This is a genomic window from Ruegeria sp. BG10, from assembly GCF_056538575.1.
The window spans coordinates 1-54,217 of sequence record NZ_JBQFTI010000007.1; the positions used below are offsets into that span (position 1 = coordinate 1).

At 60.6% G+C, this 54,217-nt stretch carries 59 protein-coding genes and 1 tRNA gene (1 of these 60 cut by a window edge); 25 read left to right on the top strand and 35 right to left on the bottom strand.

Features of this window, described 5'->3' with window-relative positions; translation table 11 throughout:
* Window positions 1-242: 242 nt before the first annotated feature.
* Both msrQ and msrP read right to left on the bottom strand, forming a co-directional pair.
* Entirely contained in the window at window positions 243-857 is a 615-nt protein-coding gene (msrQ, locus tag ACR0D8_RS19565; RefSeq protein ID WP_480649051.1) for a protein-methionine-sulfoxide reductase heme-binding subunit MsrQ, read from the bottom strand.
* 4 nt (window positions 858-861) lie between these two features.
* Window positions 862-1,764 (bottom strand): protein-methionine-sulfoxide reductase catalytic subunit MsrP, encoded by a 903-nt coding sequence (gene msrP, locus ACR0D8_RS19570; RefSeq protein WP_480649052.1) that lies wholly within the window; start codon window positions 1,762-1,764, stop codon window positions 862-864.
* A 251-nt stretch (window positions 1,765-2,015) separates the two neighbouring features.
* On the opposite strand from msrP, the gene ACR0D8_RS19575 reads away from it, so the two are divergent.
* Complete coding sequence (locus ACR0D8_RS19575) at window positions 2,016-2,831, top strand: cyclase family protein (protein ID WP_480649054.1); 816 nt, start codon at window positions 2,016-2,018, stop codon at window positions 2,829-2,831.
* A gap of 60 nt (window positions 2,832-2,891) precedes the next feature.
* Window positions 2,892-3,512, top strand: a complete 621-nt coding sequence (locus ACR0D8_RS19580) for a class I SAM-dependent methyltransferase (RefSeq protein WP_480649056.1) — start codon at window positions 2,892-2,894, stop codon at window positions 3,510-3,512.
* A gap of 67 nt (window positions 3,513-3,579) precedes the next feature.
* Here the strand turns inward: ACR0D8_RS19580 and clpB are convergent, their stop codons facing one another.
* Window positions 3,580-6,198, bottom strand: a complete 2,619-nt coding sequence (gene clpB / locus ACR0D8_RS19585) for an ATP-dependent chaperone ClpB (RefSeq protein WP_480649058.1) — start codon at window positions 6,196-6,198, stop codon at window positions 3,580-3,582.
* A 127-nt stretch (window positions 6,199-6,325) separates the two neighbouring features.
* Window positions 6,326-6,646: a hypothetical protein gene (locus ACR0D8_RS19590; RefSeq protein WP_480649060.1), complete on the bottom strand. Its 321-nt coding sequence runs from the start codon at window positions 6,644-6,646 to the stop codon at window positions 6,326-6,328.
* A gap of 149 nt (window positions 6,647-6,795) precedes the next feature.
* Here ACR0D8_RS19590 and pyrF point away from each other — a divergent pair, with 149 nt between their 5' ends.
* On the top strand, window positions 6,796-7,500 hold the full coding sequence (pyrF, locus tag ACR0D8_RS19595; protein ID WP_480649062.1) for an orotidine-5'-phosphate decarboxylase: 705 nt from the start codon (window positions 6,796-6,798) through the stop codon (window positions 7,498-7,500).
* A 358-nt stretch (window positions 7,501-7,858) separates the two neighbouring features.
* A complete protein-coding gene (locus ACR0D8_RS19600) occupies window positions 7,859-9,112 on the top strand; it encodes a DNA polymerase IV (RefSeq protein WP_480649064.1) in 1,254 nt (417 codons plus the stop codon).
* A 2-nt stretch (window positions 9,113-9,114) separates the two neighbouring features.
* Here the strand turns inward: ACR0D8_RS19600 and ACR0D8_RS19605 are convergent, their stop codons facing one another.
* On the bottom strand, window positions 9,115-9,975 hold the full coding sequence (locus ACR0D8_RS19605; protein ID WP_480649066.1) for an N-formylglutamate amidohydrolase: 861 nt from the start codon (window positions 9,973-9,975) through the stop codon (window positions 9,115-9,117).
* A gap of 147 nt (window positions 9,976-10,122) precedes the next feature.
* Between ACR0D8_RS19605 and ACR0D8_RS19610 the strand changes: the two genes are divergently transcribed.
* The 6 genes from ACR0D8_RS19610 to ACR0D8_RS19635 all read left to right on the top strand — a co-directional run bounded on the left by ACR0D8_RS19610 (window position 10,123) and on the right by ACR0D8_RS19635 (window position 14,065).
* Window positions 10,123-10,197: transfer RNA gene (locus ACR0D8_RS19610), tRNA-Val, on the top strand.
* Between the two features lie 92 nt (window positions 10,198-10,289).
* The gene (ykgO, locus tag ACR0D8_RS19615) at window positions 10,290-10,415 is read left to right on the top strand and encodes a type B 50S ribosomal protein L36 (protein WP_005648635.1); all 126 of its coding nucleotides are present in this window, start codon (window positions 10,290-10,292) and stop codon (window positions 10,413-10,415) included.
* A 113-nt stretch (window positions 10,416-10,528) separates the two neighbouring features.
* Window positions 10,529-11,689: a WD40/YVTN/BNR-like repeat-containing protein gene (locus ACR0D8_RS19620; protein WP_480649068.1), complete on the top strand. Its 1,161-nt coding sequence runs from the start codon at window positions 10,529-10,531 to the stop codon at window positions 11,687-11,689.
* A gap of 172 nt (window positions 11,690-11,861) precedes the next feature.
* Window positions 11,862-12,878, top strand: coding sequence for a Fe(3+) ABC transporter substrate-binding protein (locus ACR0D8_RS19625; protein WP_480649070.1), 1,017 nt, complete (start codon window positions 11,862-11,864; stop codon window positions 12,876-12,878).
* 117 nt (window positions 12,879-12,995) lie between these two features.
* Entirely contained in the window at window positions 12,996-13,550 is a 555-nt protein-coding gene (locus ACR0D8_RS19630; protein WP_480649071.1) for a helix-turn-helix domain-containing protein, read from the top strand.
* Entirely contained in the window at window positions 13,547-14,065 is a 519-nt protein-coding gene (locus ACR0D8_RS19635; protein WP_480649073.1) for an N-acetyltransferase family protein, read from the top strand. The genes ACR0D8_RS19630 and ACR0D8_RS19635 overlap by 4 nt, the downstream gene beginning before the upstream one ends.
* Before the next feature lie 117 nt (window positions 14,066-14,182).
* Here the strand turns inward: ACR0D8_RS19635 and ACR0D8_RS19640 are convergent, their stop codons facing one another.
* Window positions 14,183-14,608, bottom strand: coding sequence for a VOC family protein (locus ACR0D8_RS19640; RefSeq protein ID WP_480649075.1), 426 nt, complete (start codon window positions 14,606-14,608; stop codon window positions 14,183-14,185).
* A 67-nt stretch (window positions 14,609-14,675) separates the two neighbouring features.
* Here ACR0D8_RS19640 and ACR0D8_RS19645 point away from each other — a divergent pair, with 67 nt between their 5' ends.
* A complete protein-coding gene (locus tag ACR0D8_RS19645) occupies window positions 14,676-15,269 on the top strand; it encodes a TetR/AcrR family transcriptional regulator (protein ID WP_480649077.1) in 594 nt (197 codons plus the stop codon).
* Between the two features lie 197 nt (window positions 15,270-15,466).
* On the opposite strand, the gene ACR0D8_RS19650 is transcribed toward ACR0D8_RS19645, so the two are convergent.
* Window positions 15,467-15,814: an antibiotic biosynthesis monooxygenase family protein gene (locus ACR0D8_RS19650; protein ID WP_480649079.1), complete on the bottom strand. Its 348-nt coding sequence runs from the start codon at window positions 15,812-15,814 to the stop codon at window positions 15,467-15,469.
* Window positions 15,815-15,890: 76 nt separating this feature from the next.
* On the opposite strand from ACR0D8_RS19650, the gene ACR0D8_RS19655 reads away from it, so the two are divergent.
* Both ACR0D8_RS19655 and ACR0D8_RS19660 read left to right on the top strand, forming a co-directional pair.
* A complete protein-coding gene (locus tag ACR0D8_RS19655; protein ID WP_480649343.1) occupies window positions 15,891-16,124 on the top strand; it encodes an ester cyclase in 234 nt (77 codons plus the stop codon).
* Window positions 16,125-16,268: 144 nt separating this feature from the next.
* Window positions 16,269-16,811, top strand: a complete 543-nt coding sequence (locus ACR0D8_RS19660; protein WP_480649081.1) for a luciferase domain-containing protein — start codon at window positions 16,269-16,271, stop codon at window positions 16,809-16,811.
* Window positions 16,812-16,938: 127 nt separating this feature from the next.
* Here ACR0D8_RS19660 and gyrB read toward each other — a convergent pair whose 3' ends face one another.
* The gene (gene gyrB, locus ACR0D8_RS19665; RefSeq protein ID WP_480649083.1) at window positions 16,939-19,356 is read right to left on the bottom strand and encodes a DNA topoisomerase (ATP-hydrolyzing) subunit B; all 2,418 of its coding nucleotides are present in this window, start codon (window positions 19,354-19,356) and stop codon (window positions 16,939-16,941) included.
* Between the two features lie 102 nt (window positions 19,357-19,458).
* Complete coding sequence (locus ACR0D8_RS19670) at window positions 19,459-20,031, bottom strand: TetR/AcrR family transcriptional regulator (protein ID WP_480649084.1); 573 nt, start codon at window positions 20,029-20,031, stop codon at window positions 19,459-19,461.
* Between the two features lie 98 nt (window positions 20,032-20,129).
* On the opposite strand from ACR0D8_RS19670, the gene ACR0D8_RS19675 reads away from it, so the two are divergent.
* The gene (locus tag ACR0D8_RS19675) at window positions 20,130-20,696 is read left to right on the top strand and encodes a carboxymuconolactone decarboxylase family protein (RefSeq protein ID WP_480649086.1); all 567 of its coding nucleotides are present in this window, start codon (window positions 20,130-20,132) and stop codon (window positions 20,694-20,696) included.
* On the opposite strand, the gene recF is transcribed toward ACR0D8_RS19675, so the two are convergent.
* From recF to ACR0D8_RS19710, 7 genes are all read right to left on the bottom strand, one after another.
* Window positions 20,693-21,790: a DNA replication/repair protein RecF gene (recF, locus tag ACR0D8_RS19680; protein ID WP_480649088.1), complete on the bottom strand. Its 1,098-nt coding sequence runs from the start codon at window positions 21,788-21,790 to the stop codon at window positions 20,693-20,695. The two genes, ACR0D8_RS19675 and recF, sit on opposite strands and share 4 nt — an antisense overlap.
* Window positions 21,791-21,828: 38 nt before the next feature.
* On the bottom strand, window positions 21,829-22,950 hold the full coding sequence (gene dnaN, locus ACR0D8_RS19685) for a DNA polymerase III subunit beta (protein ID WP_475155113.1): 1,122 nt from the start codon (window positions 22,948-22,950) through the stop codon (window positions 21,829-21,831).
* A gap of 228 nt (window positions 22,951-23,178) precedes the next feature.
* Complete coding sequence (gene dnaA / locus ACR0D8_RS19690) at window positions 23,179-24,582, bottom strand: chromosomal replication initiator protein DnaA (protein ID WP_480649090.1); 1,404 nt, start codon at window positions 24,580-24,582, stop codon at window positions 23,179-23,181.
* A 552-nt stretch (window positions 24,583-25,134) separates the two neighbouring features.
* Window positions 25,135-25,398 (bottom strand): 30S ribosomal protein S20, encoded by a 264-nt coding sequence (gene rpsT / locus ACR0D8_RS19695; protein ID WP_475155119.1) that lies wholly within the window; start codon window positions 25,396-25,398, stop codon window positions 25,135-25,137.
* 233 nt (window positions 25,399-25,631) lie between these two features.
* Window positions 25,632-26,408 (bottom strand): enoyl-CoA hydratase, encoded by a 777-nt coding sequence (locus ACR0D8_RS19700; RefSeq protein ID WP_480649092.1) that lies wholly within the window; start codon window positions 26,406-26,408, stop codon window positions 25,632-25,634.
* Window positions 26,409-26,474: 66 nt separating this feature from the next.
* Window positions 26,475-27,326 (bottom strand): bifunctional DNA-formamidopyrimidine glycosylase/DNA-(apurinic or apyrimidinic site) lyase, encoded by an 852-nt coding sequence (gene mutM, locus ACR0D8_RS19705; protein WP_480649094.1) that lies wholly within the window; start codon window positions 27,324-27,326, stop codon window positions 26,475-26,477.
* A 1-nt stretch (window position 27,327) separates the two neighbouring features.
* Window positions 27,328-27,996 (bottom strand): hypothetical protein, encoded by a 669-nt coding sequence (locus tag ACR0D8_RS19710; RefSeq protein ID WP_480649096.1) that lies wholly within the window; start codon window positions 27,994-27,996, stop codon window positions 27,328-27,330.
* Window positions 27,997-28,074: 78 nt separating this feature from the next.
* Between ACR0D8_RS19710 and ubiE the strand changes: the two genes are divergently transcribed.
* Entirely contained in the window at window positions 28,075-28,821 is a 747-nt protein-coding gene (gene ubiE / locus ACR0D8_RS19715) for a bifunctional demethylmenaquinone methyltransferase/2-methoxy-6-polyprenyl-1,4-benzoquinol methylase UbiE (RefSeq protein ID WP_480649097.1), read from the top strand.
* Window positions 28,822-28,824: 3 nt separating this feature from the next.
* Window positions 28,825-30,354 carry a 2-polyprenylphenol 6-hydroxylase gene (gene ubiB, locus ACR0D8_RS19720; protein WP_480649099.1) on the top strand — a complete coding sequence of 510 codons (1,530 nt, stop codon included), beginning with the start codon at window positions 28,825-28,827 and terminating at the stop codon, window positions 30,352-30,354.
* A 97-nt stretch (window positions 30,355-30,451) separates the two neighbouring features.
* Here ubiB and ACR0D8_RS19725 read toward each other — a convergent pair whose 3' ends face one another.
* The gene (locus ACR0D8_RS19725; RefSeq protein WP_480649101.1) at window positions 30,452-31,627 is read right to left on the bottom strand and encodes an acetyl-CoA C-acyltransferase family protein; all 1,176 of its coding nucleotides are present in this window, start codon (window positions 31,625-31,627) and stop codon (window positions 30,452-30,454) included.
* A gap of 118 nt (window positions 31,628-31,745) precedes the next feature.
* On the opposite strand from ACR0D8_RS19725, the gene ACR0D8_RS19730 reads away from it, so the two are divergent.
* The 5 genes from ACR0D8_RS19730 (at window position 31,746) to ACR0D8_RS19750 (ending at window position 36,425) form a co-directional block, all read left to right on the top strand.
* Entirely contained in the window at window positions 31,746-32,309 is a 564-nt protein-coding gene (locus tag ACR0D8_RS19730) for a helix-turn-helix domain-containing protein (RefSeq protein WP_480649102.1), read from the top strand.
* Window positions 32,310-32,419: 110 nt separating this feature from the next.
* Window positions 32,420-33,604 (top strand): glycine C-acetyltransferase, encoded by a 1,185-nt coding sequence (locus tag ACR0D8_RS19735; protein WP_480649104.1) that lies wholly within the window; start codon window positions 32,420-32,422, stop codon window positions 33,602-33,604.
* Between the two features lie 14 nt (window positions 33,605-33,618).
* Window positions 33,619-34,647 (top strand): L-threonine 3-dehydrogenase, encoded by a 1,029-nt coding sequence (gene tdh / locus ACR0D8_RS19740; RefSeq protein WP_475163321.1) that lies wholly within the window; start codon window positions 33,619-33,621, stop codon window positions 34,645-34,647.
* A gap of 62 nt (window positions 34,648-34,709) precedes the next feature.
* Window positions 34,710-35,594 carry a tryptophan 2,3-dioxygenase gene (locus ACR0D8_RS19745; protein WP_480649106.1) on the top strand — a complete coding sequence of 295 codons (885 nt, stop codon included), beginning with the start codon at window positions 34,710-34,712 and terminating at the stop codon, window positions 35,592-35,594.
* Between the two features lie 3 nt (window positions 35,595-35,597).
* Complete coding sequence (locus tag ACR0D8_RS19750; protein WP_480649108.1) at window positions 35,598-36,425, top strand: alpha/beta hydrolase; 828 nt, start codon at window positions 35,598-35,600, stop codon at window positions 36,423-36,425.
* Between the two features lie 60 nt (window positions 36,426-36,485).
* On the opposite strand, the gene infB is transcribed toward ACR0D8_RS19750, so the two are convergent.
* From infB to pip, 6 genes are all read right to left on the bottom strand, one after another.
* Window positions 36,486-38,960: a translation initiation factor IF-2 gene (infB, locus tag ACR0D8_RS19755; RefSeq protein ID WP_480649110.1), complete on the bottom strand. Its 2,475-nt coding sequence runs from the start codon at window positions 38,958-38,960 to the stop codon at window positions 36,486-36,488.
* An 8-nt stretch (window positions 38,961-38,968) separates the two neighbouring features.
* Entirely contained in the window at window positions 38,969-39,592 is a 624-nt protein-coding gene (locus ACR0D8_RS19760; protein ID WP_480649112.1) for an RNA-binding protein, read from the bottom strand.
* Between the two features lie 22 nt (window positions 39,593-39,614).
* On the bottom strand, window positions 39,615-41,228 hold the full coding sequence (gene nusA / locus ACR0D8_RS19765) for a transcription termination factor NusA (RefSeq protein ID WP_480649114.1): 1,614 nt from the start codon (window positions 41,226-41,228) through the stop codon (window positions 39,615-39,617).
* Window positions 41,228-41,818, bottom strand: a complete 591-nt coding sequence (gene rimP, locus ACR0D8_RS19770; RefSeq protein WP_480649116.1) for a ribosome maturation factor RimP — start codon at window positions 41,816-41,818, stop codon at window positions 41,228-41,230. The genes nusA and rimP overlap by 1 nt, the downstream gene beginning before the upstream one ends.
* A 160-nt stretch (window positions 41,819-41,978) precedes the next feature.
* On the bottom strand, window positions 41,979-42,800 hold the full coding sequence (locus ACR0D8_RS19775) for an ABC transporter substrate-binding protein (RefSeq protein ID WP_480649118.1): 822 nt from the start codon (window positions 42,798-42,800) through the stop codon (window positions 41,979-41,981).
* On the bottom strand, window positions 42,797-43,774 hold the full coding sequence (gene pip, locus ACR0D8_RS19780) for a prolyl aminopeptidase (RefSeq protein ID WP_480649120.1): 978 nt from the start codon (window positions 43,772-43,774) through the stop codon (window positions 42,797-42,799). The genes ACR0D8_RS19775 and pip overlap by 4 nt, the downstream gene beginning before the upstream one ends.
* A gap of 48 nt (window positions 43,775-43,822) precedes the next feature.
* On the opposite strand from pip, the gene ubiG reads away from it, so the two are divergent.
* Complete coding sequence (gene ubiG / locus ACR0D8_RS19785) at window positions 43,823-44,569, top strand: bifunctional 2-polyprenyl-6-hydroxyphenol methylase/3-demethylubiquinol 3-O-methyltransferase UbiG (RefSeq protein WP_480649122.1); 747 nt, start codon at window positions 43,823-43,825, stop codon at window positions 44,567-44,569.
* 43 nt (window positions 44,570-44,612) lie between these two features.
* On the opposite strand, the gene ACR0D8_RS19790 is transcribed toward ubiG, so the two are convergent.
* The 5 genes from ACR0D8_RS19790 to ACR0D8_RS19810 form a co-directional block, all read right to left on the bottom strand.
* On the bottom strand, window positions 44,613-45,296 hold the full coding sequence (locus ACR0D8_RS19790; protein WP_480649124.1) for a hypothetical protein: 684 nt from the start codon (window positions 45,294-45,296) through the stop codon (window positions 44,613-44,615).
* A gap of 61 nt (window positions 45,297-45,357) precedes the next feature.
* Entirely contained in the window at window positions 45,358-45,798 is a 441-nt protein-coding gene (locus ACR0D8_RS19795; protein ID WP_480649125.1) for a MarR family winged helix-turn-helix transcriptional regulator, read from the bottom strand.
* Between the two features lie 14 nt (window positions 45,799-45,812).
* A complete protein-coding gene (locus tag ACR0D8_RS19800; RefSeq protein ID WP_480649126.1) occupies window positions 45,813-46,643 on the bottom strand; it encodes a carbon-nitrogen hydrolase family protein in 831 nt (276 codons plus the stop codon).
* Window positions 46,643-46,900 (bottom strand): glutaredoxin 3, encoded by a 258-nt coding sequence (gene grxC / locus ACR0D8_RS19805; RefSeq protein ID WP_475155227.1) that lies wholly within the window; start codon window positions 46,898-46,900, stop codon window positions 46,643-46,645. The genes ACR0D8_RS19800 and grxC overlap by 1 nt, the downstream gene beginning before the upstream one ends.
* Window positions 46,901-46,937: 37 nt before the next feature.
* Window positions 46,938-47,666 carry a double zinc ribbon domain-containing protein gene (locus ACR0D8_RS19810; protein WP_480649129.1) on the bottom strand — a complete coding sequence of 243 codons (729 nt, stop codon included), beginning with the start codon at window positions 47,664-47,666 and terminating at the stop codon, window positions 46,938-46,940.
* Window positions 47,667-47,682: 16 nt separating this feature from the next.
* On the opposite strand from ACR0D8_RS19810, the gene ACR0D8_RS19815 reads away from it, so the two are divergent.
* Window positions 47,683-48,513, top strand: coding sequence for a methyltransferase domain-containing protein (locus ACR0D8_RS19815; RefSeq protein WP_480649131.1), 831 nt, complete (start codon window positions 47,683-47,685; stop codon window positions 48,511-48,513).
* A gap of 57 nt (window positions 48,514-48,570) precedes the next feature.
* Complete coding sequence (gene hemH / locus ACR0D8_RS19820) at window positions 48,571-49,620, top strand: ferrochelatase (RefSeq protein WP_480649133.1); 1,050 nt, start codon at window positions 48,571-48,573, stop codon at window positions 49,618-49,620.
* Between the two features lie 75 nt (window positions 49,621-49,695).
* Here the strand turns inward: hemH and ACR0D8_RS19825 are convergent, their stop codons facing one another.
* Window positions 49,696-49,878, bottom strand: coding sequence for a hypothetical protein (locus ACR0D8_RS19825; protein WP_010442520.1), 183 nt, complete (start codon window positions 49,876-49,878; stop codon window positions 49,696-49,698).
* 139 nt (window positions 49,879-50,017) lie between these two features.
* Window positions 50,018-50,617, bottom strand: coding sequence for a L,D-transpeptidase (locus ACR0D8_RS19830; protein WP_475155244.1), 600 nt, complete (start codon window positions 50,615-50,617; stop codon window positions 50,018-50,020).
* A 168-nt stretch (window positions 50,618-50,785) separates the two neighbouring features.
* Between ACR0D8_RS19830 and dalA the strand changes: the two genes are divergently transcribed.
* Window positions 50,786-51,301, top strand: coding sequence for a divisome-associated lipoprotein DalA (gene dalA, locus ACR0D8_RS19835; protein WP_480649136.1), 516 nt, complete (start codon window positions 50,786-50,788; stop codon window positions 51,299-51,301).
* A gap of 67 nt (window positions 51,302-51,368) precedes the next feature.
* On the opposite strand, the gene ACR0D8_RS19840 is transcribed toward dalA, so the two are convergent.
* The 5 genes from ACR0D8_RS19840 to lptC all read right to left on the bottom strand — a co-directional run.
* On the bottom strand, window positions 51,369-51,833 hold the full coding sequence (locus tag ACR0D8_RS19840; protein WP_475155252.1) for a PTS sugar transporter subunit IIA: 465 nt from the start codon (window positions 51,831-51,833) through the stop codon (window positions 51,369-51,371).
* Between the two features lie 60 nt (window positions 51,834-51,893).
* Window positions 51,894-52,457, bottom strand: a complete 564-nt coding sequence (hpf, locus tag ACR0D8_RS19845; protein ID WP_475155257.1) for a ribosome hibernation-promoting factor, HPF/YfiA family — start codon at window positions 52,455-52,457, stop codon at window positions 51,894-51,896.
* Between the two features lie 252 nt (window positions 52,458-52,709).
* Entirely contained in the window at window positions 52,710-53,468 is a 759-nt protein-coding gene (gene lptB, locus ACR0D8_RS19850; protein ID WP_475155262.1) for an LPS export ABC transporter ATP-binding protein, read from the bottom strand.
* Window positions 53,468-53,959, bottom strand: coding sequence for an LptA/OstA family protein (locus ACR0D8_RS19855; protein WP_475155268.1), 492 nt, complete (start codon window positions 53,957-53,959; stop codon window positions 53,468-53,470). The genes lptB and ACR0D8_RS19855 overlap by 1 nt, the downstream gene beginning before the upstream one ends.
* Window positions 53,960-53,962: 3 nt before the next feature.
* Window positions 53,963-54,217 carry the end of an LPS export ABC transporter periplasmic protein LptC gene (gene lptC, locus ACR0D8_RS19860; protein WP_475155270.1) on the bottom strand. Its footprint extends 345 nt past the window's final position, so only the last 255 of its 600 coding nucleotides appear in the window; its start codon lies off the right edge, out of view; the stop codon is at window positions 53,963-53,965.

The following is a 54,217-nucleotide window of genomic DNA, read 5'->3' on the forward strand; positions in this document are numbered from 1 at the left end:
AGCACCGTCCATCCGATGCAAACCCAGCGCCTCACCAGCGCCGGTGAAGGGGGTTCTAAGTATAACCAACACTAGCCGCAAGTGGAAAATTCAGGAAACTTGCAAAAAACCAAGGAGCTTCAAAAAGACATATATTTTCAACGCCTTAAATGATCGAAAGGAGTGAAGAAGCCGAACGCGCCGGCTTGCATGCATGCGAATCCCGGGTTTTGCACAGGCTTACCCACAGACTCAGTCGCGAGTCAGGCGGAATCGGCCTGACGCAGCCGAGTCAGCAGGGTCGGGAACGGAACCCGCAGCAGAAGCAGGCCGATGATCAGCGACAGGTAGATCAGAGGTTCGAGCTGAAACCCCTTGGCCAGCATGACATAGTGCAGCCCGCCGAGAACTGCCGCCGGATAAGCCAGACGCTGCAGCCTGCGCCAGAATGGGCCCAACCGCCGGACCGACAGGTTGTTCGATGTCACAGCCAACGGCAGCAACAGGACAAACGCCGCCATGCCTACAGTAATATAGGGGCGTTTGACGATATCGGCCCAGATCTGCCCCGGTACCTGCACGTCCAGAACCAGCCAGACCAGCAGATGCAGGCTGACATAGGTAAAGGTCAGCACCCCAAGGGCGCGGCGGAACTTCATCAGGTTCAGACCCAGAAACCACCGCAGGGGCGAGATTGCCAGCACGAAGATCAAAAGCTGCAACGCCAGCTCTCCGTACCGATGCTCCAATGCTTCGATCGGATCGACGCCCAGACCGCCGGTCAGGCCCTGATAGAACAACCACGGGGCCGGCAGCGCGCCCAGCACATACACGGCCCAAACCGGAATGCGGCGCAATATCTGATTCAGCGACTGCATGGGGTCAGTAGTCTTTCGACAGGTCCATGCCTTCGTAAAGGCCCGCGACCTCGGCTTCATAGCCGTTATACATCAGGGTCGGGATACGCTTGGCAAACAGACCACCGCCGATCTGACGTTCTGATGCCTGAGACCAGCGGGGATGATCCACATTCGGGTTCACATTACTATAGAACCCGTATTCACGCGGGTTCGCCATGTTCCAGCTGGTCGGAGGTTCGACATCCGTCAGGGTGATACGGACGATCGACTTGATGGATTTGAATCCGTATTTCCATGGCACCACCAATCGCAGCGGCGCACCGTTCTGATTTGGGATCGGGCGACCGTATATTCCCGTCGCCATGATCGTCAGCGGATGCATCGCCTCATCCAGCCGCAGCCCTTCGCGATAGGGCCAGTCAAGCACCGGAAACTGAACCCCGGGCATTTCATCCGGGCGATAGGCCGTCTCAAAGGCCACATATTTGGCCCCATCCTGCACTCCGGCCATGTTCAGAAGATCGGCCAGTTCGAACCCGTTCCACGGGATCACCATCGACCAGGCCTCGACACAGCGGAAACGATAAATGCGCTCCTCCACCGTCATCTCGGACATGATGTCCCTGAAGTCATACGCGCCGGGCCTGTCGACCATGCCGTCGATGCTGACACTCCACGGTTCGGTTACCAGCTGATGGGCGTATTTCGCCGGATCGTCCTTTCGCGTGCCGAACTCGTAATAGTTGTTGTATGAGGTGATCGCCTCCCAACTGTTCGGCTCCAGAACCTGCTGGGCCGAAGCCCCCGGCGCCATTCCCGCCAGCCCGACACCTGCCAGCCCGGCCATGACCTGCCGCCGGTTCAAAAACGCCGCCCTAGGGGTGACGTCGGCATGTGTAAGTGTGTTGGTCCAGCGATGCGCCATTTAGAACTCCGTATTCCGCACTTCAGTCTCAGTTAGTCCGCTCTTAGCACAGGTCCAAGGCAACATGCGTCACGATTGGGCGACCGGATTGTAATGTATGCAGCCCGTTGCCCGACCCGGCCGGGCATGCCGGGGCATCCGATCTTTACAACTGCGTGTTCCAAAATGCAGTCTTTCCTGGGCGGTCCGGGGTACAGACCCCGGTCTTTCCGCCCGCCCGATTGCCGGGACAGCCAGAAGGGAGAAGACGAATGTGTGACATCTGTGTGATGAACGCGGTCAAGGACCGTATGCTGTCGAGACGAGGGTTTTTCAAAGCTGCGGCCGCCTCGGGCGTGGCAGTGGCCGCATCCGGTGCCAGTGCCCCGGCAGCCCTTGCGGCGGGCCACGGTCAGGTCGAAGATATGACCCACACGCTGAGCGCTGATTTCCCGACCTGGGGCGGCGAACCCGGCTTTGCCGCGGAACAGGCGTTCCGCTTTGCCGATCACGGCTTCAACCTGTTCAACCTGTCGATCAATGAACATACCGGCACACATATCGACGCGCCGCTGCACTTTTCCGCGGATGGTGCATCGGTCGACGAAATCCCGGTCGGGGACCTTGTCGCCCCCCTGTGCGTCGTGGATATCGCCGCACGCGCTGCCGAAGACGCCGACACCCGGGTCACACCAGACGATCTAAAGGCATGGATCGCCGCCAACGGCGACATCCCGGACGGTGCCTGCGTGGCGATGCATTCCGGCTGGGCGGGTAAAACCGCCACGGAAGAGTTCCGCAATTTTGATGGCGAGGCCCAGCACTATCCCGGTTTCCATGTCGAGGCCGCGCAGATGCTGATTGAAGAAACCGGCGCGCGGTCGATCGCGGTGGATACCCTGTCGCTGGATCACGGCATGTCGGCCGATTTCGCCACCCATTACGCCTGGCTGCCGACCGGCCGGTTCGGGATCGAATGCCTGGCCGGGCTTGACCGGGTGCCCGCCGCAGGCGCGACGCTGGTCATCGGGGCCCCGAAACATGCGGGCGGCACCGGCGGCCCGGCGCGGATTTTCGCTCTGGTATAGGGGGCATCAGGTGGCAGGCGCGTTCCGGCCTGCCGGGACACTGCCGCAACTGCGCAGAACATGGCCAAATCGACCGCTGATATCACGTTTCGCTATGACACGGTCGCCCCCCGGTGGCGGGACAAGATGCGCGTGCTTGGTTATTACGATGGCTATCTGGGTTTTCTCTCGGCCGACAGGCGGGACGCCGATGCCGAACGGGTGCTGGATGTCGGGGCCGGTACGGCCTCATTCGCCGAAGCCTGGGTGGCCATCCACGGACCACCGCAAGAGCTGACCTTGCTGGAGCCCAGCGGCGATATGCTCAAACAAGGTCAGGCGGCGTTGCGCGCCAGGCAGGTCGAACCGAACCTCTCGCAAGGTCTGCTGGGGGAGGTTCAGCTTGCGCCGGTGGACGTGGCACTTGCGGCCCATGTGATCGAGCATTGCCCGGACCCCGTACAGGCGCTTCGGGACATTCACGACCTGATGCGCCCCGGTGGACGTCTGTACCTTGTGGTGTCCAAGCCGCATTGGTGCAACGCCATAATCTGGTTCCAATGGCGTCACCGCACGTTTCGGCGGAACGAGATACTGGAACTGCTGGACGCCGCAGGGTTCGTCAGCGAAAGCGTCTATGCGTTTCCCTCCGGTCCACCATCCCGCACAAGCCGGGGCATCGTGGCGGCTCGAAAGCCCTGAGCGTTCTGCGAAAGGTCCGGTGTGAACAAAAAAGACCCGCCGGTGGGGCGGGTCTTGCCATCTGCGATCAATGCACCACCGCATCATCGGGGCGCGGCCGGTCTGACGTGCCCAGCCGGTCACCAATGATCAGCCCGTCAGACCCGGCGGTCACCGGAACGGTTTCGCCATCCTTGATCTCACCGGCCAGCAAAGCCTCGGCCAGCGGATTCTGCAAGGCGCGCTGGATCACGCGTTTCAGCGGGCGGGCCCCGAAGACCGGGTCATAGCCTTCGTTCGCCAGCCATTCCTTGGCACCATCATCCAGCGCCAGCTCGATCTTGCGGGCGGCCAGACGTTTCTGCAGGCGTGCCATCTGGATATCGACAATGCCATCCATATCGGCCCGCTTGAGTCGGTCGAAGATGATCGTCTCGTCCAGACGGTTCAGGAACTCGGGCCGGAAATGCGCCCGGACCGCGTCCATCACATCACGCCGCGCCTGCGCACTGTCGGCGCCTTCGGGCAACTGGCTGAGCGCCTGCGACCCAAGGTTCGACGTCAGGATGATCAGCGTTTGCTTGAAGTCCACGGTGCGGCCCTGACCATCGGTCAGCACGCCGTCATCGAGAACCTGTAACAGCACGTTGAACACATCCGGGTGCGCCTTTTCGACCTCGTCAAACAGCACGACCTGATAGGGCCTGCGCCGCACGGCTTCGGTCAGCACACCGCCTTCGTCATAGCCGACATAGCCCGGAGGGGCACCAATCAGACGGGCGACGGCGTGTTTCTCCATGAACTCGGACATGTCGATGCGCACCATCGCGTTGTCGTCATCGAACAGGAAGTTCGCCACGGCCTTGGTCAGCTCGGTCTTACCCACACCGGTTGGCCCGAGGAACAGGAACGAGCCCAGCGGGCGGCCTTCGTCGTTCAGGCCCGCACGCGCACGGCGCACCGCGTTGGCGACGGCGGTCACCGCCGCGTCCTGCCCGATCACGCGGGAATGCAGATCGTCCTCCATCCGCAGCAGCTTCTCGCGCTCGCCCTCCAGCATCTTGGCGGTCGGGATACCGGTCCAGCGTTCGACCACCGACGCGATCTGTTCCGGGCGCACCGTTTCCTCGGCCATCATGGCGTTGCTTTCGGCGTTCTCTGCCTCGGTCAGCTTTTTCTCAAGCTCCGGGATGATGCCGTAGGACAGCTCACCCGCCTTGGCCAGATTGCCTTCGCGCTTGGCGATCTCCAGATCAGCGCGCGCCTTGTCGAGCTGTTCTTTCAGATCCCGCGCACCCGCGAGTTTGTCGCGTTCAGCCTGCCACTGTGCGGTCATCTCGGCCGATTTCTCCTGCAGATCGGCCAGGTCCTTTTGCAAGGTTTCCAGACGATCCTTGGAGGCCGCGTCGTCCTCAAGCTTCAGTGCCTCTTCCTCGATCTGCATTTGCAGAATCTGGCGATCCAACTGATCGAGTTCTTCGGGTTTGGAATCCACTTCCATCCGCAGGCGCGACGCCGCCTCATCGACAAGGTCGATAGCTTTGTCAGGCAGGAACCGGTCGGTGATGTAGCGATGCGACAGCGTCGCCGCCGACACCAGCGCCGAATCCGAGATGCGCACACCGTGGTGCAGTTCGTATTTTTCCTTGATGCCGCGCAGAATGCTGATCGTGTCCTCGACGGTTGGCTCCGTGACCATCACCGGCTGGAACCGGCGCGCAAGGGCCGCGTCTTTTTCCACGTATTTGCGGTACTCATCCAGCGTGGTCGCACCGATACAGTGCAGCTCACCTCGGGCAAGCGCAGGCTTGATCAGGTTGGCGGCATCCATCGCGCCGTCAGATTTGCCCGCGCCGACCAGCGTGTGCATCTCGTCGATAAACAGAATGATCTCACCAGCGGCCTCGGTCACTTCGGTCAAAACGGCCTTGAGGCGTTCTTCGAACTCGCCTCGGTATTTCGCCCCGGCGATCAGCGCACCCATGTCGAGCGCCAGCAGCTTCTTGTCCTTCAGCGATTCCGGCACGTCACCGTTGATGATGCGCAGGGCCATGCCCTCGGCAATCGCGGTTTTACCAACGCCGGGTTCGCCGATCAGAACCGGGTTGTTCTTGGTGCGGCGCGACAGAACCTGCATCGAGCGGCGGATTTCCTCATCCCGCCCGATGATCGGGTCAATCTTGCCCTCAGCCGCAGCCTCGGTCAGATCGCGCGCGTATTTCTTAAGCGCGTCATAACCCTCTTCCGCTGACGCAGTGTCAGCGGTGCGGCCTTTACGGATATCGTTGATCGCTTCGTTTAACTTTTGCGCGGAAACGGCTCCGGCCTCCAACGCGTCTTTGGCTTTGGATTTCACCATACACAGCGCCATCAGGACGCGTTCGACCGGCACAAAGCTGTCGCCCGCCTTGGTGGCGATCTTTTCGGCCTCGTCCAGAACTTTGGCGGTCTGGCCATCCAGATACACCTGGCTCGCGTCGCCACTGACCTTCGGGATTTTCCCCATCGCAGCGTCCAGCGCCTCGACCACGCGGCTGGGTGCGCCGCCCGCGCGGGTGATCAGGTTGCTGGCCAGCCCCTGATCGTCATCCATCAATGCTTTGAGTATGTGTGTGGGCTCCAGCCTCTGGTGCCCTTCGCGCAGCGCAATGGTCTGCGCCGCCTGCACGAAACCCCGTGCCCGTTCGGTGAACTTGTTCAAGTCCATATTATTCTCCTTTCATAAGCGCCCTAATTTCGCTGCGCCCGCTTGGCGGCACGCTTCGGTCTGGGCCTCACATTCAATCTGGGAAATATCTTTACCTGTTCAAGAGGCTACACCGCAGATTCCCGACCTATCGGCGGGGCACGGAATAGACTGTGTAACCTCCGGTTTCCGCCATCTGCCGCGCGTCATACATGTCGACCAGAGATTGCGCCGCGTCACTGCCTTTCGGACAGGAGACTAGATCAGCCGCGTCATCCAGAAACTCGATCGTAAAAGCCGTCTCACCGGTCAGCTGGCAATCGTCATCGGTCGACCGATACCCGCCCACCAGCCTCAGATCGTCATTTGTCGGCGATGTTATGACGGTATCGGCCGCTTCTGTCTCAAGCGGCATGTCCTGACATCCGGCAAGCGTCAGCGCCAGCCCCGCGATAACCCATTTGTTCATGGTTTCCCCTTTCAAATTCCGAAGGCAATGGCCGGCACCTTAGCACAGACCTGCTTTGGCTGCGTGAATTCGACAACCCGAAGCTGCCGCATGGACACACGCGTCCGAAACCGCTAGGACGCAGACGTTTGCCAAGCAGGAGCACCCCCATGTCCGATGACCGCCTGATCGTTGCCCTCGATGTCCCGAACGCCCTGCAAGGTCTGGCCATGGCCGAGCGGCTGGGTGATGCCGTGTCGTTCTACAAGATCGGTCTGGGCATGCTGACCGGCGGCGGGCTGGCGCTGGCCAATGAGCTGAAACAGGATCATGGCAAGCGCATCTTTCTGGACATGAAGCTGTTCGATATCGGCAACACGGTGGAAAACGCGGTGCGCGGGCTGGCGCAGTTCGATCTGGATTTCCTGACCGTTCATGGCGACCCGCATGTGGTGCGCGCCGCCAAGGAAGGGGCGTCCGGCAAGGACCTCAGAATTCTGGCCGTGACCATCCTGACCTCGCTGAACCGCGACGATCTGGATGCCAGCCTGCTAAAGGACGGCGACGTGCAGGAACTGGTCGTCGAACGCGCGGCCAGGGCGCTGGAGGCCGGGGCCGACGGTGTTATCGCCAGCCCGCAGGAGGCAGCCCTGATCCGCGCCCTGCCCCAGGCCGAGGGTCGCCTGATCGTGACCCCCGGCGTGCGTCCCGCAGGTGCGGCACTGGGCGATCAGAAACGGGTTGCGACGCCGGCAAGTGCCATTGGCGACGGCGCCGACCACATCGTGGTGGGCCGCCCGATCTATCAGGCCGACAACCCGAAGGCGGCTGCCGAGGCGGTTCTGGCCGAGTTAAATTCCTTGACACATCACTAGACGAACCCGCGAAACCCGCTGAAACCGGTCCGGAAAACCCGCCAACCAGTTGACCTAGCGTCACTTTTCACCGGGTCCGCGCCAAATCGTCTCTGTGCCCCAAAACACACATGAAAAACACGAGTTTTGGCTATGTGGCCAAGGTCCTATCGAATTATCGGAATTTGAGCGATTCTAAACCCGTGATACTCCCCGCGGACCATATCTTCCTGAGGTCCGTCACCTCCCCCCGCCCAATTGCGGGGGGTCTTCTTCCGGAACAGACCAGTCGTTCACCCCTTCTCGGGGCTTTGCCCGGCAGCAGGGACTGATATAAGTAGGCCGCTGAACGGATCGCATTTAGGACGGAAAGATTTGGATGCCCGGTCTTTGCCGAGACTGCCTGACCACATTGAAGGACGAACCCCGGTGCCCGTCCTGCGGCAGCCCGCGGGTCACGGCGCATCCGGAATTGTTCGAGCTGTCCATCGCACATATGGATTGCGATGCGTTCTATGCGTCGGTCGAAAAGCGCGACAATCCGGAACTGGCCGATAAGGCGGTTATCATCGGCGGCGGTAAGCGCGGCGTTGTGTCGACCGCTTGTTATGTGGCGCGCATTCGCGGCGTGCGGTCGGCCATGCCGATGTTCAAGGCATTGCAGCTTTGCCCCGATGCGGTGGTGATCAAGCCGCGCATGTCTGTCTATGCCGAGGTGTCGCGTGAGATCCGCAAGATGATGGACGAGCTGACGCCGGTGGTCGAACCGCTGTCGCTGGACGAGGCCTTCATGGACTTGTCCGGAACGCAGCGCCTGCACGGGGCGCCCCCTGCTGTCATGCTGGCGCGGCTGGTGAAGCGGATGAAGGACGAGCTGGGCGTGACCGGCTCGATCGGCCTGTCGCATAACAAGTTTCTGGCCAAGGTTGCATCGGATCTGGACAAGCCGCGCGGGTTTTCGGTGATTGGCAAAGCCGAAACCGCCGAATTCCTGCATGACAAGCCGGTTCGCCTGATCTGGGGCATTGGTCCGGCGGCGCAGGAATCACTGGACCGAGCGGGCATCCGCAGTTTTTCAGACCTGCTGCGCTGGGATCAGGAGGCGCTGACGGCGCGCTTTGGCTCGATGGGTTACCGGCTCTGGCATCTGGCGCGGGGGCAGGACAAGCGGCGCGTATCAGCGCATGAACCGATGAAATCCATCAGCAACGAGACGACCTTTTTCGAGGACACGGCCAATCCGGACATTCTGGACGGGCATTTATGGCGCATGGCCGAAAAGGTCGCCGACCGCGCCAAGGCCAAAGGGCTGGCCGGGCGGGTCGTCACGCTGAAGCTGAAAAAGGCCAACCACAAGACCATCACGCGCCGCGTGTCCCTGCGGGATGCCACCCAGATTGCGGACCGGATTTATCGCACCGCGCGGGGTCTGTTCGATCAAGTCGGGGATCAGGGACCCTACCGGCTGCTGGGATGCGGCCTGTCTGATCTGTGTCCCGAGGCGCAGGCCGATATCTCTGGCGATCTGCTGGACCCCGGTGCCACCCGGCGTTCACAGGCGGAACGGGCCACCGACGAGATTCGGCGCCGGTTCGGGACCGATGCGATCGTGAAGGGTCGCGCTTTGCGGTGACGCTATTCCGCTGCCAGACGCAGCGGCTCATCCCCGATGCCGGCAATATCGCGGATGACCTCGCGCAGAATCTCCTGAAACGCGGCGAAATTGTCATTCGGCAGAATGGTCGCCTCGTCCATATAGAGCGACCGGTCGATCTCGATCTGAACGGCGTGCTGATGGCGGCCCGGGCGGCCATAGGTCTGGGTCACATAAGCACCGGCAAAGGGTGCGTTTCGGGCCACGTTCAGGCCGGCCGACGCGAAGGCCGATTCGATCCGGTCCACGATCTCGGCCGAGGCTGATGCGCCGAACCGATCACCCAGAACCACCTCGGGCCGTCGGGAATTTGTACCGCTGGCCATTGCAACGGCCTCATGCGGCATCGAATGGCAGTCGATCAGGATCGCCTGTCCGAACGCGTCGTGCGATTCGGTCAGCAGCGACTTGATACGCGCGTGATAGGGGCGCCAACAGGTGTCGATACGCAGGCGCGCCTCGTCCATCGTCAGTTTGCCGCGATAGATCGCCCGCCCGTTGGCCACGACCCGGGGAATCACCCCAAGGCCCGAGGCGACCCGCGGGTTGTGCCCGTGGCGGCGCGCGCCCTGAATCAGCGCCGGGTCCAGCTCATCGGCACTGCGGTTGAGGTCCAGATAGGCCCGGGGCTTTGTCGCGGAAATCATCGGCGCGCCATAGTCTGCCGCCGCTGAAAACAGCTGATCGACAAAGGCATCTTCCGAAGATCGAATCACATTCTGGCTGAGAACCGTCCGCTTCAGCATCGCGTCGGGATAGTCCCGACCGCTATGCGGAGAAGAAAATACCACGCAAGACGTGCGCTTGGCGGGCATATCCAATACATAAGCAGCGTTCTGCATGGTGACTCCTTGTTCGGTTCGAACATAGACCGGAAAATAGTTCTGCCAAACCCCTTGAACCCCTTTGCGACTCCTTTTATAGACCCCGCTACCGGCGCGGGGATCCGCGCCCCATTTCGTTATGGGGCAGGGCACGCAAAGGTTCGTGGGCGGTTAGCTCAGCGGTAGAGCACTTCGTTGACATCGAAGGGGTCACAAGTTCGATCCTTGTACCGCCCACCATCGTTTCACTGTTTCGGGTCTGACCCGGGGCACCCGCTAACCCAGGCGCTGGCCACGTCCTTGATGAAGGCGCCGCAGATTGGAGACAGACCATGAAGGTCAAGAACTCGCTCCGCTCGCTCAAGAACCGGCACCGTGATTGCCGTGTTGTGCGTCGCAAAGGCCGCGTCTACGTGATCAACAAGACGCAGCGCAAGTTCAAAGCTCGCCAGGGCTGAGAACGGCAAATAGCAATTCGAAAGAACCGCGCCCCTGAGCGCGGTTTTTTTGTTTTCTGCGCCTCGGGACGTAACGTGTTACTCTGGCCTCCAAATTACGGAGCGCGGATTCCATGCAAGAACACGGCGTCGACGTACTGGTCGGAACAACCAAGGGCACCTTCATCATCTCTGGCGGCCGAGACAGGTCGGGCTGGCACGTGTCGGGCCCGCATTGCGACGGCTGGCCGATCAACCACGTCATCGGCGACGCGGAAACCGGTACGCTTTGGGCCGGTGGCGGCAGCGACTGGCATGGCGCCGGTGTCTGGCGGTCCGATGACGGCGGCAAAAGCTGGGACGTGACAAAGCTCACCGCTGGTCAGGTGGACGAATGGGCCGCCAATGACGCGGATTTCGCGCAGATGATCGGTTGGACGGATGAGCCTGCGCCTTTTTCCGATGCGTTTTCGCAAATCTGGTCGCTGAACTACCGGCACGGAATGCTCTATGCCGGCACCAAGCCGGCGCGCTTGCTGGCCAGCACGGACAGCGGGCGCACATGGGAGACGGTCGAGGGCCTGACCAACCACCCATCCGCGCCGGACTGGAATCCGGGCGGCGCGGGTCTGGTCCTGCACACCATTCTGAGCGATCCGGATGACGCGCAAAAGCTGTGGGTCGGCATCTCGGCCGCGGGTGTTTTTGCGTCCGAAGACGGTGGCGCAAGCTGGCAACGGCGGAACGGATTGTCCAATGCAGAAAGCTGTGGACATCATGATCACCCCGCAGCGCCAAAAGACGGCGAGACCGGCCATTGTGTTCACAACATGGTTCAGGCCCCCGGAACCACCGACCTGCTGTACCAGCAAAACCATCACGGGGTCTGGCGTTCGCCCGATGGTGGGCGCAGCTGGGAGGATATCACCCAAGGGCTGCCGTCGACCTTCGGGTTTCCGATCCACGTTCACCCGCGCGACCCGGCCACGATCTGGACCCTGCCCCTGAACGGCGACAGCATCGGGCGTTATCCCCCGGACGCGGCGGCCGCGGTGTGGAAATCCACCAACAGCGGCGCATCCTGGAAGGATCAGCGCCGCGGGTTGCCGCAGGAATGCTGTTTTTTCACCGTGTTGCGACAGGCGATGGCCGGCGACCGCCGCGACCCCGCCGGGATCTACTTCGGAACCAACAGCGGGTCTGTTTTTGCCAGCGTCGACGAAGGGGATAGCTGGACCGAAGTCGCCCGCCACCTGCCGACGATTCTTGCCGTTGAGGTTCTGGATCGCGGATAGCTCCGCTCCCGCCGGCGCCACGATAATCCTTGTTCCACGCCGCTAAAGGCGCTGGCCGCGTCCATTTGACCAAGTAATTTTGTCGGATTTCCTTGCATCCCTCCCAGAATCGTATAATTGACCAAATCAGTCGGATAACGACCCGCTACAATTTTCATCGTTGGGAAACATGATGCTGAAATCCTCTACCTGCGTTGCCGCCGCCCTGACGGCCCTGATTGCAACCTCCGCCGCTGCCGAAGGCGAGCTGAACCTCTATTCCTCGCGCCATTATGACACCGACGAGCGCCTCTATTCCGATTTCGAAGAGGCCACCGGCATCACCATCAACCGCATCGAAGGCAAGGCTGATGAACTGATCGCCCGGATGGAAGCCGAAGGCGCGAACTCGCCCGCCGATATCCTGCTGACCGTCGACACGTCGCGTCTGGCCCGCGCCAAGAATGCCGGCATCCTGCAGCCCATCGAAAGCGCCGTTCTGGAAGAGCGCATCCCGGCCAACCTGCAGGACGAAGACAACCAGTGGTACGGGTTCTCGCAACGCGCCCGGATCATCTTTTTCGACAAGGCTGACGTGGCCAACCCGCCGGCGACCTATCTGGATCTGGCCAAGCCGGAATACAAAGGTCTAGTCTGCATCCGCTCCTCCAGCAACACCTACAACCAGACCCTGCTGGCCTCGATCATCACCAATCACGGCACAGAGGCCGCAAAGACCTGGGCCGAGGGCGTGGTTGCCAATATGGCGCGCGAACCGCAGGGCGGCGATACCGACCAGTTGCGCGGGATCGTCTCGGGTGAATGTGAGATTGCCGTATCGAACTCTTATTACTTTGCCCGCGCGCTGCGCAAAGACGTCAAGGGCTTGAGCGCCGATATCGACATGATCGGCGTGCAGTTTCCGGCGCAGGACGCCGAAGGCGCGCATATGAACCTGTCGGGTGCCGGTGTTGCCGCGAACGCGCCCAACAAGGAAAACGCCATCAAGTTCCTGGAGTATCTGGCGGGCGATCAGGCGCAGGTCTATTTCTCGAACGGCAATGATGAATTCCCGGCCGTAACCGGTGTGGCGCTGGCCGAGAATGTCGCCTCTCTGGGTGAATTCAAGGCGGATGAGGTCAACCTGTCCGAGGTTGCCAAGAACATCCCCGAGGCGCAGAAGATCTTTAACGAGGTTGGTTGGAAGTAACCCGCGAAAGAGCCAGAGATTCCAAAGGGCGCAGCGTTTTCTGCGCCCTTTCCTGTTGCAATATATTATTTTCTGTTTAATATTCTCATATACGGAAATGATTCTCATATCAGGACGATGCTGGATAACCTCTCAGACCGCCTTGCCACCCGCCTGAACGAATTGCGTCTGGGGCGTGGATGGTCGCTGGACCAGTTGGCGGAGTTCAGCGGTGTCAGCCGGGCAACCCTGTCCCGGATGGAAAAGGGGGATGTCAGCCCGACCGCCGAAACGCTGGGCCGTTTATGCGCCGCTTACGGGCTGCCCATGTCGCGCCTTCTGATGATGGTCGAAGACAGCTTTGACCCGCGGGTGCCATTTGAGCGGCAGCCGGAATGGCGCGATCCGGAAACCGGATTTACCCGCCGGTCGGTCTCGCCACCGGCGACAGGGCTGAACGGCGAAGTAATGGAAGGGCATCTGCCGCCCGGAACGGTCATCGCCTATGACACACCGCCGAAACCCGGGCAGGAACATCACCTGATTGTGCTGGACGGGGCATTGACCCTGACCGTGGATGGGGTTGCGCATCAACTGAACGGCGGGGATTGCCTGCGCTATCACCTGTCGGGGCCCACCCGTTTTGAAACAGCTGCCACGCGCGGCGCGCGCTACCTGTTGGTACTGATATGATCTCACGCCTGACCGATACCGATTTTGACAGGGTGGCAGAGGATCTGGCCGGTATTTTGCACGCCTGCGTCCACGCCGGGGCCAGCGTCGGGTTCATTCTGCCTTTTTCCATGGATCAGGCCCGCGCCTATTGGCGCGACCACGTATTCGCCAACCTGCGGTCCAGCGCGCTGGACCTGTTTGTTGCCGGTGACGGCGCGCGCGTATTGGGAACGGTGCAACTGATCCCCGCCGCCATGCCGAACCAGCCCCACCGCGCAGATGTGGCAAAACTGTTGGTCCATCCAGACGCCCGACGTCAGGGGCTGGGCCGGGCCTTGATGAAGGCGCTGGAGCAACGCGCCGCTGGGCTGAACCGGACGATGCTGGTGCTGGATACGCGGAGCTCTGATCCGTCCCGCATTCTGTATCAGAGCCTTGGGTATCAGGTTGCCGGAGAGATCCCCGACTATTGCCGCAACCCGTTCGAGGACCGGCTGGAACCCACGACCTATATGTTCAAGAGACTGGGCTGACACTGCCGACATCCGACCAGACCAAGACGGCACGCCTCGGGCGACGGATTGACCCCGTCCGGCGATAGGCGCGAGACCCGGCAGAAACCGGCGGGTCTCGCAGCAGCCGGGGCCTATTCAGACCGGCAGAGCATCGGGTGCGTATTGGTCGGCAAAGTCGCCGACAGGCGGAATGGGTTTGATCACGTCAATCAACACTCCATTCGGGTCGCGGGTGATGAAGTGCCGCTGGCCAAAGGCTTCGTCTGTCAATGTCTTGAGGATGGGCAGACCGGCCCCCTGAATGCGCTGAAACTCGGCATCCACATCCTCGACCTCGAAATTCAGGATCAGGCCGCCGACGGTTCCCTGCCCTTCTGCCGGGATGGTTTCATGGTCACCCTTCAGGATCGCCAGGTTGACCTTCGGGTCTTCGCTCGATTGCAGATGACAGTACCAATCCGCGTCAAAGCTCACGTTGAAACGGAAGTGATCGACGTAGAAGGCTTTTGTCGCCGCGACGTCGCTGGTCTGGATCACCGGGTAATATTGCGTGCATTTCATATTGTGTCTCCCTTCAAAAATACATACAGTCTGTATGTGAATATCTATAAACATACAGGCTGTATGTATGCAACAGAAAAACGAACCCCGATCGAATAAATCCCGCACCGAAGCCACCCGAGCTGCGCTTGTGACCGCGGCCCGGCGTCTGTTTGCCGAGAAGGGTTATGCCGAAACCTCGACCCCCGAAATTGCGAAAGCGGCAGAGGTGACGCGCGGCGCGCTGTATCATCATTTCGAAGACAAAGAGGCCCTTTTCCGCGCGGTCATCCTGGCGGAATACAATGCCGTCGCCGAAGACATAACCACCGCGGCAAAAACCGCACCCGGATCGGCCATCGATGCCCTGAAACAGGGCAGTCGCGGCTATCTGAGTGCGATGCAGGACAAGGGGCGCGTGCGGATCATGCTTCTGGACGGGCCTGCGGTTTTGGGGCAAGGCGAGCTCGACCGGATTGATCGCGAGACCTCGGCGGATGCCCTGCGCCTGGGTCTGACCGAAGCCATGCGAACCAGTCAGATCAGGGACCTTCCGGTGGATGCCCTGACCATACAGCTATCGGCCCTGTTTGATCGCGCCGCACTGGCTGTATCAGAAGGGGATGACCCCGAAGATCACCTGAAGGTACTGGACACGCTGTTTACAACGCTGGCGCGCTGAGGCACAGGTCTGCGTGCCTTGCGCGCATCTCATTGGTGTGGTTTGCGCTGACTAGACACTGGCGATCATCGCGCTGGGCCTTGCGCGGTCCGCCCACAGGTTGCGCGGTAATAGCAAGACCCCTCTCGTGGCTCGCTATCGGAAAACCCCGGAACTTTCGAATGACCGTGCCCCGTCGGCCTGACCGACAACCAAACCTAGCTCATATCCGGCATTTGAAGCGATTGCACATGCCATCCCGAATTCACATCGACATGGCGAATGGAGCAACTGACGATCAATTCCTCGTAACCTTCTGGCAGGTATGACGCCTGCCAGCTTTCTCCGAACCGCGACTTCACGGCATTCAGATCGTCCCAGACAGATACAAACATCACCACGTTTTCACCGCCCTGAACACACCGACCAAAGAAATACCCCCGGTTGCCATGATGCCCCTTCACTACCTGAGCGGAAGTGGTCGCGAAATTTTGCAGAAGCTCCTCGAAACGGCCTTCTTTGACCGTAACTTCGAAAATCCTAAGAACCGGTCCTTCGGAAGTCATTGCTGTCTCCTGTATCGAGTGAACGCCCATCTAAGTGCCACTGGTGATCATTGGCCAGTTTGTCTGATTTGAAAAGCTGGTTCCGTATCTCGATTGGTCGGTGCAGGCCATGCACCAGGCCGGGGAATTCGTCACCGTGCGCAGCCGGGCAACCGGCAAACCGGCCGGACCCATGTTCGGTGTCGATGGGCAGGGCTGCGGCTTCGACATCATGACAATCGACATCCACGAATTGGAGGGCGCTAAAATCGTCCGCTCCCACCATGTCGAAGACTGGGTAGGCGCGCTGCAACAGCTTGCGGGTCGGTAAACTTTCAAGAAAATCGGCGGGTATTCATTCGCGTTTCGTGTAAGGGTACAGGATGATCAGGTTGTCCTGTGGCATTGGCTCCGAAACAATTATGCGGCTTGCCGGGCCCATATTTAATAACGTCCGCCAAAGGGAGATCAGGATATGAAGGTAACCCAACGTCTGCGTACGGCATCGCTGGTTTGCGTCTTCGTGGCGCCCGGCGCTTTGGCTGACATCGCCAATCTGCCGATGCGTGAAACGCCAATTCCGCGCACGACAAATGGCGTGCCGCATGTGCAGATTGACGTGGAACCCGTCCCGGAAATCTCAGAGGCTCTGCTGAAACGCGTTTCTGAGCTGCCCGGCGTCGAGATCAGGCAAACCGTTGTGTCCCTGCCCGGTGCCCTCGGCTTCTGGATCAGCGAAGATACCGCGCTGACCCGGCCGGAAGTTATCGTGGGAGGCCGGGAGTTCGCCCACATTCACCCCGACGGCAGCCTGCACGCATCGCTTTCACCGGAATTGGCCAAGATCGCGGCGGAAAAAGGCTGGGCCGTCAGTCACCCGTGGGCGGATCAAAGACCTGGCTGGGGCGGATTCGTGATGATCTTCACCCCGGTTAACACCAACGAACTGGACGTTGTTTTCGATCTGGTCGAGGCGTCATACGAGTTTGTTACAGGTGTGGGTTCTTCACCAAACTGAATCACCCTCACTCTTCACATTCAGAGCTGAAAGAAGACAGTGAAAATTTGACGGAACGGTGTTGATGGCAGGTTCAAAAAGAAGCTGACCTCTCCGACAACGAAGATTTCGGGAAACCTAAACCCGCTCAGAAGTCCAGATTCTCAACACTCAACGCGTTCTGCTGGATGAATTCGCGGCGCGGTTCGACCACGTCGCCCATCAGTTTGGTGAACAGATCATCCGCCTCGACCATGTCGTCGACGCGCACCTGCAAGAGCGTGCGGGCGTCCGGGTCCAGTGTGGTTTCCCATAGCTGATCGGGGTTCATTTCACCGAGACCTTTATAGCGTTGCAGGGACAGGCCCTTTTCGCCCTCTTCCAGAATGGCGCGCAACAGGTCGAGCGGGCCGTGGATCACCTGGCCGCGGTCCCGGCGGATCAGGGTCGCAGGGGAGTTGTACACTTCCTGCAGGCTTTGCGTGAAACTGCCGGTCTTGCGCGCCTCGCCCGAGCGCAGCATAGGGCCATCCAGCGTGCGGACTTCCTCGACGCCCCGCAGAATGCGGGCCAGACGGATCCCGTGGTCCTGTGTGATGCGGCCTTGCCAGCCACGCTCGTATTCCAGCGCGATCAGGTCCAGACGGGCGGCGACCTTGTCGGCCACGCCTTGCAGGTCGGCATCGACCGCGCCCGGGACAAAGGCCCCGGCAACGGCGGCCTGTTCCAGAATGTGGCGCGGGTAATGCGTCGGGAAGGCGTCCAGCACGCGTTTCAGCTGCCGGGCTTCATCGACCACGCGGGTCAGGTCCTGACCGATGATCTCTTCGCCCGAACCGAGTTTCAGCACCGCGCCTTCAACGCCCTGGTTGATCAGGTAATCGTCCAGCGCCGCCTGATCCTTCAGATAAACCTCGGATTTACCGCGTGAAACCTTATAGAGCGGCGGCTGCGCGATATAGAGGTATCCGCCTTCGATCAGCTCTGGCATCTGCCGATAGAAAAAGGTCAGAAGCAGCGTGCGGATATGCGCACCGTCCACGTCAGCATCGGTCATGATGACGATCTTGTGGTAGCGCAGCTTTTCGATGTTGAATTCATCCCGGCCAATGCCGGTGCCGAGCGCCATCACTAGGTTGCCGATTTCCTGAGACGACAGCATCCGGTCGAACCGCGCGCGTTCCACGTTCAGGATTTTACCACGCAGGGGCAGCACGGCCTGAGTCAGCCGGTCCCGGCCCGTCTGCGCTGATCCACCGGCCGAGTCCCCCTCGACCAGAAACACTTCGGTCTTGGACGGGTCTTTCTCGGAACAGTCTTTCAGCTTGCCGGCCAGATAGTTCACATCCATCGCCGTCTTGCGGCGGGTCAGTTCGCGCGCCTTGCGGGCGGCCTCGCGCGCCAGAGCGGCTTCGATGATCTTGCCAACGATGGTCTTGGCCTCGTTCGGGTTTTCTTCGAACCACTCGGCCAGTTTTTCGTTCATCAGGCCTTCGACCGCCGGGCGAACTTCCGACGACACCAGCTTGTCCTTGGTCTGTGACGAGAACTTGGGGTCGGGCACCTTGACCGACAACACACAGGTCAGCCCTTCGCGCGCGTCGTCACCGGTAAAGCTGACCTTTTCTTTCTTCGCGATCCCGCTGGACTGCGCATAGTTGTTGATCGTCCGGGTCAAGGCCCCCCGGAAGCCGGCCACATGGGTGCCGCCGTCACGTTGCGGGATGTTGTTGGTGAAGGGCAGCACTGTCTCGTGATAGCTGTCATTCCACCACATGGCGATTTCAACGCCGATATCGTCGCGTTCGCCCTTGATATAGATCGGCTCCGACATGGCCGCGGTCTTGGACCGGTCCAGGTATTTGACAAATTCCTTGACGCCGCCTTCATAGAACAGTTCGGTTTCCAGCCGCTCTGCCGGACGCTCGTCAATCAGGATGATCCGCACGCCCGAGTTCAGGAATGCCAGTTCGCGCAGGCGTTTTTCCAGAGTCTCAAAGGAATATTCCAGGTTGGAAAATGTATTGGTCGAGGCCAGAAACCGCACCTCGGTTCCGGTCCGGTCATCGCATTCGCTGACCACTTTCAGATGCTCGGATGTCTCGCCACCTTCGAACCGTGCCACATGCTCTTTCCCGTCGCGCCAGACCCGCAGTTCCAGCCAGTCCGACAGGGCGTTCACCACCGATACACCAACACCATGCAGACCGCCCGACACTTTGTACGAGTTGCTGTCGAACTTCCCGCCCGCGTGCAGCTGGGTCATGATGACCTCGGCGGCCGAGACGCCCTCTTCAGGGTGGATATCCACCGGAATTCCGCGGCCGTTGTCGCTGACGGAAACGCTGGAATCGGCGTGGATTTTTACCGTGACATGGTCGGCATGACCGGCCAGAGCCTCGTCAATTCCGTTGTCGACAACCTCATAGACCATATGGTGCAGGCCCGAGCCGTCGTCCGTGTCACCGATATACATACCGGGACGCTTGCGAACGGCCTCTAACCCCTTGAGAACTTTGATGGAATCTGCGCCGTATTCCTGCGGTGCCTGTGCGTCTTCGGACATGCCGTTAGTACCTATATTATTTTGGTAACTTATACGTTTTCTGGTGGGGATTGTCACGCGCTCCCCCAATATTTTGTGGTCGGGATCGGCTTTCCCTGCTGGTCAAAGCCGATCGAGGTCCGCCGCGATATCTGCGGCGATTTCTGCCGCGTTCACGTCACTGCGTTCGGCGGACAACCGCAGTCCCAGAAGGTCGGATTGATACCGCGCCGCAAGGCGGTCCGGATCGTGACCGGGCGCGATTTCCCCGTCCTCCTGCGCGCGCCGGAACAGGTCGGCAAAGCAGCGCTTCATCTCGACCATGTGGCCGCTTGCCCTGTCGGCCAGATCGTGCCCCTTTGCCTGCAACTCGGCATAGGTTTTCGCCAGCATGCAGGCCCGCACGGGCATCTGAGTTGAATCGATCACCACCTGCGGCTGCGCCTTGAGGGCATTGAGCGGCCCCAGTTCCTGCGCCAGTGACATCAGACGCTCGACCCCGTCTTTTGCGTAACGCTCCAGCGTCAGCGCATACAGCGCATCCTTGGACCCGAAAGCGGCATAGAAACTGCCCGGCTTCAGCTTCAGTTCACGTTCCAGATCCTTCAGCGACGTGCCCGCCCAGCCCTGCCGCCAAAAGATATCGCGGGCTTTTTCGATCAACGCGTCTCGGTCATAGGTAGGTTTGCGGGGCATTGTCTTCACCAATTCTTGAACGTTCGCTCAAATATATACTTGAGCGATCACTCAATAAAGACTATTTCCGACTCAGCCGCCAGAAAAGGAGTTCCGACATGGCCAATTTCCCGTCCCACGACCTCGAATCCGCCCCCGAAGCATCAAAGCCGCTGCTGGAGAAATCGCAGGCCGTCTTTGGCCGCCTGCCCGGCCTGCACAAGGTGATGGCGGAAAGCCCGCAGCATCTGGAAGGCTATCAGGTCCTGCACCAACTGTTTCTGCAGACCGACTTCGACAATGACGAGAAAACCGTCGTCTGGCAGACCATCAACGTGGAAAACGAATGCCATTACTGCGTGCCCGCCCATACCGGCATCGCCAAGATGATGAAGGTGTCCGACGACATCACCGAGGCACTTCGCAACGAAACGCCGCTGCCTTCGGCCCGGCTTGAGGCGCTGCGCACCTTCACCCTGCAAGTGATGCAAAGCCGTGGCAACCCGACCGAAGACCAGCTGAAAGCCTTCTTTGATGCGGGCTATTCGCATCGCGCGGTGCTGGATGTGGTCTTGGGTCTGGCGCAGAAAACCATGTCGAACTACGTCAACCACATGGCGCAAACCCCGGTGGACGAAGTGTTCCACCCGCTGCTCTGGAAACGCAAAGTCACCGAACCGGCCTAAGACGACACGACCGAGCCCTCGCCGCTGTCGTTGACAACCAGCGTCTGGGCCCGGTCACCCAGTTCCGCAAACAGTTCAGGCCCGGTGCCCGTCATCCAGGCCTGAGCCCCCAGCGCGCAGATCTCATCATAGAGCGCGGCCCGTCGCCCTGCATCCAGATGCGCGGCGACCTCATCCAACAGTACAATCGGCGGTGCACCCACCATCCCGGCCAGCGCCCGCGCGTTCGACAGGATTAGCGACACCAGCAGCGCCTTCTGCTCTCCGGTCGAACAATCCCTGGCCGGTACGCCCTTGGCCGCGAATACGCCATACAGGTCCGACCGATGCGGACCCACCAGCGTTCGCCCGGCCGCCAGATCGCGGAACCGGCTTTCGCTCAGCGCCTCGCGCAGGTCATCTTCCGTCTCCGGCATCGCGCCTTCGGTTTGGATCAGGTCCAGATCCGCAGCAGGAAAGGCGGTTTCGGCCGCGTCCTGCGCCCTTCGCAGATGATCCAGCGCCGACAGGCGCGCCAGATGAATCCGATGCCCCATCTCGGCCATCTGCCCCTCCAGCGCGGCATACCAATGGGCGTCCCGCACCTGCTCTTTCAACAGGCGGTTGCGTTCGCGCATGGATTTTTCATAGATCAGCGACGCCTCGGCATGAGTTGGGTCAAAGCTCAGCGCGATCCGATCCAGAAACCGCCGGCGACCTTCGGCCCCTTCGATCCACAACCGGTCCATCGACGGGATCAGCCAGACCACCCGCGCCAGCTTGCCCAGATCAATCTGGCTGGAGGTTTTGTCGTCAATCCGGACCTGCCGCGCCGCGCCGCCTTCGGACCAGGTCTCGATCTCACAGCGCCGCCCCTGCGCCTGCAACAGCCCGGACAGCTTCCAGCCCAGCGCTTCGGGCCGTCTTGTCATCTCGGCCGCGCTGGCCCGCCGCATGCCGCGACCGGGTGAAAACAAGGACACCGCTTCAAGGATATTGGTCTTACCGGCCCCGTTCGGCCCGTGGATGGCCACCGGCCGCCCGTCCAGCGACAGACGCGCCAGCTTGTGAGACCGGAAATGCGAGACCGTAAGTTCGGTCAGGGCCAGACTCATGACCCCTCCGTTTCGTTGGTGACCACCCTGCGGGGCGGTCAGACGCGCATCGGCATGACCACATAGACCGCGCTCTGGTCAGAACCTTCGCGCATCAGGGTCGGGTCGCCGGCCGAGTTGAACAGAAAGACCGCGTTTTCGCGATCGACCTGCGAGGCAATTTCCAGCAGGTATTTGGCGTTGAAACCGATCTCCAGCCGCTCGTCGCCATAGGCGACGGCCAGTTCTTCCTCGGCCGCGCCGCTGTCCGGAGCATTGACCGACAAAACCAGCTTGTCGGCATCCAGTTGCAGCTTCACCGCGCGGGACCGTTCCGACGAAACCGTCGCCACGCGGTCCACGGCCTGCGCGAATTCAGCGGCATCCACTTCCAACTGACGCGTATTGCCCTGCGGAATTACGCGGGTGTAATCGGGGAAGGTGCCGTCGATCACTTTTGAGGTCAGCGTGATATCGGGCGTCGCAAAGCGCACTTTGGTCTCACTGACGGACACCGCGATGTCCATCTCATCATCGTCCAGCAGCTTGCGCAGCTCACCCACGGTTTTGCGCGGAACGATCACGCCCGGCATGTCGGCTGCGCCATCCGGCAAATCGGCGTCAATGCGGGCCAAACGGTGGCCATCGGTGGCCACGCAGCGCAGCACCTTGCCGCCTTCGGACCCGTCGGCCACATGCATGTAGACGCCGTTCAGATAATACCGGGTCTCTTCCGTCGAGATGGCAAATTTCGATTTGTCGAACAACCGCCGCAGCAGCGCCGCCGAAGCAGTGAAGTTCGACTGGTATTCCGAGGATGCCATTACCGGGAAATCCTCTTTCGGCAGTGTCGCCAGCGAGAAATTCGACCGGCCGGCCTCAACCGTCAGACGGCCCGCTGCGCTGTCAGCTGTCAGGGTCACCAGCGCTCCGTCCGGCAGTTTGCGCACGATCTCATGCAGCGTCGTTGCGGCCACGGTCGTCGCGCCCGCTTTTTCGACCTGCGCCGGGGCCTTGTCGACCACTTCGATATCCAGATCGGTGGCACGGAACATCGCCTGATCGCCTTCGGCTTCGATCAACACGTTGGCAAGTATGGGGATGGTGTTGCGACGTTCGACAACAGATTGGGCCTGGGAAACGGCCTTGAGAAGGGTGCCGCGTTCGATGCTGATCTTCATACCCTCAATTCCTCTGACTTGCGTGCCGAAATAGGCGGGACTGGCACGTTAGCGGTTCCGCCCTGAGGCACAAGGATTTTTTATGGTTTTCTGGGTCGGAATGCCCAACGCGTCAAGGGGCGCGTGGCCCCGCGGGCACAGTTCCTGCCCGACCGTGGATAATTGCGCACAAGAAAACGCCCCGGGCACAAGGCACCGGGGCGTTTCCTGAGCGGTAGGGGATGAAACTCAGGCTTCCAGCGCGCGGCGCAGCATTTCCACGTCTTCCGCGATCTGACCGTCCGTGGTTTTCAGCTCTTCGATGCGCTTGACGCCATGCATGACAGTGGTGTGGTCGCGCCCGCCAAAGCGGCGGCCAATCTCGGGCAGCGAGCGGCTGGTGAGCTGTTTGCACAGATACATCGCCACCTGACGCGGACGGGCATAGGACCGCAGGCGCTTGGGGCCGATAATGTCGGACAAGCGGATGTTGTAGTATTCGGATACCTTGCGCTGAATCTCTTCGACAGTGATCTTGCGCTCGGATGCGCGCAGCACGTCGGCCAGACAATCCTGCGTCAGCTCCATGTCGATCTCGCGGCCCACCAGCGAGGCAAAGGCGAACAGGCGGGTCAGCGCGCCTTCCAGCACACGGACATTGGTCGAGATACGATGGGCCAGAAACTCCAGCACGCCATCGGCAATGGTCAGATCGGGATAGGTGCTGCTGTATTGCTGAACCTTGTTCTGCAGAATACCAAGACGCAGTTCGTAATCGGTCGGGTGCAGGTCCACGACCAGCCCGCATTGCAGGCGCGATTTCACGCGGTCCTCAAGGTCCTTGATCTCTCCCGGTGCACGATCGGCCGAGATGATGATCTGCTTGTTCTGATCCACCAGCGCGTTGAATGTGTGGAAGAATTCCTCCTGTGTCGAGTCCTTGCCGGCGATGAATTGCACGTCATCGACCATCAACACGTCGACCGACCGGAACAGATGTTTGAAATCCATCATCCGGCGCTCGCGCAGGGCCTGAACAAAGCGATACATGAACTGTTCCGCCGACAGGTAAAGCACGTTCAGATCGGGGCGCTTGGTTTTCAACTCCCACGCGATGGCGTGCATCAGGTGGGTTTTACCAAGACCCACTCCACCATATAGAACCAGCGGGTTAAAGGTGACGGGGCCACCTTCGGACACGCGGCGCGCTGCGGCATGGGCCAGTTCGTTCGGCTTGCCGACCACAAAACTGTCAAAGGTGAAACGGGCATCCAGAGGTGCGGCTTGCAGGGCCTCAAGCGGATCATTCCCCGTTTCCGCCTGCCGTGACAGGGGCGCATCCTGCGTTACAGCGGAACGCTGCGTGACTTCGGTGGTGGCTTCGGCCTCGCCGGACGGGCGGACCGGAGAATTCGCCGCGACACGAAACGCCAGACGTTGCACGGATTCACCGGCCGTATTCATCTCATACAGGATGAGATCCGCAAAGTTCTGGCTAACATAATTGCCCATGAAGTTGGTCGGAACCGAGAACACCGCCACGCCGTCCTGCAGCTCTTGGAATTCAAGAGGCTCGATCCAGGTGGTGTAGTTGTTCTTGCCGATCGCCTTGAGCAGTTTGTTACGCAGTTGTCCCCATTTCTCTTGTGTCATTAAGCGCCTCACGCATCCCATTCTTTATTGGCCTGTCGGCCTTATTACTAAGTTCCGGTCGCCCGGTTTAAGCCGCCACCCGCAAAGGGATACCCATGCGCCGAACCGCGTGGATTCGGCGGGACTGTCCCTGAAAGTCAGCACAAACCGGCAAGTCGACATCCAAAAAAAAGGACATCCCAGAAACCGGGTTGCGCTTCGCAATCAATATTTTTCGACAGGGCTCGGATCTTCGGTTTCCCCAAGATCCACAGCAGATCAGCAAATCGGCTTGCGCCTCATGCCGACATTCGTTTCCCGATCATCCTGATGCCCGTCAGTCAGATCAATGAAACAGCCTGTCCCCCCAAGCGAGTGAATCGCTGAATCAGTGGTAACAAGAGGCCAGCGCTCACGGCAACGAAACTCTGATATTGACTCGGGTTCTTGGCCGAAAGAATCTCTCGGTTTCGTGAAGGCGCGGTATTCTGGCAACATAAGAAAAGGCGCCGCAGGGTGCGACGCCTTCAAAATAGTTCAGCCTTACTTACATGACCATAGGTCAAGTAAAGCTTAGCCCAGCGCCTTCACGCGGGACGACAGGCGCGACATCTTACGCGCTGCTGTGTTCTTGTGGAAAACACCTTTGGTGACACCGCGCATCAGCTCGGGCTGAGCGGCGCGCAGGGCTGCGGTTGCCGCCTCTTTGTCACCGGATGCGATCGCTTCTTCGACTTTGCGCAGGTAGGTGCGGATGCGCGAACGGCGGGCTTTGTTGATTGCAAAACGCTTGTCGTTCTGACGAGCGCGTTTCTTTGCCTGGGGCGAATTTGCCATGTGTGTCTCTGACCTTTGTTCGGTACGGTTATCTAAGGTTGCGCGCCACGGACTATCCGCACCGGATCAGAAATCACGAGTGTGAGTCGGGCCAGGCGGGCCGCACGCGCATGTATAGCGGCGCTAGTTATCCAAGTTTGTGGGGTTTGCCAAGCCGATTCTTCCGCCACGCATGGCAGATATGAAAAAGGCGGGCCGCTGCCCGCCTGTCCCCGTGCCAATTTCCGGCCGGACTATTTGTCCCGGAATTGCGCGGCGCGCTTTTCAAGGAAGGCTGCCATGCCTTCTTTCTGATCTTCGGTGGCAAACATCGAATGGAACACGCGCCGTTCGAACAGCATCCCCTCGCTCAGCGGCAATTCATAGCTGCGGTTCACTGCCTCTTTTGCGGCAATCGTGCTCAGCTGCGATTTCTCGGCGATTTTCTGAGCGGCCCCGACGGCCTCTTCCATCAGCTTCTTGGCGGGAACAACGCGGCTGACCAGCCCGGCGCGCTCAGCCTCTTCCGCATCCATGAAACGGCCCGTCAGGTTCATGTCCATAGATTTGGACTTGCCGACAAAACGGGTCAGGCGCTGCGTGCCGCCCAGCCCCGCGATAACGCCCAGATTGATCTCGGGCTGTCCGAACTTGGCCGTGTCCGCCGCAATGATGAAATCGCACATCATCGCCAGCTCGCAGCCGCCACCCAGCGCATACCCGGCCACCGCCGCGACCACCGGCTTGCGGATGGCCGTGAAGCGATCGTTGACGTCCCCAAAGAAGTTCCGACCGAACACATCCACAAAGCTGAGTTCCGACATCTCCTTGATGTCGGCACCGGCGGCAAAGGCCTTGTCCGATCCGGTGATGACGATGCAACGCACCTTGTCATTCGCGTCCGCGTCTTCCAGCGCCGTGCACAGTTCCGAGATCAGTTGCGAGTTCAGCGCATTCAGCGCGTCCGGCCTGTCGAGCCTGATAAGGGCGACGTGGTCTTCGATGTCGACGATGATCGTCTCAAATGCCATGAGGTGCGAACTTTCGTTTATTCCGTTCAGGTATGATTCCTTATCACGCGAAAACGCTGGATCAAGCTATCTTTGGCATTGCGCGCAATAGAAGGATGAGCGACCGGACTGGGTGATTCTTTTGACGGTCCCATCGCAACCGTCGGTCCGGCAGGGGTCGCCTTCGCGGCCATAGACGTCAAAGCTGTGCTGAAAATATCCAAGTTCTCCATCAGCTTGCCGGAAATCGCGCAGTGACGAGCCCCCCGCCTCGATGGCGTCCGCCAGGACCTGCCGTATTATCGGAACCAGCGCCGCGACGCGCGCGGCAGAAATTTGTCCGGCCTTGCGACGTGGCGACACTCCGGCGCGATAAAGCGCCTCGCAAACGTAGATATTGCCCAAACCGGCAACGATTCCCTGATCCAGCAGGGCAGACTTGACCGAGGTGTTCCTGCCCCGGAACGCGTCGATCAGATGCTGCTCGTGAAAGTCATTGCCCAGCGGTTCGGGTCCCAGAACCGCAAGCAGCTTGTGTTCTTCTGCGGTGGCTGTCCGCATCAGATCCATCGCCCCGAACCGGCGCGGATCATTGAAGGTCACGCGCGCGCCATTGGCCATGTGGAAGACGACGTGGTCGTGTTTTTCCGGCATCGGGTGATCGCGAAGGAATTGTCCCAGCGGATCACCCGAAACCGTCATGCGCCCTGACATGCCCAGATGGATCAGCAATGTCTCACCACCGCTGAGATCGGCGAGGATGTATTTCGAGCGCCGCCGCAACCGTTCTACCCGCTGACCGGACAGCCGTTCGGACATCCGGTCGGGAAACGGCCAGCGCAAATCCGGGCGGTTCACATCCGCGCGCGCAATCACCACGCCTTCCATCGCGGGGCACAGGCCGCGTCTTACGGTTTCGACCTCGGGCAATTCCGGCATTTCAGTCCGCCTTTTTCGTCTTGGGCACCATGCGCAGCAGCAACGCCAGCTTCGGGTCGTTCCGCGCCAGCTTCTCCAATAATTGCCCATAGCCGGACATCCGCGGGATCACACGCATCCGCTCGCCGTTCTGGAACTCAAGATAAACACCGCCGGCGATCGTTTTGTTGATCGGACGAACCCCGCTCAGCTGGGCCAACGGCACCGAGACGGGTTTTCGAAACAGGGCAAAGCGTTCGATGGTCTGACCGTCATAGACAATGCGCGTAAAGGAAAATGCGATCAGCCATAGGCTCATGAGGCTGAAGCCCGCGCCTGCGATCACCGTAAACCACGCTCTTGGACTCTGAGGTTCGCCAGATGCCACAAAAGCCGCGCCGCCGCCGAAAAAAACAAGACAGAACAGCGCGATCGGCAGAACCTTGATCGGGCGCATGACCAGAACATCGCTGTGCCCGATACCGGTCGGATGCGCCCTTTTTGCGTGTTTTGCCCCGACGTTCCAGCCGGCATAATTCTGCTTCTGCGACCGGATCGCGGCCTGCCGGATCAGCCGGTACTTGAGCCAAACAAGGAACAGTCCAACGGACATAATGCCCAGAAACACCCCCGGATTGGATTGAAAGGCGTGTGAAATGGCTGTGACATTTTGCTGGATGGCTTCAAACATGGACCCGCGATGATTTGTGCGTTTGTGTATTGGGTTTGGACGCTATATCTCGGGCATACGTGAATCAAGGTGCCCGATATGACAGAAGACAAGACCACCCATTTCGGGTTTGAAACCGTCCGCGAGGCCGACAAGGCCGGACGTGTGCAGGGCGTGTTCAACTCGGTCGCTTCGAAATACGACGTGATGAACGATGTCATGTCGATGGGCATCCACCGGGTCTGGAAAGACGCGATGATGGACTGGCTGGCGCCGCGCCCCGGTCAGCGGCTGCTGGACGTGGCCGGCGGCACGGGCGATATTTCCTTCCGCTTTCTCAGGCGCGCGGGCCACGGCCACGCCACGGTTCTGGACCTGACCGAGCCGATGCTGGTCGAAGGCCGACAGCGCGCCGAAGCCTGTCAGATGTCGGACAGCCTGAACTGGGTGGTGGGCGACGCCATGGCTCTGCCGTTCGAGGACAACACCTTCGACGTGTACACCATCTCTTTCGGCATCCGGAACGTGACCCGCCCGCAAGAGGCGTTGAACGAGGCGTTCCGGGTACTGAAACCCGGTGGCCGCCTGATGGTGCTTGAATTCAGCCAGTTGCCCAATGACGGGCTGCAAAAGCTCTACGACCTGTACAGTTTCAATGTCATCCCGCGCATGGGCAAGCTGATCGCCAATGACTACGACAGCTATCAGTATCTGGTGGAATCGATCCGCAAATTCCCGGATCAGGAGACCTTCCTGAACATGGTCCGCGCGGCCGGTTTCGAAAACGCGAAATACCGCAACCTCAGCCTGGGTATCGCCGCGCTGCATTCCGGCTGGAAGATCTGATATATGCGTGGACCCCACAACATCATCCGCCTGATCCGCACAGGCGCCACGCTAGAACGTACGGGCGCCATGAATGTGGTCCTGGACGCTTTCGAAGCCCCTCGTGCCTTGCGGATCGTGGCCCATACGCTGGGCAAACCCTTCCAATGGCTGGGCTACAAGGGCGACCCTGACATGCCGCCCGCGACCCGGGCGCTGACCGCGCTGGGTCCTGCCTATATCAAATTCGGCCAGGTACTTTCGACCCGTCCGGATGTCGTTGGCGAGGAACTGGCCGAGCAGCTGCGCGTATTGCAGGACAAGCTTCCCCCGTTTCCGCGTAGCGAAGCGCTGGCCGAGGTCGAAAAGGAACTGGGGCAGCCGGTGGCCCAGATGTTTTCGGATTTCAGCGAACCGATAGCCGCCGCCTCGATCGCTCAGGTCCACAAGGCCAAGCTGACAAGCACCGGCGAAGACGTCGCCGTCAAGGTCCTGCGTCCCGGAATCGAGCGCGCTTTTCGCAAGGATGTGGATGCGTTCTACTTCGCCGCCCGGATCGTCCAGCTCTGCGCCCCGGGCGCCCGCCGTCTGCGCCCGATGGAGGTGATTGAACATTTCGACGGTGTCGTGCGGGGCGAGCTGGATCTGCGCCTCGAAAGCGCGGCCGCGTCCGAATATGCCGCGAATACCAAAGACGACGCCGGTTTCTGGCTGCCGCCGGTGGTCTGGTCGCTGTCGGCGCGTCGGGTGATGACGCTCAGCTGGGCCGACGGGATCGCGCTGGGTGAAAACGAAGCGCTGGACGCCGCTGGCCATAATCGCCACGATCTGGCCGAACGCGTCCTGCGGATGTTTTTGCTGCATGCGCTGCGCGACGGCTATTTCCACGCCGACATGCATCAGGGCAATCTGAAGGTCGCGGCCAACGGCGATATAATCGCCTATGATTTTGGTATCATGGGCCATATCGACGAATACACCCGCCGGGTCTATGCCGAAATCCTCTTTGGCTTCATTCGCCGCGACTACAAGCGCGTGGCCGAGGTTCACTTCGAAGCCGGCTATGTGCCCGCCGACCGGGATGTCGACGAATTCGCCCGCGCCCTGCGCGCGGTCGGCGAACCGATCTTTGGCATGGATGCCACCTATATCTCGATGGGGCGCCTCCTGAATTACCTGTTCGAGGTTACGGAACGGTTCGGCATGGAAACCCGGACCGAGCTGATCCTGCTGCAACGGACCATGGTGGTGGTCGAAGGCGTCGCGCGGTCACTGGACCCGCGCATCAATATCTGGGAAGTCGCCCGCCCGGTGGTCGAGGATTACATAAAGCAGTCCATCGGTCCCCGCGCCGCGCTCCGGGATTTCGGCAAAACCGCAATGGTTCTGGCGCGTTTTGGACCCCGTCTGCCCGCACTGGTGGAAAACGCGCTGATCGCGCAGACCCATAAGGATGAACCTTCCCCTTCGGGCCTGTGGGCTGCGCTTCTGCCCGCGGCAATCGGGGCCGCCGCAGGCGCTGCCGTCGTTCTTCTGCTGACCGCGTTCGGCTAAAAAACCGCCCGCTTCATCTGGCCAAAAATACCTTCGGGGGGGGAATCGCGCCAAAGGCGCGATGGGGGGCAGACAGCCCCCCTGCCCGGCCCGGGGATCAGAGCCGCTCGAAGGCTATGGCGATCCCCTGACCGCCACCGATGCACATGGTCACCAGCCCCTTGGACCCGCCAACGCGTTCCAACTCGTAGAGCGCTTTCAGCGTGATGATTGCCCCGGTTGCGCCCACCGGATGGCCCAGTGCAATCGCGCCACCGTTGGGGTTTACCCTGGCCGCATCCAGACCCAGTTCCTTGTTCACGGCAAGCGCCTGTGCGGCGAAAGCCTCATTGCTTTCGATCACGTTGAAATCATCTACCGACAACCCAGTGCGGGCCATCAGGTTCTGCACCGCCGGAACCGGACCAATGCCCATGACCTCGGGGCGAACACCGGCGTGACCATATCCCAGAATGCGCGCTTTCGGCTTCAGCCCGGCCTTCTCAGCCGCCTCTGCCGTCGCCAGAACCATCGCTGCCGCGCCGTCATTGATGCCCGAGGCGTTCCCCGCCGTCACCCGCCCGTCTTTCCGGAAGGCCGGGCGCAACCCCGCCAATGCCTCGGCGGACGTTGTCTTGGGGTGCTCGTCGACCATGAAATCGACCATGTCGCGCTTGACCCTGACCTGAACCGGCGCGATCTGGCTCTGGAAATACCCTGCCTCCAGCGCCGTCGCCGCGCGGGTCTGGCTGGTCAGCGCAAACTCATCCATCTGCTCGCGGGTGATCTGGTGTTCATCGGCCACGTTTTCCGCCGTGATGCCCATATGACCCGTCCCAAAGGGGCAATTCAGCGCGCCCAGCATCATGTCCAGCGAGGTTACATCGCCCATCTTTGCGCCCCAGCGGGCCTGCGGCACGATATACGGGCTGCGGGACATGCTTTCCGCGCCGCCGGCCACCGCAAAGTCCGCGTCGCCCAGCATCAGAGACTGCACCGCCGACACGATCGCCTGCGCCCCGGACCCGCACAGACGGTTCACGTTCATTGCCGGCGTTTCAACCGGGATGCCGGCCTGTTTGGCGGCGGCCCGTGACAGGTACATGTCGCGCGGCTCGGTATTGATGACATGACCAAAGACCACATTGCCGATCTGAGCCGCCTCGACACCGGATTTCTCCAGCGCCGCTTCGGTCGCCACCGTTGCCAGATCAATGGGCGCGGTCGAGGCCAGCGCCCCGCCAAAAGTGCCGATTGCCGTGCGGGCCCCATCAAGAATGACGATATCTTTCATGTCTCTTCTCCTCCTGGATTTGGCGGCACTATGCATCCGTCGTATCAGGCTGTCCCATGGGACGTTCCGTCACAAGCGGAATTGACATCGGCCGGGCAAAGGCGCATGAGATTCCGTCATGACGGAAAATTCAGACGATATCCTGACACGCCTGCCCGCCCGCCTGAAAGAAGCCCGCCGGGCCAAGGGGCTGTCGCTTGAGGCGGTGGCCAACCTCAGCGGGGTGTCCCGCTCGATGGTCAGCCAGATCGAACGGGGCGAAAGCAGCCCGACCATCTCGACCCTTTGGAACCTGACCCGCGCCTTGCAGGTGGATTTCGCGGGTCTGCTTGAGGATGCAAAGGCCACCGACCAAATCGAAGTGCTCAGATCCTCCGAGGTGCCCAGCATCGACAACATGGGTACGCATTGCCGGATACGCATCCTGTCCCCCCCGGAAGAGGCCGGCGGGCACGAGGTCTATGACATCCGGTTCGACAAGGGCGGGGCCCTGAACAGCCAGCCTCATGCTAGGGGCGCGCGTGAACAACTGACCGTATTGGAAGGAGCGGTGCGCGTCACATCGGGCACGGCGGTTTCCGAACTGCGGGAAGGTGACACCGCCCGGTATGCTGCCGATATTGCGCATTCCATTACCTCCAATGGCGCGGCCCGGGTGTTCCTGATCGTCAAGAACGCCTGATTGCCGGTCGATTTCCACCTTCACGGAATATTTTCCTTCATACTGTAATTCTCCTATTTGGGAATTTCATCCGCTATGTTAGAAACGCGACTCAGAGCAAGGAGATCGCCATGGCAGATGCATTCCTGTCCCACATCACGGACACCCTCGCGCAGATCGAAGCGGAAGGCTTGTACAAACGTGAACGAATGATCACCTCGCCTCAGGGCGGCGAGATTACCGTGGGCGGCAAACAGGTCATCAACCTGTGCGCCAACAACTATCTGGGTCTGGCGGATCACCCGGCGTTGATTGACGCGGCCAAATCCGCGATGGAGCCAAAAGGGTTTGGCATGGCCTCGGTCCGGTTCATCTGCGGCACTCAGGATATTCACCGTGAGCTGGAGCAGAAGCTGGCCCAATTCCTGAACAAGGACGACGCGATCCTGTTCGCCGCATGTTTCGATGCCAATGGCGGGCTGTTCGAGCCGCTTCTGGGCCCCGAGGATGCCATCATCTCGGACAGTCTGAACCACGCCTCGATCATCGACGGGGTGCGGCTGTGCAAGGCCAAGCGCTATCGCTACATGAACAACGACATGAACGACCTCGAAGCCTGGCTGAAACAGGCGCGCGAGGATGGGGCGCGGCATATCATGATCGCGACCGACGGCGTGTTCTCGATGGATGGCTATCTGGCCAACCTGCCGAAAATCCGCGAACTGGCCGACACATACGACGCCATCGTCATGGTCGATGACTGCCATGCCACCGGTTTCATGGGGCCGAACGGGGCGGGAACGCCTGATCATTTCGGCGTCGACGTGGACATTCTGACGGGAACCCTGGGCAAGGCATTGGGAGGGGCAATCGGCGGCTATATCGCCGGGCCGCAGCCAGTGATCGACCTGCTGCGGCAGCGGGCGCGGCCCTATCTGTTCTCAAACTCGCTGCCGCCTTCCATTGTCGCCGCCGGGCTTGAGGCGATCCGTCTGGTCGAAGACGGTGAGATGTTGCGCGCCCAATTGTTCGGCAATGCCAAATATTGGCGCGCCGGGTTGGAAAAGCTGGGATTCGACCTGCTGCCCGGTGAACACCCGATCATCCCGGTCATGCTGGGCGAGGCGACGCTGGCGCAGGACATGGCCTCGCGGTTGTTCGACGAAGGTGTCTATGTCTCGGGCTTTTTCTTTCCGGTCGTTCCACGCGGTCAGGCGCGGATCAGGACGCAGATGAATGCGGCTCTGACCAGGGACGAACTGGATCGCGCACTGACCGCCTTTGGCAAGGTCGGCAAGGATTTGGGAGTGATCTGATGCGACCCAACACAATGAAGGCACTGGAAAAATCCAGACCGGAAGAGGGTCTTTGGATGGTTCAGGCCCCGGTGCCCGAGATCGGCCCGGACGAGGTTCTGATCCGCGTCAACAAGACCGGTATCTGTGGCACGGATATCCATATCTGGAACTGGGATGACTGGGCCTCGGCCACCGTGCCGGTGCCGATGATCACCGGCCACGAATTTGCCGGTGAGATCGTCGAGACGGGGCGCAACGTGACCGGGCTGGAGGTCGGCCAGCGCTGTTCCGGCGAAGGGCACCTGATCACGACCGACAGCCGGCAGAGCCGGGCAGGCAAATTCCACCTCGACCCCGGCACGCGCGGGATCGGCGTGAATGAACAGGGGGCCTTTGCGCAATACCTGAAACTGCCCGCCTTCAACGTTGTCCCCCTGCCGGATGACGTGCCCGATGAGATCGGCGCCATCCTCGACCCGCTGGGCAACGCCGTGCACACGGCGCTTAGTTTCGACCTGCTGGGCGAAGATGTTCTGATCACCGGTGCGGGTCCCATCGGGATCATGGCCGCCGCCGTCGCCCGTCATGCCGGCGCACGGCATGTTGTGATCACCGATATCAACCCCGACCGCCTGAAACTGGCCGAACATGTGGTGCCAACCGTGCGCACGGTTGACGTGTCAAAGGCTGAATTGCAGGACGTCATCGCAGAACTGGGCATGAAGGAAGGCTTCGATGTGGGGCTTGAGATGTCCGGCTCGCAAATCGCGCTGGACCAGATGGTCGAGGCGCTGGTGATGGGTGGCAAGATCGCCCTGCTGGGTATTCCACCCGGAAAATCCCCGGTCGACTGGTCCCGCATCGTGTTCAAGGCCATCACCATCAAGGGCGTCTACGGGCGCGAAATGTTCGAAACCTGGTACAAGATGATTGCCATGTTGCAGAACGGTCTGGATGTGAGCCGCGTCATCACGCACCGGTTCGGTGTCGACGACTTTGCGGACGGCTTTGCCGCGATGAAGTCCGGCCGGTCGGGCAAAGTTGTGCTGGACTGGACCTAACGCTCTGGAACTGCGCGGGTTTAGCCCCTAAACAGGGGCGAACTCAGGCGTTGGAGGAGCAAATGGGTGACAACAAGGACGACAGGTTTCTGGAACGCGGGATCGAGGACACGCTGGTCACCGATTTCGCTGAAACCCATCGCAAGAGCTATGGAGATTTCCTGCAGCTCAAGACCCTGCTGAACCTGCAAAAGACCTTTCAGGACCCCGCGCAACCCGATGAAATGCTGTTCATCATCATCCATCAGGTGAGCGAGTTGTGGCTGAAGCTGATGCATCACCAACTGGTCGAGGTGCGCCATTTTCTGCAACAGGATGATTTCGGTCCGGCAATGAAGAATCTCGACCGGGTCAAGGCGATCCAGCGGCAGCTGATCTCGGCGTGGGAAACCTTGCTGACCATGACGCCTGCGGATTACATGACTTTTCGGCACGCTTTGGGCAATTCCTCGGGCTTTCAAAGCTATGGCTATCGCCAGATCGAATTCATTCTGGGCAACAAGGACGCCTCGACCCTGAAGGTTCATGAACATGACGCCGAGGTCATGGATATACTGAACGCCGCGCTGAGCAAGCCGTCGCTTTACGACGAGGTGCTGTTTATGCTGGCGCGCCAGGGATTTGACGTGCCGAGCGACCTGCTGGACCGGGATTATGCGTTGCCCTATTCCGGCGATCCGCGCGTTGTGAAAATCTGGGCGCAGGTGTTCCGCGATACGGACAAGTATTGGGACCTCTACGCGCTCGCCGAGAAGCTGATGGACGTGGAATCCCTGTTTCAGCGCTGGCGCTTTGACCATGTTACCGCAGTCGAACGTGTCATCGGAATGCAACCGGGAACCGGCGGGTCCAGTGGCGTCGCCTTCTTGCGCAAAGCGCTGGATTTACGGTTCTTTCACGACCTTTACGACATGCGCACCGAACTGATGTATACCGAGCAGGAGTAAGCGATGCTGTATCGCGGTTTCACTCAGGACGAACTGGATCAGCAATATTCGCCCCGATCCATGATCGGCGGCGATCTGACACCTTATATCGACAGCTACACCGCACTGAGCGCACAGCACAGGGCACAAATGCAGGTGAAAGAGAACCTCGCCTATGGAGACAGCCCGGCGCAGGTTCTGGATTTCTTTCCCGCCAAAGGCACGGGCGCACCGCTGCACATCTTTATTCACGGCGGGTATTGGCAGGCGCTCAGCCAGCGCGACTCGGCAATGATGGCCCCGGCACTTGTCGAAGCCGAACAGTCATTTGCGACGCTGAACTATACGATCGCCCCGGACGCGCGTATCGGAGACATGATTGACGAGTGCCGCAGCGCCCTGCTCTGGCTTGCGGCCAACGCACCTGAACTGGGGTTCGATCCGTCGCGGATCACCCTGTCCGGCCACAGCGCCGGGGCGCAGCTGGCCAGTATGGTGATGGCGACCTCGGCCGATGCGCTGGCCCGCGCGGGGCTACGGGTCAGGGATGTGATTTTGATCAGCGGCGTATACGATCTTGAACCGATCAGCCTGACACCGGTGAACGATCCGCTGCAACTCAGCCCGGTCGAAATACATGACCTGTCCCCCATCCTGCACCTGCCCGCCCCCGGCCCGCGCTATCGGGTAACGGTGGCAGAACGCGACACGCCCGAATTCATCCGTCAGAGCCGGGATTATGCCGAATTGCTGCGCAAGGGCGGGCATTCGGTCAGTTTCGATCTGAAAAAAGGGATGCAGCATTTTGACATCATCATGCATCCGGGGACGTTCCTGCCCGCACCGCACTAGCCGCAAAGAAAAACAGCGGCCCAAGGGGACCGCTGTTTTCTGTTTCCATTTGGAACGGGATCAGTCCAGCGTGCGGGTAACTTCCTCACGCTCGAAGATTTCGATCACGTCGCCTGCGCGGATATCGTCGTAGTTTTCGAACGCCATACCGCATTCCTGACCCGACTGAACCTCGGCCACCTCGTCCTTGAAGCGCTTCAGCGTCTTCAGCGTGCCTTCGTGGATCACCACGTTGTCGCGCAGCAGGCGGACGCCTGCAGACCGACGTGCCACGCCTTCGGTGACCAGACAGCCGGCAACCTTGCCAACGCCGGTGACCTTGAAGACTTCGCGGATCTCGGCGTAACCAATGAACTTCTCGCGGATCTCGGCGCTCAGCAGGCCGGATGCGGCGGCTTTCACGTCATCCACGAGGTCATAGATCACCGAGTAATAGCGGATTTCCACGCCCTTCTGGTTCGCGGTGTTCCGCGCCGATGCATTGGCACGGACGTTGAAGCCAAAGACCGGTGCGCCCGAGGCTTCGGCCAGACCGATATCCGTCTCAGTAATTGCACCCACGCCCGAATGCAGCACGCGTACGCGGACCTCATCGTTGCCGATCTTCTCCATCGCCTGAACGATGGCTTCGGCCGAGCCCTGCACGTCGGCTTTGACGAGGATCGGCAGTTCTGCCACGTTTTCGTCCTCTTTCGCCTTCTGCATCAGCTGCTCAAGGGTGGTCGCGGCACCGGCGGCGGCGCGTTTGTCCTTGGCGGCCTGTTCGCGGTATTCGGCAATCTCACGGGCCTGCGCTTCGGTCTCGGTCACGTTCAGCACGTCACCGGCCTCGGGCGTTCCGTTGAGACCCAGAACCTCGACCGGAACCGAGGGACCGGCTTCCTGAACACGCTCGCCCTTGTCGTTGATCAGCGCACGGACCTTACCGTATTGCTCACCCACAACGAAGATATCGCCCTGACGCAGCGTGCCGTTCTGAACCAGAACGGTGGCGACGGGGCCACGGCCCACATCCAGCTGCGCCTCGATCACGGCACCTTGGGCGGCGCGATCGGGGTTGGCTTTCAGCTCCAGAATCTCGGCCTGCAGGGCGATGGCTTCCAGCAATTCATCCAGACCCTGACCGGTGATGGCGGACACTTCGACGTCCTGAACCTCACCCGACATTTTCTCAACGATGACTTCGTGTTGCAGCAGATCGGTGCGCACCTTGTCCGGGTTTGCGTCCGGCTTGTCGACCTTGTTGATCGCCACGATCATCGGCACTTCGGCCGCTTTGGCGTGGTTGATCGCCTCGATCGTCTGCGGCATCACCGCGTCGTCGGCGGCCACAACCAGCACCACGATATCCGTGACCTGAGCCCCGCGCGAACGCATCGAGGTAAAGGCCGCGTGGCCCGGCGTATCCAGGAAGGTCAGCGTGGTACCACCATCGGTTTTCACCTGATAGGCGCCGATATGCTGGGTGATCCCCCCGGCCTCACCGGCCACAACCCGCGCGTCGCGGATCGCATCCAGCAACGAGGTTTTGCCGTGGTCAACGTGACCCATGATGGTGATGACCGGCGGACGCGCCTGCAGATCCTCTTCGCTGTCTTCGACCTCTTTGATGACGTCCTCGACATCCGAATCGGATACGCGGGTGACCTTGTGACCGAATTCCTCAATGATCAGTTCAGCCGTATCAGCGTCGATGGTCTGGTTCTGCGTGACCATCATGCCCATCTGCATCAGCGACTTGACCACGTCTGCCACACGCTCGGCCATACGGTTGGCCAGTTCCGAGACCATGATCGCCTCGGGCAGCTGCACGTCGCGGATCACCTTTTCCCGCTCGACCGTGCCGCCCATGGCTTTCTGACGCGCCCGCTCCTGCTTGCGCTTCATGGCGGCCATCGAACGCTGGCGGTTGCCTTCGCCACCGGTGGCCTGACCCAGTGTCAGCTTGCCCGAACGGCGGTTGTCATCGCGACCTTTGCCGCGACCGCGCTGTTCGCGCTCGCGTTCCTGCTTGCGCGGGGTCGCGGCGGGTGCCGGTTTGCTGGCCGGGGCGCGGGCGGCTTTGGGTTCTTCGGGGGCCGGGGCGGCGGCGGCGCGTTTGGCGGCTTCTTCTGCCTCCTTGCGCTTTTGCTCTTCCTCTTCGGCCTTCTGGCGGGCGCGTTCCTCGGCCTCACGCTGTTCGCGTTCCTTGGCCTCTTGCTCGGCACGCCGGCGGGCGCGCTCTTCTTCGCGCGCCTTTTCGGCGGCCTCACGCTGGGCGGCCTCTTCGGCCTCGCGTGCCTTGGCCGCTTGCAACGCCTTCATGCGGCGCGCCATTTCGGCGTCGGAAATTCCCGCAGGACGACGCGAAGGATCACCCGAGGGCGTCGCTCCGCCACCCGGCTTGCTGGCACCCGGCTTGGGGACCACCACGCGTTTGCGTTTGGTTTCCACCACGACATTCTTGGTGCGTCCGTGGCTGAAACTCTGTTTCACATTTCCGGGGCGTGCCCCGCCACGAAGACCCAATGTCTTTTTGCCGTCACTATCGCTCATAAAGCTTCTTACCCTTCCGCGCGGCCCTTGCCGCCGTCATCCGTTTCGCGCAAGCCACGCAGGCGCTGCGCTTCCTCTACAACACGTTTGGCGAGTCCGCCAGAGGCCAGCGCCGCATGAATCACGGTTTGGCGCCCAAATGCCTGTCCCAGCTCGTCCGCGGTCAGCCAGCCGATGTATTTGCCGAAATGCGGCGTGCTGAGTTTCGACTTGCCGCGCCCCGATCCGTCGATGGCCTGAATCAGCACACTCGCCTCTTCCCGGTCCAGCCACGTCTTGACCTTTTCATAGCCCGCGACCGCATCGCCGGACTTGCGCGCCAGGCTCAACAGTTCGATCACGCGGCGCGCGACCTGCTTTTCGACCTCGGCCGTCAGGTCCCCGGGCACGCTCACCTGTGCCTTGAACCCGCGTGCGAACAGTTTCTTGCCAACGGCCTTGTCCAGCGCGGCGCGATCCGCCGCCACATAGACACCACGCCCCGGCAATTTTGCCGCAACATCCGGGTAGACCTGACCGTCCGGCCCCGTCACAAAGCGTATCAACCCATATTTAGGCTGAATTTCGCCCGTGGCGATGCACTTGCGTTCAGGTCCTTCGGACCGATCCTTATGGACGCCACCGCGACCCATGTCAGCCACCCGAGGCCTGAGATCAGGCCTCGGCCTCCTCTTCAACGGCTTCGCCGTCTTCTTCCGCTTGTTCCAGCTCAGCCGGATCAACCCAGCCCAGCATGATACGCGCGGTCATGACCAGATCCTGTGCTTCTTCCAGCGTGACGCCGAAAGGCTCCAGAACACCGTCATCCTTGATGCGCTCACCATCGACCGTGGTCCAGCCACCGGCCAGTTCCCAGTCGGCGCAGGTGGCGAAGTCTTCCAGAGTCTTCACGTCATCCTTGGCCAGCGCCTCTACCATCTGGGGGGTCAGGCCTTCGAATTCAATAAGGCTGTCTTCCGCGCCCAAGCTGCGGGCGCTGTCCAGCGCCGCCTTGGCCTGCGCTTCCAGGAATTCGCGGGCGCGGGTCTGCAGCTCCTGCGCGGTGCCTTCGTCGACGCCGTCGATCACCAGCAATTCCTCGATCTCGACATAAGCGACTTCTTCGAGGTTGGTGAAGCCTTCCGACACCAGCAGCTGAGCAAAGAATTCGTCCAGATCGAGGCTTTCCATGAACAGCTGCGTGCGGGCTTCGAATTCCTTCTGACGGCGCGCCGATTCCTCGGCTTCGGTCATGATGTCGATGTCCAGATTGGTCAGCTGGCTGGCCAGACGCACGTTCTGACCACGGCGACCGATGGCGAGGCTCAATTGCTCCTCAGGCACCACAACTTCGATCTTACCGGCTTCTTCGTCCAGAACCACCTTTGAGACCTCGGCAGGCTGCAACGCGTTCACCAGGAAGGTCGGCTGATCTTCGTTCCACGGGATGATGTCGATCTTCTCACCCTGCAACTCGTTCACAACGGCCTGCACGCGGCTGCCGCGCATACCAACGCAGGCCCCGACGGGGTCGATCGAGCCGTCATACGAGATCACGGCGATCTTGGCGCGCGAACCGGGGTCACGGGCCACGGCCTTGACCTCGATGATGCCGTCATAGATTTCCGGCACTTCCATCTTGAACAGTTCTGCCATGAATTCCGGCGCGGTGCGCGACAGGAAGATCTGGTGGCCGCGAACCTCGCGGCGGACTTCCTTGATATAGGCACGCACGCGGTCGTTGGGGCGATAGCTTTCACGACCGATCTTGTCATTGCGGCGCAGAACGGCCTCGGCCCCGCCCAGATCGACGATGACGTTGCCGAACTCTTCGCGCTTGACCGCACCGTTGATGATGGTGCCTGCGCGATCCTTGAATTCTTCGTACTGACGATCACGTTCCGCTTCGCGCACCTTCTGCAGAATGACCTGCTTGGCGGACTGAGCGGCGATACGGCCCATTTCGACCGGCGGAACTTCTTCGACGAAGACGTCACCAACTTCGGGCGATTCCATGTACTGTTTCGCCTGCTCGACGGTCATCTCGGCCTGATAATTCTCAAGCTCTTCATCCTCGACCACGGTGCGCACACGGGTAAAGGTTGCCTTGCCGGTCTTGCGGTCGATGCTGACACGGATGTCCATTTCCGCGCCGTAACGGCTCTTGGCGGCACGGGCGAGCGATTCTTCCATCGCTTCGACAACCAGACCGGGGTCGATCATCTTTTCGCGGGCCACGGCCTCGGCGGTCTGCAGCAGCTCCAGCTGGTTGGCTGAGGTGATTGCCATCAGTTCGTCTCCTCTTCGGACCCTTCGGTCTCAATCTCGTCGAAAGCGTTTTCGTTCAGGGCACCGGCGTCTTTGCGCTGGCGCAGCATTTCCTTGATCAGGTCATCGGTCAGGACCAGCTTGGCGTCGCTCAACCAGTCGAATTGCAGACCGATGGTGATCGTCTCAGCCCCTTCGGGGATGTTGATCAGAACCTCATCCCCTTCGATCCCGGCCAGTTCGCCCTTGAAACGGCGGCGGCCGTCGATCAGTTCGGCGGTCTCGATCTTGGCCTCATACCCTTCAAACATCTCAAAATCCTTGAGACGGGTCAGGGGACGGTCGATGCCGGGGCTGGACACTTCCAGCGTATAGGCGTCGAGGATCGGGTCCTCGACGTCCAGCGTGGCGCTAACCGCGTTGGAAATCTCGGCGCAGTCATCCACTTCAATCCCGCCATCGGGCTTATCGGCCATGATCTGCAGCGTGGTCTGCTTGCCGCTCATCAGGCGAATGCGGACCAGTTCATACCCCAGATCCTCGATCACAGGGGTGATAATCTCGGCCAGTCGCCGGTCAATCGCCGCTTTGGCTATCAGGTCGTTCGTCATAAGGTTCTCTACCCTGTCATCCGGGCACAAAAAAACGGGCGCGCGGCCCGTCGAAATTTCCGGTGGAGCCCCGGACCAGAAGTCCAACGCGCCGCTGTTGAAACTGCATATACGCAGGAGTTGTTGAGTCTGCAACCCCCGGCGGGATTCGTGATCGGATTTAAGCCAGCCACCACCGTTCGGCGATCCGGCCGTCATCCAGCGCGCGACCCGCGCCGATCTGGCGCGGCATGCCCACATGGGCGGCTGCGGCCAGCGCCATATCGGTTTCGCCGGGGTGAAAACGCAGACCGCGCTGCGCGCCCAGATCCTCCATCGCGGGTTGCACCGCGACATCCACGAACCCATCCCGCAGCGCCTCGGCCCGCACATGGGCGTCGGGGATGACGATGATTTCCACAGCATCGGCCCAGCCCGCCAGACCGTCCTTATAGTGTCCGGTCACTTTTCGGCCAAGGAAATGGCGGCCATCCTCGGCCCGCTCGACGCGATAGCATCCGGTGCCGTTTGCCGCCCGCAATGGCGTGACGCCCTGCCCGTTCCGGGTGATGACAAAACGGCTGTCGGCCAGCAGAAACGGCAGACCGGGATTGGCGTCCGGCAATTCGATTTGCACGCGATGCGCGGCCAGCGCCTCAACACGGCCTATGCCGTCCAGCGTCCCGACAATATCCTCGACGGTCAGGGGTGCGGCGTCGTGAAACAGAACATCCTCGCGCAGGTCGAAACTCCAGACGCGGGCGTCGGCATCGGTCTGCCATCCGGTCGCCAGTTCAGGCCGCAGCGTTCCGTCGGGTGCGATCTCAGTCAGATTGTCGAACACGGCACCCCGCGCCACCTGTTCCAGGCTGTCATCGCGCGGCACTGCAAGGCGAAGTGTTCCGCCCGTTTTGGGCGCGTCCGCCAGCGAGGCCCCCGTGGCCGCCAGCAACGCGGCGGCGGCACCCGAGGCAAACAATGCGCGGCGGTCGATCCGGGTCATGCCACACCCTCCGCCAGACGATCCATGATGCGCACCAGCTCGGCGCTGATGCCCGGTTCGGACAAGGCGTGACCTGCCTGGCGCACCATCTTCAACTCGACCCCCGGCCAGCGTTCGGCCAGATTCCACGCGGCCTGAGGCGGGCAGATCATGTCATAGCGCCCCTGCACGATGTGGCCGGGGATATGCGCGATCCGGTCCATGTGATCCAGAATCTGCCCGTCAGTTTCAAGAAACGCGCCATTGATGAAATAGTGGTTCTCCAGCCGCGCAAAGGCCCGCGCGTATTCGCCGGGGCTTTCGCCAACCGCGCCCTGCGAATGGATCGAGGCCAGCGCGTTTTCCCAGGCCGACCAGGCCCGGGCATAAAGAATCTCCGTCGCGCGGTCGCCTGAAAACAGGCGTTTGTTATAGGCACCGATCGTATCCGACAGCTCAGCCTCGGTCAGAAGGGCCGTGAACTTGGCCCATTGTTCCGGCCAGAATTTGCCGCCGCCGCCGCCGTAGAACCACTGCAACTCGGCCTGCGTCGCCAGAAACACGCCGCGCAGCACCAGCCGGTTCACCCGGTCGGGGTGGGTTTGCGCGTAGATCAACGCCAGGGTCGCACCCCAGCTGCCGCCGAACACGGTCCAGTCGTCGATATCCAGCAAGGTCCGCAGCCGTTCGATATCGGCAACCAGATGCCAAGTGGTGTTGTCGGTGACCGAGGCATGAGGCCGCGACCTCCCACAACCGCGCTGATCGAACAGAATCACCCGATAGACATCGGGATCGAAATAGCGCCGCATCGCCGGGCTGCACCCGCCGCCGGGCCCGCCATGCAGCACCACAATCGGTATCCCATTGGGATTGCCGCATTGTTCCATGTATATTCGATGGCCCTCGCCCACATCCACCATGCGCTGATCGAAGGGATCGATCGGCGGGTACAGATATTGAACTGCGCGCTTTTGGTCCGGGTACTTGTCCATTATGGCCCTATATAGTCCTTAAACGTAAAAGAGCATACGGAGACAGGAATGCAAGCGCATCCGAACACGGTGGACCCGTCCGAGATCGCAAAATTCGAGGCGATGGCCGCCGAATGGTGGGACCCGCATGGGAAATTCAAGCCCCTGCACATGCTGAACCCCTGCCGTCTGGATTACATCACCGGGCAGATCGCCGGTGAGTTTGACCGTGACCTGAAAGCGGCGAAGCCCTTCGACGGCCTGCGCCTGCTGGATATCGGCTGCGGCGGCGGATTGCTGAGCGAACCGATGGCCCGTCTGGGGGCCGAGGTCGTCGGCGCAGATGCCGCCGAAGGCAACCTGCCCGTCGCCCGCATTCACGCGGAACAGTCCGGTTTGCAGATCGACTATCGCCACAGCACGGCCGAGGCAATGGCCGCGGCGGGCGAGCAATTCGACGTGGTGCTGAACATGGAAGTGGTCGAGCATGTGGCCGACCCGCTCAGCTTTCTGACCGCCACGCAAGCCCTGCTGAAACCCGGCGGGCTGAAGATCTGTTCGACCATCAACCGCAACTCGAAATCCTATGCCATGGCGATTTTCGGGGCTGAGGTCGTCATGCGCTGGCTGCCGCGCGGCACCCATGAGTGGAACAAGTTCATCACACCGGATGAACTGTTCGACCTGCTGCGCCAGTCCGGGCTGGACCCGGTGGACCGCAAGGGGTTCGTGTTCAACCCGATTCTGTGGAGCTGGTCGATATCAGACCGGGATCTGAGCGTGAATTATGTGACGGCGAGCGTGAAGCCGGGGTAACGTTTAAATGGGAGGGCGCGAAAACGCATTCAAGCGCACCCCCCTATTGGTAGTATTTCTTAAACTGGTTGGTAGACCAAAAAGAAGATGGCTTGAGATGTTGCCATCCACGGGGAGAATCGTCTGGAATTCGAATGGATTTTAGATACTGTCCGTCGTCGACGCGGTGCCTCAACCACCAACCCAAGACCGCCGCCACACGACCTTCTGTAACAGGTTCTGCAGTTACCTGAATTGTCACTCGGTTCAGTGAGTAGCTCTCGCCAAAGCTCTTACTTATGTCGTTGGCATCAACGAACCGAGCCGATGTTGGATCGTTGATACCAAGGAAAGTTACCATTCGCGGCCATAAATCTTGAGGCACCTCGAGGGGTTCCGTTTGCCTCTCCACTTCACGAATGGCATCTTTGAAACCGGGGACGTTCTTGAATTCTTCCCGCATGGTCAACCAGATCAACGGGCCAGCATTTCCATCAAGCAACGCGAACAGATACCGCCCGCCAAGGTCCGCCACAACCGCTTCGCCCGTAAGGTCCGTATGGTTCCCATCCATACTGCCCAGCCAATCTATCGCACCGGTGAAATCCACCCGGATAACGCTCGACGCGGTCATAGGACCATCAGGCGTATCAAAATACAGCACCATCTTCTGATGCCGGTCCGCCTTTTTGATGCAACCCGTCAACAAAACGGCCATAACGGCAAACAGGATTATGTGAAATCTCAATCTATTTCTTCCCGCCGGAGCTGTTTGCCAGCCTGATTAAATCAATCAAATGGAAGAAACCCTACTCCCCCTCCAACTGCAACCGCAAATCCCGCAGAACGGGCAGTGTGCTCCGCACTCGTTCCAGCCCCAGCTCTCCGACCACGCGGTTGATCAGCGGCGCGATCGAGGAAATCGCCTGATCGCGCGCGCGGCGACCGGCGGGGCTGATCGCGACCATCTTGCGGCGGGCGTCGTCCCAGTCGGGGCGGATGTGGATGTATCCGGCCCATTCCAGCTTGGCCAAGGTGTTGGTCATCGCCCCACGCGTGACGTGGAATGTGTTGGCCAGCTGCGCCGGGCTGCGTTCGTCGCCCACAAAGACCAGATGGTTCAAAACCGAGAAATGCGAGATTTCCATGCCCTTGGGCAGCACCCGGCTCAGCCGGTTGCGCAGCAGTTGATCTGCGGTCAGGATCTCGCTGAACAGCGTGACCGCTAGGGCGTTGTGTTCGTCAGCCATGGTCCGGTTCTGGGTCAGGGCCCGTCAAAGGGACGGGTATGCGTCAGTGAGGGCACTCGGCGGCGCGCCTCTGTCACAGAACTATCATCCAAATCGAAAAAGTGAATGCCCGGATCGATTCCTGCGTCGATGACGACCTCTCCCCACGGGGCCACAACCATGCTGTGACCATGCGTGTATCGCGTCTTTCCTCGGGTTTTCGGGTGTTCTCCGGTCTGCGCCGGGGCGAGCACCCAACAGGTGTTCTCAATCGCCCGCGCGCGCAGCAGCGATTCCCAATGCGCAGCACCCGTGACCGGTGAAAAGGCCGCAGGCACCGTGAGAATGCGCGCACCCGCCTGCGCCAGTGCCGCATACAGCGCCGGAAACCGGACGTCATAGCAGATGGTCATCCCGACCTTGCCGAATTCGGCCTCGGCAATCACCGCGCGGTCGCCGGGGCGGTAGTTCCTGGATTCCCGGAAAGTCTCCGATTCGGTGACCTGCACGTCGAACATGTGAATCTTGTCATATCGCGCGACGATCTGCCCCTGCGGTCCGATCATGAAGGACCGGTTGGCAAACCGCCCGTCCGCATCATGGGTTTTGATCGCCAGCGACCCGATCAGCAGCCAGATACCCAGCGCGGCGGCCTGCTCGCGCAGGCCCGCCAGTGTCTGGTCGTCTTCCTCGTGCTGCAGAACTTCGCGCTGCCGCGTCGTGCTGGTCGAGACGCAATTGGTTACCTCGGGTGTCAGGACGAACCGCGCCCCCTGATCCGCCGCCTCAGCCAGCATAGTCCGCACCGTGTCCAGATTTTCGGCCGGATCATCCGACGCGGTGATCTGCAGCAGCGCGGTTTTCATCAGGCCGCCAGCAGGCGATCCAACTTGCCCTGCCGCTCAAGCTCATAGAGATCGTCACAACCGCCGACATGCTGCGCGCCGATGAATATCTGAGGAACAGTGCGTTTGCCGCCCGCGCGCTGGATCATTTCGGGCTTGCGTTTGGGGTGCAAAAACACGTCCACCTCTTTGAATTCGACGCCTTTCTGTTTCAACAGGCGTTTGGCCGCGTGGCAAAAGCCGCACAGCGGCGAGGTGTAGATTTCAACCGGTTTCATATTCCGCCCCTTTGGGTTTCGCGTGATCTTGGGCGAATTAGGCATCCTTGGCAACGCGCGCCAGTGCCAACACGAAAATATGATTTGCGCCGGATGCAAGGCAGACACGCGAACAGGCCGTCAGTGTCGCGCCCGACGTCATGACGTCATCGACCAACAGCACATCGCGCCCCTGCATCCTGTTGCGCCTGTTGGGGTGGGCGGCGATGGCGTCGGTCAGGGTTTCGGCCCGCTCCGCCGCTGTTTTCCCGTCCAATACCGGGGTCCGCACAGGTCGAACCAGAAGGTCCGGACAGACCTCCAGCCCGGTCAGCCGCCCCAGATGTTGCGCCAGCAGCGCCGACTGGTTGTACCGGCGCCGCAGCAACCGGGACCAGTGCAGCGGGACAGGCGCGATCAACATGGTGTCGCGAAACAGCTCTTGTCCCGCCTGCGCCATCCAGCGGGCCGCCGGACGCGCCAGTTCCGGTCTGTCCCCGTGCTTCAGCGCCAGGATCAACGACCGTGCCTTGCCCTGATATACCAGCGCCGCGCGCCCGTCCTGCCAGGGGCGCGGCGCACGCATGCAATCGTCACATTCGATCCGGTGACCATCCGCCTGACCGGGTAAAGGCACACCGCAGCATTCGCATACGACGCCACCGATAAAGGGCGTGTCGCGCCAACAGGGGCCGCACAGACCGAAATCGGACTCGGTCAGGTCACCGCAGCCCAGACAGCGCGGCGGGTAGATCAGTTCGACAGCGGTTTGAATCCGCCGCCACATGCGATAGTTGCGCCTTATGAAACTGCCCGAGTCCAACGCACCCTCACTGTTTGACCGCCCGGCCCTGGCCCGGCATCGCACCCGCGCCCGCGACGAAGCCCTGTTCCTGCACCACGCCGCCGTGGATGAGGTTCAGGATCGGCTTTCCATGGTTAACAAAGCCTTTACGGCACCGGCGATTGTGACGCCGTTTGCGCATATCTGGCAGGAGGTGCTGCCGGGGGCCGAAATCGTCGCGGATGACGAAATGCTGGCGCTGAAGTCCGGCGCGCATGATCTGGTGATCCATGCCATGGCGCTGCACTGGGCCAACGATCCGGTAGGGCAGCTGATCCAATGCCATCGCGCCCTGAAACCTGACGGGTTGCTGCTGGTCGTGTGTCTGGGCGGCGAAACCCTGCACGAACTGCGCGCGGCCCTCGGGCAGGCCGAGGTTGAGGCGACCGGCGGCCTCAGCCCCCGCGTCGCGCCCATGGCCGAGCTGCGCGATCTGGGCGGATTGCTGCAACGGGCGGGTCTGGCCCTGCCGGTGGCTGACACCGCGCGCCTGACGGCGGAATATCGCGACCTGACCCACCTGATGCAAGATCTGCGCGCGATGGGAGAGGTCAACAGCCTTTCTGGCCGCGTGAAACACCCGACCCGGCGGCAGGTCTTCGCCCGCGCCCAGCAAATCTATGCGGACCACTTCGCCACGCCCCGGGGGCGTCTGGCCGCCACCTTCGAATTGATCTGCCTGACCGGCTGGTCGCCGGATGACAGCCAGCAGAAACCGCTGCGTCCTGGATCGGCGCAGGCGCGCCTTGCCGATGCGCTGGGCACCAAGGAAGGCAAACTGTCCAATTGACGACCGGACAATTCCGGTTATCTCAGCCCGGAACAGAGAACTCTCAGGAAACGAACCATGTTTGACGCCACCCGCCCATCAAATGCGCCCGCCGACCACCCCAAGGTCAAAATGGGTCGCGTCGGCATTCTGCTGGCCAATCTGGGCACGCCGGACGATTACAGCTATTGGCCGATGCGCCGGTATCTGAACGAGTTTCTGTCGGACCAGCGCGTGATCGACTATCCCAAGTGGAAATGGCAACCGATCCTGCAGGGCATCATCCTGACCAAGCGCCCGTTCAGCTCGGGCGCGGCGTACAAGTCGATCTGGAACCACGACAAGGGCGAAAGCCCGCTGATGACGATCACCAAGGATCAGACCGCCAAGTTGCGCGATGCGATGCAGGACCGTTTTGGCGATCAGGTCATGGTCGATTTCTGTATGCGCTATGGCAACCCGTCCACCAAATCCAAAGTGCGTGAGATGGTGGCTGCGGGCTGCGACCGTATCCTGTTTTTCCCGCTCTATCCGCAATATGCCGGGGCCACGACCGCCACGGCAAATGATCAGTTCTTCCGTGCGCTGATGGCGGAACCCTGGCAGCCGGCCACGCGCACAGTACCGGCGTATTTCGATCAACCTGCCTATATCGACGCCTTGGCGGGATCGGTGGAGAACGCCTATGCGGAGCTGGAGACCAAGCCGGACATTCTGGTCTGTTCGTATCACGGTATGCCCGAGCGCTATTTGCAGCAGGGGGACCCCTATCACTGCCAATGCGCAAAAACGTCCCGCTTGCTGAAGGAACGGCTGGGCTGGTCGGACGATCAGCTGGTGTCGACCTTCCAGTCGCGATTCGGTCCCGAGGAATGGCTAAAGCCCTACACGGTAGAACACGTGGCCGAACTGGCGCGGCAGGGCAAAAAGAACATCGCCGTCATCGCACCGGCATTTTCCGCCGATTGCATCGAAACGCTGGAAGAGATCAACGAAGAGATCAAGGAAAGCTTCGAAGAAGCGGGCGGTGAGACCTTCACCTATATCCCCTGCCTCAACGCCGATGATTCGCACATCGCGGCTTTGGGCAAGGTGATCGAAGACAATCTGAAAGGCTGGCTGGATTGACCGACCCAACCCGTCAGGCATGAAAAAAGGCGGTGGATCGCTCCACCGCCTTTTCTCTAAACAATGCTCGTCGACTTAGCTTGCTGCAACAGCTGCGGCAACAACGACCAGCAGGATCAGCGGCAGGATGATGCCCTGCGACGAACCCTGGGTTTCTTCAACAACAACCGGTGCTTCAACAACCGGCTCTTCCAGGTTGCCGGCATATGCGGTCGAAGCAGCAGCGGTCAGTGCAGCGGCGAGAACGAGTTTCTTCATATTAACCTCCAGAATTTGCACGGTTCCAAATAGTGAAACCATACACCCAAGACTTACCTCGTGTTTTTTTCTAATCAGCTATCCGACTGGAATGCAATTGGAACTTACGGCGCAAGCGGGTTCGTGCGCGAAAATGTCGTCAAATAAGCAACACTTGCGTGCCAACCTGCGCCATTGAAAACAATTCCTGAATGTCTTCGTTGAACAGGCCGATGCAGCCATTCGACGACCGGCGGCCGATTTTCCGCGTGTCATGGGTTCCGTGGATGCGGTAATATTTCCAGCTAAGATACAAAGCGTGTGTTCCCAATGGGTTATCGGGACCCGGGGGGATATAGTCCGGCCATTCGGGGTTTCGCTTCTTCATTGATGGGGTCGGCGACCAGCTGGGCCCTTCGACCTTGCGGATCACGCTGGTGCGACCGCGGCGCGTCAGCTCCTCGGTCAGCGGCACCGAGGACGGGTACAGCCTGTACACCCGCTGATCTTCGGACCAGTAGTGCAATGCCCGCGAAACCGTATCGACCAGAATGGCCCCGTTATTGGTGTTCGAGAAATAGGGCTGCCAGTCCAGCGCACGGAACCCCGATATGTTGCGGCGCACCTGTGGTTCCGCCTCGGGTGCCGGGCGCAACGGATCACCGGGGATGTACTGGGCGATTGCCGGCGAAGCCACAAGGGCCGAAGCACCTGCCAGGAATCCACGGCGGGTGGAAGAGTGAATGCGTTTCTTGACCATGACGGGCGGTCCTTTGCTAAGGCCATCTGAAATTCTGGCACATTTTATTGCCAGAATGCTTCAGTCGCAAATCAAACCGGCAGAATCACGCGAAACAGCGTCAAAGCAGGTTTGCTCAGGGCGGTCTGTCGCGTTATGCCGTAGGGCAACACAATTATCAGGTCGATCATGACGCGTATCTTATCCTTACTGTCCGTTTGCCTTATCGCACTGGCCGCATGTACCACCGGCAGCACGCCGACCTACGGGACCGATGGCCGTCCTTTGCCGACGGTCTACAAGATCCGGGGCAACCCGGAAAAACTGCAGTTCCGCATGCTTGATTCGGTCAATGCGCTGCGCCAGGCGCAGGGGTTGCAGTCGGTTCAGCTGAATGCGCAGCTGAATGCCGCGGCGGCCACGCATTCCAAAGATATGGCGCGGCAGAACCGCCCCTGGCACTTTGGCTCTGACGGATCGTCGCCGCTGGATCGTGCCCAGCGCGTAGGTTACTATGGCACCTTCCTGGGCGAAGCCATTTCCGAGACCTACGAGACAGAGACCGAAACGCTGGCCGCCTGGATGCAGGAGCCCGGACCGCGCGCGGTGATCATGGACCCCAAAGCCTCGCAGATGGGCTTTGCCTGGCATCAGGAAGGCGGCGGCAAAATCTGGTGGACGCTGGAAATGGGAACCGGCGGCTGACCCAGACCGCAACCCCGGAATCAAAAAGCCCCCGCAAATCCGGGGGCTTTTTTGTATCTTCCGAATGTCAGGCTGCCTGCATCGACTGGGCTTCGGTCAGGATGGCGTAAAGCTTGACCGGGTCCGGGTTGGCCCGGAGTTTTGCGCAAACCGAGGTGTCGCGCAGGGTCCGGGACACCAGCGCCAGTGCTTTCAGGTGATCCACACCGGCCTCTTCGGGCGCGAAAAGGGCAAAGGCGATATCGACCGGCTGCCGATCAACCGATCCGAAATCAATCGGCTTTTCCAGCATCACGAATACCCCGGAAACGACCTCAAGCTCGGACATGCGCGCATGCGGTAACGCCACGCCATGGCCCACGCCGGTCGGCCCCAGGCTTTCCCGTTCCAGCAACCCGTCGACAACAATCTGGGCCTCAAGACCTAGCGCCGCCTCTGCAACATCGGCGACTTCCTGAAACAGCCGCTTCTTGCTGGAAGCGGCGGACAATACACGTACTGCTTCGGGCTTCAGTATGCTCGAAAGCTCCATGATCACGCTCCGTGGCGGGGCCCCCGCTTGCGCAGGGGCTTACCTTGCTATTCTTGCCTGTTACGGATCGATCCAGCCGATATTACCGTCATCCCGACGATACACGACATTCAATCCATCCTTGTTTTCATTCCGGAACACCAGCACCGGAGCGCCAGCCAGTTCCATCTGCATAACGGCTTCACCAACACTCAGCGATGGGATTTTGGTTTCCATCTCAGCCACAATCATCGGCTGCAGAGAGTCAGGCTCGTCAGCCGTCTCCGATTCGTCAGAGGCGAGGATATAAGAGGAAGCACCAAAGAGTTCAACCGGCTCAGCCCGATCCTTGTGGTGGTCCTTGAGACGACGCTTGTAGCGGCGCAACTGGGTTTCCATCTTGTCGCAGCATGCCTCAAATGCCGCGTAGATTTCAGTTGCATGCGCTTTGGCCTGCGCCGTCAGGCCGGTGGAAAGATGCACAGTGGTTTCGCACACATATTCATGCGCGGAACGGGAAAAGACGACATTGGCGTCAGTCGGCCGCTGGGCATATTTGCCCACGACATCGCCCAGTTCGGTCTGCACATGAGTCTGAAGTGCTACACCGATGTCGATCTGTTTTCCGCTGATTTGGTAACGCATGTGATCTCCTTCACAATTCACACCCATTTTGACGTCACGTTACGGGACGCACTTGTTTTTATCGGGTGGGGGATATCGGCGTTTCCTGCGGTAGCCGAACCGCTCGCCCTTCGACGAAGGGGCATCGTGATCCAGACGGGAACCGAAGAAATGCCATAACCCAATTGAGGCAAGAGACGGAGGAAGAGTCAATCAAAACAGGCGTGTATATACGTGATTTCCGCCATGCGCTCGGCGCATTACCGCGCAACCTCATGAAATACGGAAGTTTTCGCCCAGATAGACCCGCCGCACGTTTTCGTTTTCGACGACTTCGTCCGGGGTGCCGGACATCAGAACCTGACCGTCATGCAGGATATAGGCGCGGTCCACGATTTCGAGCGTTTCACGCACGTTGTGGTCGGTGATCAGCACGCCGATCCCGCGTTTTTTCAGATCGGCGACAAGATGGCGGATATCGCCCACGCTGATCGGATCGACGCCGGCAAAGGGTTCATCCAGCAGCAGATACTTCGGATCGGCCGCCAGACAACGGGCGATCTCGACCCGGCGGCGCTCGCCCCCCGACAAGGCCAGCGCAGGGGCGCGGCGCAGGTGTTCGATCGAGAAATCCGACAACAGTTCTTCCAGCCGCTCCTTACGGCGATGTGCGTGGCTGACCGTGATATCCAGAACCGACGCGATATTGTCCTCGACGCTCATGCCGCGAAAGATCGACATCTCCTGCGGCAGATAGCCGATACCCAGACGGGCGCGGCGATACATCGGCAGGGTCGTGACGGTCTGGCCGTCAATCGTGACCGTTCCGGCCTCGGGGAAAACCAGCCCGGCCACGGAATAAAACGTCGTGGTCTTGCCCGACCCGTTCGGGCCCAGCAGCGCCACCACTTCGGACCGGTCCAGCGTCATCGAGACATCCCGGATCACGGTCTTTTTGCGGTAGGATTTCCGCAGCTTTTCGATCCTGAGGCCGGAATTTCCCTCGGCGACGGACAGGTGTGGTCGCGCCATTACTCTTTACCCGATTGCAAAATGGTTTTGACGTTGCCCGTGACAGTCGCCTTGCCGGTGGTCAGATTGGCATTCATCTGATCGCCGCTGATCGTGCTGGGCCCCTGCGTCAGCAGCACATTGCCCTTCATCACGATCTCGCCCGAGTCGATGGTGTATTCCGCCCAGTCGCCTTCGGCCGCATCAGGCGGGCTGACCAGAACCACATCCTCTGTCGCCTCCATGCGTTCGATGCCCGAGCGTTCCTGATTGTAGATGACAAGCACGCGTTCGGCCGTAAGGCGCATTTCCCCCTGGATGACGATCACATTTCCCAGAAATTCCGCCGATCCGTCCTCCTGATTGACGTTCAGCGTCTCCGACGTGACCTCGACCGGCAGAGTCGGGTCGTTATTCACCGCTCCGAACCCGACCTGGGTCTCTTGCGCTGTCGCGGGGAAGGCGCCGGTTACCAGGGCACTGCAAACTAGGGCTACACGAAAATGAAACACAGGTTATCTTTCTGCTTTTTGAGGCTCATATATCAACTTCACCCCGTCTGTAAAAATAATATGGACCGGACCGTCCTCTTTTTTTGTCCCGAAGGTCATCCGGCCGGCTGAAAAATCTCCAATAATCCCAGTGCCATTGACCTGTCCGGGCGTATCACCGCGGATTTCGTCAAGGGCGGTGTTCAGCAAATCCGTGGTGACTTCGATACCGTCCGTTGTGGTAATAACTACGTCGCCGACGAAGGTGGCGGTATTCTT

Excerpts from the sequence above, each read along its gene's own strand:
- ACR0D8_RS19710 (WP_480649096.1), bottom strand. The coding sequence starts at position 27,996 with ATGTTTGAAGCCATCCAGCAAAATGTCACAGCCATTTCACACGCCTTT.
- gyrB (WP_480649083.1), bottom strand. The coding sequence starts at position 19,356 with ATGTCCGAAGACGCACAGGCACCGCAGGAATACGGCGCAGATTCCATC.
- ACR0D8_RS19800 (WP_480649126.1), bottom strand. The coding sequence starts at position 46,643 with ATGAAAACCGCGCTGCTGCAGATCACCGCGTCGGATGATCCGGCCGAA.
- ACR0D8_RS19640 (WP_480649075.1), bottom strand. The coding sequence starts at position 14,608 with ATGAAATGCACGCAATATTACCCGGTGATCCAGACCAGCGACGTCGCG.
- lptB (WP_475155262.1), bottom strand. The coding sequence starts at position 53,468 with ATGGCGCGACCACACCTGTCCGTCGCCGAGGGAAATTCCGGCCTCAGG.
- ACR0D8_RS19700 (WP_480649092.1), bottom strand. The coding sequence starts at position 26,408 with ATGGCATTTGAGACGATCATCGTCGACATCGAAGACCACGTCGCCCTT.
- ubiE (WP_480649097.1), top strand. The coding sequence starts at position 28,075 with ATGACAGAAGACAAGACCACCCATTTCGGGTTTGAAACCGTCCGCGAG.
- msrQ (WP_480649051.1), bottom strand. The coding sequence starts at position 857 with ATGCAGTCGCTGAATCAGATATTGCGCCGCATTCCGGTTTGGGCCGTG.
- recF (WP_480649088.1), bottom strand. The coding sequence starts at position 21,790 with ATGAGTCTGGCCCTGACCGAACTTACGGTCTCGCATTTCCGGTCTCAC.
- ACR0D8_RS19760 (WP_480649112.1), bottom strand. The coding sequence starts at position 39,592 with ATGGGTCGCGGTGGCGTCCATAAGGATCGGTCCGAAGGACCTGAACGC.
- ACR0D8_RS19840 (WP_475155252.1), bottom strand. The coding sequence starts at position 51,833 with ATGGAGCTTTCGAGCATACTGAAGCCCGAAGCAGTACGTGTATTGTCC.
- ubiB (WP_480649099.1), top strand. The coding sequence starts at position 28,825 with ATGCGTGGACCCCACAACATCATCCGCCTGATCCGCACAGGCGCCACG.
- ACR0D8_RS19750 (WP_480649108.1), top strand. The coding sequence starts at position 35,598 with ATGCTGTATCGCGGTTTCACTCAGGACGAACTGGATCAGCAATATTCG.
- ACR0D8_RS19600 (WP_480649064.1), top strand. The coding sequence starts at position 7,859 with ATGCCCGGTCTTTGCCGAGACTGCCTGACCACATTGAAGGACGAACCC.
- rimP (WP_480649116.1), bottom strand. The coding sequence starts at position 41,818 with ATGACGAACGACCTGATAGCCAAAGCGGCGATTGACCGGCGACTGGCC.
- dnaA (WP_480649090.1), bottom strand. The coding sequence starts at position 24,582 with ATGACACAAGAGAAATGGGGACAACTGCGTAACAAACTGCTCAAGGCG.
- ACR0D8_RS19630 (WP_480649071.1), top strand. The coding sequence starts at position 12,996 with ATGCTGGATAACCTCTCAGACCGCCTTGCCACCCGCCTGAACGAATTG.
- clpB (WP_480649058.1), bottom strand. The coding sequence starts at position 6,198 with ATGGACTTGAACAAGTTCACCGAACGGGCACGGGGTTTCGTGCAGGCG.
- ACR0D8_RS19830 (WP_475155244.1), bottom strand. The coding sequence starts at position 50,617 with ATGGTCAAGAAACGCATTCACTCTTCCACCCGCCGTGGATTCCTGGCA.
- grxC (WP_475155227.1), bottom strand. The coding sequence starts at position 46,900 with ATGAAACCGGTTGAAATCTACACCTCGCCGCTGTGCGGCTTTTGCCAC.
- hpf (WP_475155257.1), bottom strand. The coding sequence starts at position 52,457 with ATGCGTTACCAAATCAGCGGAAAACAGATCGACATCGGTGTAGCACTT.
- msrP (WP_480649052.1), bottom strand. The coding sequence starts at position 1,764 with ATGGCGCATCGCTGGACCAACACACTTACACATGCCGACGTCACCCCT.
- ACR0D8_RS19590 (WP_480649060.1), bottom strand. The coding sequence starts at position 6,646 with ATGAACAAATGGGTTATCGCGGGGCTGGCGCTGACGCTTGCCGGATGT.
- ACR0D8_RS19795 (WP_480649125.1), bottom strand. The coding sequence starts at position 45,798 with ATGGCTGACGAACACAACGCCCTAGCGGTCACGCTGTTCAGCGAGATC.
- rpsT (WP_475155119.1), bottom strand. The coding sequence starts at position 25,398 with ATGGCAAATTCGCCCCAGGCAAAGAAACGCGCTCGTCAGAACGACAAG.
- ACR0D8_RS19635 (WP_480649073.1), top strand. The coding sequence starts at position 13,547 with ATGATCTCACGCCTGACCGATACCGATTTTGACAGGGTGGCAGAGGAT.
- ACR0D8_RS19825 (WP_010442520.1), bottom strand. The coding sequence starts at position 49,878 with ATGAAGAAACTCGTTCTCGCCGCTGCACTGACCGCTGCTGCTTCGACC.
- pip (WP_480649120.1), bottom strand. The coding sequence starts at position 43,774 with ATGGACAAGTACCCGGACCAAAAGCGCGCAGTTCAATATCTGTACCCG.
- pyrF (WP_480649062.1), top strand. The coding sequence starts at position 6,796 with ATGTCCGATGACCGCCTGATCGTTGCCCTCGATGTCCCGAACGCCCTG.
- nusA (WP_480649114.1), bottom strand. The coding sequence starts at position 41,228 with ATGGCAATCACCTCAGCCAACCAGCTGGAGCTGCTGCAGACCGCCGAG.
- ACR0D8_RS19775 (WP_480649118.1), bottom strand. The coding sequence starts at position 42,800 with ATGACCCGGATCGACCGCCGCGCATTGTTTGCCTCGGGTGCCGCCGCC.
- infB (WP_480649110.1), bottom strand. The coding sequence starts at position 38,960 with ATGAGCGATAGTGACGGCAAAAAGACATTGGGTCTTCGTGGCGGGGCA.
- dnaN (WP_475155113.1), bottom strand. The coding sequence starts at position 22,950 with ATGAAGATCAGCATCGAACGCGGCACCCTTCTCAAGGCCGTTTCCCAG.
- dalA (WP_480649136.1), top strand. The coding sequence starts at position 50,786 with ATGACGCGTATCTTATCCTTACTGTCCGTTTGCCTTATCGCACTGGCC.
- ACR0D8_RS19675 (WP_480649086.1), top strand. The coding sequence starts at position 20,130 with ATGGCCAATTTCCCGTCCCACGACCTCGAATCCGCCCCCGAAGCATCA.
- ACR0D8_RS19815 (WP_480649131.1), top strand. The coding sequence starts at position 47,683 with ATGAAACTGCCCGAGTCCAACGCACCCTCACTGTTTGACCGCCCGGCC.
- ACR0D8_RS19580 (WP_480649056.1), top strand. The coding sequence starts at position 2,892 with ATGGCCAAATCGACCGCTGATATCACGTTTCGCTATGACACGGTCGCC.
- hemH (WP_480649133.1), top strand. The coding sequence starts at position 48,571 with ATGTTTGACGCCACCCGCCCATCAAATGCGCCCGCCGACCACCCCAAG.
- ACR0D8_RS19650 (WP_480649079.1), bottom strand. The coding sequence starts at position 15,814 with ATGACTTCCGAAGGACCGGTTCTTAGGATTTTCGAAGTTACGGTCAAA.
- tdh (WP_475163321.1), top strand. The coding sequence starts at position 33,619 with ATGAAGGCACTGGAAAAATCCAGACCGGAAGAGGGTCTTTGGATGGTT.
- ACR0D8_RS19670 (WP_480649084.1), bottom strand. The coding sequence starts at position 20,031 with ATGCCCCGCAAACCTACCTATGACCGAGACGCGTTGATCGAAAAAGCC.
- ACR0D8_RS19625 (WP_480649070.1), top strand. The coding sequence starts at position 11,862 with ATGCTGAAATCCTCTACCTGCGTTGCCGCCGCCCTGACGGCCCTGATT.
- ACR0D8_RS19730 (WP_480649102.1), top strand. The coding sequence starts at position 31,746 with ATGACGGAAAATTCAGACGATATCCTGACACGCCTGCCCGCCCGCCTG.
- mutM (WP_480649094.1), bottom strand. The coding sequence starts at position 27,326 with ATGCCGGAATTGCCCGAGGTCGAAACCGTAAGACGCGGCCTGTGCCCC.
- ACR0D8_RS19605 (WP_480649066.1), bottom strand. The coding sequence starts at position 9,975 with ATGCAGAACGCTGCTTATGTATTGGATATGCCCGCCAAGCGCACGTCT.
- ACR0D8_RS19745 (WP_480649106.1), top strand. The coding sequence starts at position 34,710 with ATGGGTGACAACAAGGACGACAGGTTTCTGGAACGCGGGATCGAGGAC.
- ACR0D8_RS19810 (WP_480649129.1), bottom strand. The coding sequence starts at position 47,666 with ATGTGGCGGCGGATTCAAACCGCTGTCGAACTGATCTACCCGCCGCGC.
- ACR0D8_RS19575 (WP_480649054.1), top strand. The coding sequence starts at position 2,016 with ATGTGTGACATCTGTGTGATGAACGCGGTCAAGGACCGTATGCTGTCG.
- ACR0D8_RS19735 (WP_480649104.1), top strand. The coding sequence starts at position 32,420 with ATGGCAGATGCATTCCTGTCCCACATCACGGACACCCTCGCGCAGATC.
- ykgO (WP_005648635.1), top strand. The coding sequence starts at position 10,290 with ATGAAGGTCAAGAACTCGCTCCGCTCGCTCAAGAACCGGCACCGTGAT.
- ACR0D8_RS19660 (WP_480649081.1), top strand. The coding sequence starts at position 16,269 with ATGAAGGTAACCCAACGTCTGCGTACGGCATCGCTGGTTTGCGTCTTC.
- ACR0D8_RS19620 (WP_480649068.1), top strand. The coding sequence starts at position 10,529 with ATGCAAGAACACGGCGTCGACGTACTGGTCGGAACAACCAAGGGCACC.
- ACR0D8_RS19725 (WP_480649101.1), bottom strand. The coding sequence starts at position 31,627 with ATGAAAGATATCGTCATTCTTGATGGGGCCCGCACGGCAATCGGCACT.
- ubiG (WP_480649122.1), top strand. The coding sequence starts at position 43,823 with ATGCAAGCGCATCCGAACACGGTGGACCCGTCCGAGATCGCAAAATTC.
- ACR0D8_RS19645 (WP_480649077.1), top strand. The coding sequence starts at position 14,676 with ATGCAACAGAAAAACGAACCCCGATCGAATAAATCCCGCACCGAAGCC.